Consider the following 57671-nt stretch of genomic DNA (forward strand, 5'->3'; position numbering starts at 1 on the left):
GCGGCGGCAAAGGCTTGTCGGGGATGCAGACCAAGGACGAAGATGCGATTACCACGCTCTTTGTCGCCAACACCCATACACAGCTTCTGTTCTTCACCGATGACGGGATGGCCTATAAGCTCAAGACCTGGCGCCTGCCCCAAGGCGGACGGACCGCGAAGGGCAAGCCTCTCGTCAATATTCTGCCGATCCCGACCGGGGTCTCAATCGCCGCGATCCTGCCGGTCGACCGTGATGAAAAAGACTGGGACGACCTGCAAATCGTTTTTGCGACCTCCAAGGGCTCGGTGCGCCGCAACCGCCTCTCGGATTTCACCAACGTCATGCGCAACGGCAAGATTGCGATGAAGTTCGAAGGCGAAGACGAAGGCACCCGCCTGATCAACGCCCGCATTTGCGACGAGAATGACGACGTGATGCTGGTCACTTCCGGTGGGCGGGCGATCCGGTTTCCTGTCACTGACGTGCGGGTGTTCAATTCGCGCTCCTCAACCGGTGTGCGCGGGATCAAGCTGGTAAACGAAGGGGATGAGGTCGTATCAGCCTCGGTTATTCGCCACTTCGAAGCCACGCCGGACGAACGCGCAGGCTTCATCAAGCGGTTCCGGTCTGAACTTGGCAATGACAGTTCGGACGAAGATACGAGTGAAGACAACGCAGGCGATCTGTCCGAAGACCGCTATCGGCAAATGCTGGCGGCCAATGATTTGCTTGTGACAATCAACAAACGCGGCATTGGCAACCTGACCACCAGTCATGATTACCGCGTCAGCGGCCGTGGAGGCCAAGGTGTGGCGGCGATGAAGGGCGGTGAAATCGTCGCCTGCTTCCCGATCGAGATGGACGACCAGATCATGTTGGCCACATCTAAAGGGCAATCCATCCGCTGTCCGGTCAACGGCATCAGCTTCCGCTCGCGCAGCGCAGGCGGCGTCAAGGTGTTCAACACCGGTAAAGGGGAAGAGGTCGTCTCGGTCGCGCGGATCATCGAACAATCCGAGGATGAAGACGCCACAGACGGTGAAAGCTAATCCGCTGGCTCCACTTCCACCCCTTTTCTGCATCAACGGTGCTGAAAAGGGGCTCTTCCCTTTTGCCCGACGATCTCCTATCTGCACCCCATGACTGACAAGACTTTACACATCGTGGGCGGCGGCATGGCCGGGTCCGAAGCCGCATGGCAAGCCGCACATATGGGTGTGGACGTGATCCTGCACGAGATGCGACCAAAGGTCGAAACCTTCGCCCACCAGACCGGGAATTTCGCCGAAATGGTGTGCTCCAACTCGTTTCGGTCTGATGATGATGAGCAGAATGCAGTGGGACTTTTGCATTGGGAAATGCGCCGGGCGGATGGGCTGATCATGTCCAGCGCCGACCAGAACCGCCTGCCCGCGGGTGGTGCCCTTGCTGTGGATCGCGACGCCTTTGCGCAATATGTGACGGAAAAGCTGCGCGCACTGCCAAACATCCGCGTTGAATATGGCGAGGTCGGCACGTTGCCCTCAGACGGGCACTGGATCTTCGCCACCGGTCCACTGACATCCCCCGCGCTCGGCGACGCCATTGCGCGCGAAACCGGCACGGACCGGCTGGCCTTTTTCGATGCCATCGCCCCCATTGTCTATGCCGACAGCATCGACATGGACGTGGTCTGGGCGCAGTCACGCTATGACAAGGGCGACACGGTCGAGGAGCAGAAGGCTTACCTCAACTGCCCGATGACCAAGGACCAATACGAAGCCTTCATCGACGCGCTTCTGGCCGCCGACAAGACCGAGTTTCACGACGGCGAAACCGCCACATATTTCGACGGCTGCCTGCCGATCGAGGTGATGGCCGAACGTGGTCGCGAAACTTTACGGTTCGGGCCAATGAAACCCGTGGGGCTGACCAATGCCCATAAGCCTGACGACAAACCTTATGCGGTGGTTCAACTTCGTCGGGATAACGCGCTGGGAACGCTGTATAATATTGTCGGCTTCCAAACCAAGATGAAATACGGCGCCCAGGCCCAGGTGTTCAAGATGATCCCCGGTCTGGAGAATGCGTCTTTCGCACGGCTGGGCGGCATCCACCGCAACACGTTCATGAACTCACCCACGCTGCTCGACTGCCAGATGCGCCTGAAGTCCCGCCCGAACCTCAGGTTTGCGGGGCAAGTGACGGGGGTTGAAGGCTATGTGGAAAGCGCCGCCATGGGTTTGCTGGCCGGGCGCTTGGCCGCCGCCGAAATCCTCGGGCAGAGCCTGCCCGACGTGCCGCAAGATACTGCCATGGGCGCGCTGATTCACCACATCACTGGCGGGGCGGACGCCAAGACCTTCCAACCCATGAACGTCAACTTCGGCCTGTTCCGCCCGGTTGACGGGCTGAAAGGCGGGCGTCGTGGGCGCAAGGACCGTTACAAGGCCTATACCGACCGTGCCAAAGACGCGTGGGCCACTTGGCTTGAACATTTCGCCTGAAGGACCGGGCGCATATGACTGATTTCATCACCCGTTTCGCCCCCAGCCCCACCGGCCCGCTGCATCTGGGCCATGCCTATTCCGCTATGCTGTGCCACGACATGGCGCGGACCGCTCAAGGCCGGTTTCTCTTGCGGATGGAGGACACGGATCTCCAGCGCAGCAAACCCGAATGGGACGCCCTGATCCGTGAAGACCTGACCTGGCTGGGCCTTCACTGGGACGCGCCCGTGCTGCGCCAATCCGAACAGATCTCCTCCTATGACTTGTACCTCGACCAACTGGCAGAGCACGACCTTCTCTACCCCTGCTCGTGCAGTCGCGCCGACATCCGGGCCGCCTTGTCCGCTCCGCAAGAAGGTCACCCGCACGAGGTCTATCCGGGCACTTGCAAAGCCCGCCCGATATCCGACCGCAACCAGGGTGACGCGCTGCGCCTGCACCTTGATCGCGCGCTTGTCATGCTGGCCGATGACCTACCATCCTTTCAGGAAACCGGAGGCACCCATAAGGGCACGCACCAGATCGACCCCGATCAGGCCCAGGAACAGATCGGCGATGTGGTCCTGACACGCAAAGGCGAACGCATGATCGCCTATTTCCTTGCTTCGGCCATCGACGACGCCACACAAGGCATCACCCATGTCATCCGCGGCGAAGACCTGTTCGACTTCACCGCCATACAGGTGATCCTGCTCACCCTCCTGAATCTGTCCGTGCCGACCTATCACCACCATCGGCTGATCAGGGACGAAAACGGCAAACGCCTGGCCAAACGGGATGACGCCCGGGCCATTTCAACCTATCGGAACGACGGACGAACCCCGTCCGACATCCGGCGCATGGTTGGTCTCTGATACCTTCCCGGTTTCTTCTGGCTCAAAATATCCTGCGGGGGTCCGGGGGTGCAAAACCCCCGGCGCGCCGCTCACGCCATCGGCGCCAAGATCTCGACTTCATCCCCACCCCGCACAGCGGTATAAAAACAACTGCGCCGGTGGGTATGGCACGCCGGGCCGGATTGCCGGACGGTCAGCAACAGACAATCGCGGTCGCAATCGACCCTAAAATCGACCATCTCCTGCACATGGCCAGACGTCTCGCCCTTCACCCAAAACGCCTGTCGCGAACGTGACCAATACGTGACACGCCCGGTTTCCAAGGTCCGTCTTATGGCTTCGGCATTCATCCAGGCCATCATCAAGACGTCGCCCGTTTCGACATCCTGCGCGATGGCAGGAATCAGCCCCTTGTCGTCGTATGTCAAACTGCCTGTATCGAAATTCATCGCCCGTCCTTTCCAATTGCCTGTCAGCATCCTATGTAGACCGAGATAACGCGACGGAAAAGGCAGGACAGATGAGCGACAACGACCTGATCAAGCTCTATTCAAAACAAATCCTCGCCCTGGCCGCGGCAATCCCCCATCTCGGTAGTCTTGAAGCGGCTCAGGGTGAAGCCAAGGCGCGGTCCCCCCTCTGTGGGTCGACCGTAACCGTTGGCGTGAACCTTGAAGATGGCAAGGTCGTTGAGTTTGCGCAAAACGTGAAAGCCTGCGCACTGGGTCAAGCCTCGGCCGCCATTCTCGGCAAGGCTGTGATCGGATTGGACCGCGACACGTTGCAACACGGTCGCGACGCACTGCATGCAATGCTGACCCAAAACGGTCCGATCCCTGCCGCACCGTTTGATGGCTATGAGGTTCTGCAACCCGCCCGTGATTTCAAAAACCGCCACGCCTCGATCCTGCTGCCTTTCGAAGCCACGCTCGGCGCGATTGACGCCACATAAAAAAAACCGCCGCGCTCCTGGCAGGGAGGCGGCGGCAGTTGCGGCTCGGGATAATCAGTTCCGGTGCAGGAATGAGGCAGAAACACCGAAACGCGGGACAGGCGACGGGCAGTGAACCGTCTGGACGCATCGACATTGGGACATGATGCTATGTCCGGACCCTGAGCTGGCAGAAACTGGATGTGGGGTCAGATCACCCCCGGCAGATGCAGCGCGCCAAACAACACAACAAGCAGGCACATGCCCCCGATCGCATCCTGCCAGATGGTGGCGGACGAACGGGCCAATGCGGTTTTCACATCATTCAACATGGGTCAACTCCTGCTCTCTGTTCTGGTGGCATCTTGGGGCTGCCATCCGCTTTGTTGCCCTTTTGTTCGCATATTCTTAACCCATCTGTAAAGAACTTTTTAAGAACATTTGTGAACTTTTGAGAACAAATATGTTAACCCACTGAAATCAAACGGATCGCTTCGTCCTGCCGCATCAGCCACAAAAGCACGCGCGCCGCATGCCCCCTCGGCGTGGTCAGGTCCGGGTCCTGTTGCAACAGCAGGCGCGCGTCTTTCTGCGCAACAGCCATCAGCCCGGCCTGATGTTCCAGATCGCCCACCCAGAACCGTGGCAGACCAGATTGCGCCGTGCCAAGCACGTCCCCCGCACCACGCATTTCCAGATCGGCCTCGGAAATCACGAACCCGTCTTCGGTGTCACGCATCACCGCGAGTCGTTTCTCGCCCCCTTCCGTCAGGGGCGGCTGATACATCAACAAGCAGGTCGAGGCCGCCTGCCCTCGCCCCACGCGCCCGCGCAATTGGTGCAGTTGTGCCAGCCCGAAATGTTCGGCCCGTTCGATCACCATGATCGACGCATTGGGCACATCCACCCCCACCTCGATCACCGTGGTCGCGACCAGAAGTTTGGTCTTGCCCGCGACGAAATCCGCCATGGCAGCGTCTTTTTCAGCAGGAGGCATCTGACCATGCACCATGCCGACAGCGTCTTCGCCCAGGGCGGCGCGCAAATGTTTGAACCGTTCTTCGGCAGCGGTCAGATCCATCACCTCGCTTTCCTCGACCAACGGGCAGACCCAATAAGCCTGCGCCCCGTCCGTCATCACCCGGCGCAGTCGCTCGACCACCTCGTCGATCCGGCCAGATGACACCAGAACCGTCTTGATCGGTTTGCGCCCCGGTGGCTTCTCGTCCAGAACCGAGACATCCATGTCCCCATATTGCGCCAGCGCGAGGCTGCGCGGGATCGGCGTGGCGGTCATCACCAGCACGTCAGCGGCCTGCCCCTTGGCCCCCAGTTCCATCCGTTGCGAGACGCCGAACCGGTGCTGTTCATCCACGATGGCCAGGCGAAGGTCATGAAATTCCACGTCTTTCTGGAACACCGCGTGGGTGCCGACCAGAATGTGAATATCACCCTTGGCCAAAGCCTCAAGCTTGGCACGCCGCTCGCCCCCCTTGTCGCGCCCGGTCAGAATCTCGACCACGACACCTGCGGCGTCTGCCAGAGGCCGCAACCCTTCCAAATGCTGTCGAGCCAGAATCTCGGTGGGGGCCATCATAACGCCCTGCCCGCCCGCCTCGACCGCGACCAGCAGTGACAACAGCGCGACCAGCGTCTTGCCCGAGCCCACATCGCCCTGCAACAACCGGTTCATCCGCAGGCCCGAGGCCAGATCGGCGCTGATCTCTTCCACCGCGCGGGTCTGGGCGCTGGTCGGCACATAGGGCAAGGCGGCCAGCACCTTGGCCTGCAAATCGCCTGTGCCAACGCTGACCCGCCCTTTGCTGCGCCGCACCTTGGCGCGGGCCAGGGCCAATGTCAGTTGGTGGGCGAAAAACTCGTCATAGGCCAGCCGCCTGCGCGCGGGCGATTGCGGTGACAGATCGTCTGCGCCCTCGGGCGCATGGGCCGCCCTGAGCGCCATGTGCCAATCAGGCCAGCGCTCACGCGTTTTCAGTTCAGGATCGATCCATTCCTTCAGAACCGGCAGTCGCGTCAAAACCTCGCCCACCCCTTTGGCGATCACCCGTCCGGTAACGCCGGCTGTCAGGCGATAGACCGGTTCGAAATCGGGAATGCTGGCGGCGTCTTTCGGCGACACGATGTAATCTGGATGGACGATTTGCAGCTTGCCATCGAAACTTTCGACCTTGCCGGAAATCACGCGCTTTTCGCCTTCGGGCAATTGTTTACCCAGCCATACGCCATTGGCGTGGAAAAACACCAGCTCGAACGCGGTCAGTGCGTCGCGCACCTCGACCCTGTAAGGCGCGGTTTTTGTCCGCCCCGGTCTATGCTGCACCACGTCGATTTCGACCGTCGCCATGTCACCCGGCTGCACCTCGGTGATCGAGGCGCGGAACATGCGGTCAACACCTGCGTGCGGCAGCCAGAACAGAAGATCGCGCGGACGTTCAATGCCCAATGTTTCCAATGCTTTGGCGGTCTTTTCTCCAATCCCGCCAAGGGTTTCAAGTTCGGCGAACAGCGGGAACAGGATTTCGGGCCGGGTTGCCATGGCTCACGCGTCCCCGATCAGGGCCAGCCAGCCGTCTTCGTCGATGGTTTCCACCCCCAGATCGGCGGCTTTGCTGGCTTTTGAGCCAGCCCCTGGTCCTGCCACCAGCAGGTCAGTCTTGGCCGAGACCGAGCCAGAGACCTTCGCCCCCAATGCCTCGGCCCGTGCTTTGGCTTCGGCGCGGGTCATCTTTTCCAGCGCACCGGTGAACACCACGACCTTGCCCGCCACGGGGCTGCCATCGGTTCTTGGGGCGGCGACTGGCTGCACGTCCAGTTCCGCCACCAAGCGGTCGATCGAGGCGCGCTCGGCTTCTTGCGAAAACGCCGCGACCAATGACCCCGCCATGACTGCACCAACCCCGTCGATGGACATCAGGTCATCCCATTCTGGAGTGTCCGGCTGGGCAGCAACAACGGCGGCTTCGAATGCCTCCCATGTGCCATAATGGCGGGCCAGAAGATTGGCAGCACTTTCCCCTACATGTCGGATTCCAAGCGCGAAAATCACCTTGTTCAAGGGGATTGCACGGCGTTCTTCAATCGCCGAAAACAGGTTCTCGGCGCTTTTCTCGCCCCATCCGTCGCGATTTTTCAGCCGCGCAAGGTTGTTTTTATCACGCGCGGCCAGCGTGAAAATATCGGCGGGTTCACGGATGGGCAGCGTGTCGTCGTGATAGAACATCTCGACCTGCTTGGCCCCCAGACCGTCGATGTCGAACGCACCGCGGCTGACGAAATGTTTCAGTTTCTCAACGGCTTGCGCGGGACAAATGATGCCACCCGTGCAGCGGCGCACGGCGTCGCCCTCGTCCCGGATGGCGTCTGATCCGCATTCCGGGCAGATTTTCGGAAAGGTATATGGCGCCGCGTCATCCGGTCGTTTGGCCAGATCTACATCCGAGATCTTGGGGATCACGTCACCGGCCCGATAGACCTCAACCCAATCGCCGATGCGGATGTCCTTGCCGTCCCGAATGACCTCGCCCTTGTTGTCGCGACCTGCGATGTAATCCTCGTTATGCAGCGTGGCATTCGACACAACCACGCCACCGACCGTGACAGGGGTCAGGCGAGCGACAGGGCTGAGCGCGCCGGTGCGGCCCACCTGAATATCAATGGCTTCCAGACGGGTCCAGGCGCGTTCGGCAGGAAACTTGTGCGCGATCGCCCATCGCGGCGTGGTGGATCGAAACCCCAAGCGCGCTTGCAGGCCAAGATCATCCACCTTGTAGACGACCCCGTCAATGTCATAGCCCAGCGTCGCCCGCTGGGTTTCAATCGCACGATAATGGGCCAGCATCGCGTCAAGATCGGTGAACTGCTGTGTCAGAGGATTGGTCTGAAAGCCCAGTTCAGCCAGACGCTTCACAGCGCCCATCTGGGTGTCAGAAAGCGGTGCGCTGAGTGCGCCCCACGCATAGGCAAAGAAACGAAGTGGACGATCTGCGGTGATCTTTACGTCCAGTTGGCGCAGCGATCCCGCGGCGGCGTTACGTGGGTTGGCGAAGGTCTTTCCACCCCGTTCGGCCTGCCGCGCGTTCAGGGATGCGAAATCGTCATGGGACATATAGACCTCGCCCCGCACCTCAAACACGTCGGGCGCGCCGTCCAGCAGTTCGGGGATGTCCGAAACGGTGCGGGCATTTGCGGTCACGTTTTCGCCCACCGCGCCATCGCCACGCGTGGCCGCATAGACCAGCTTACCCTGTTCATAGCGGATCGACAGCGACAACCCGTCGATCTTCGGCTCGGCAGTATAGGCAAGTGGCGCATCTTTCGCCAACCCCAGGAACGACCGGATGCGGGCGTCGAACTCGGTCACGTCATCGTCTGAAAACGCGTTGCCCAGCGACAACATCCGCACCTCGTGAGTGATTTTGCCGAACCCGTCCGAGGGGGTCGCGCCCACCTGATCACTGGGGCTGTCCGAGCGTTTCAGATGGGGAAACCGTTCCTCGATCGCTGCATTTCGCCGCTTGGCCGCGTCATATTCGGCATCCGAGATCGTTGGCGCATCTTCGGTGTGATAAGAGACGTTGGCCGAAGCCAGCAATTCACCCAATCGCATCAACTCGGCGCGGGCTGCCTCTTCGGTCAGGTCATCAACGTCTATATCGGCTGTCACGCGCATGGCTCCCCATACCTGTTTTCAATTTGATAGGCTCCACCTTGCGCCCCGTCCAGCCCCGATGCGGGGCGTCTGGTTCATGAAAATACCCCAGCCCCTTGAAATACGCGTGAATCATCGGGTTGACCGCTTGTCTGCTATTGCCGACGTCATTCACAGTGCCTAAGTTTCGCTGGGCAACACCGGGGAACGGGTTTTCATGACCGAACACGACGAACACACGAAGCGCAAGCGGCGCCCATTTGCAGGGCTGCGCAACAACTTCCTTGCGGGGCTTGTTGTGGTCGTGCCGATTGCCGTGACCATGTGGATGATCTGGACCTTTGTGGGATGGATCGACAGTTGGGTTCTGCCCTTCGTGCCCGCCCGCTATCACCCCGACAGCCTGATCGACACGTTCTTCGGCGACAGTGCTTGGTTCAAGATGCTTTTTGGCGAGGATGTGCGCATAAATGTGCGCGGGCTGGGCGTCGTTGTGTTTCTTATGTTCACCGTGTTTGTCGGTTGGATCGCCAAGGGGCTGATCGGGCGGTCGTTTCTGGCCTGGGGCGAAAGCCTTGTCGACCGGATGCCGGTTGTGCGCTCGCTTTACAACGGCATCAAGCAGATTGCCGAGACCGTCTTCAGCCAATCGACCGAAACCAAGTTCGACAAGGCGTGCCTGGTTGAATACCCCCGCAAGGGGATCTGGGCGATTGCATTCATATCGACCAAGGCCAAAGGCGAGATTGACGCGCGCATCCCGGTGGACGAAGACATTATCTCGGTGTTTCTGCCGACCACGCCGAACCCGACATCGGGCTTTCTGCTGTTCGTGCCGCGGCATTCCGTAATCTCTTTGGACATGACGGTCGAAGATGCAGCCAAGTTGGTCATCTCTGCCGGTTTGGTCTATCCGAACTCGAAGAACCCGACGCAACCGGTTGATGTTAAACCGAAATGAGTTACTTTATCGCGCCTGCGATTACAGGCTTCGCGACTGGTTTTTCCCTTATCCTTGCCATCGGCGCGCAGAACGCATTCGTATTGCGCCAAGGTCTTTTGCGTCAGCATGTATTCTGGCTGTGCCTGTTCTGTGCAGCTTCCGATGCAGTGTTGATTGCCGCAGGTGTGCTTGGCTTCGGCGCACTGGTCGAGGCTTGGCCCGGCTTGCCCCTCATCATGGCATTGGCGGGCGCTGGTTTTCTGATCGTCTATGGTGCGATGCGGTTCTTGGCCGCCCTTAAAGGCACCTATGCGATGGAGATTGCGGGAAAATCCCGATCCCTGAGCACGGTGATTGCCATTGCCGCCGCCTTCACCTGGGCCAATCCGCATGTCTATCTGGACACGCTGGGCCTGATCGGTGCGATTTCGACCTCGTTTTCCGATTGGGCGCAGCGGATAGCGTTTGGTGCAGGTGCCATGACGGCCAGCTTCGTCTTTTTCTTTTCCCTCGGATATGGTGCCCGGCTGCTGGCACCGATCATGCAAAAATCCGGCGCATGGCGCGTGTTGGACGTGGTGATCGGGCTGACCATGTGGGCCATCGCAGTTGGATTGATCACGGGCGTGGTATCGGGCTCAATTGGCTAAAGCATTTCGCGAAACGCTTTAGCCGAACATCTGTTCCAGATCGACCGTACCACGCGTGTTCAGATCATCTCGATGAGTTGCCAGGAACATATCAGCCGCCGTTCGACCGGCATCTTTCAAGCGCAGCAACGTGACCGATGACGGCACCAGTTTGGTGGCGGTGCTAAGGTCGCGCATCAGTTCGTCATCCGAGATCATATGCACCAGCACATCGCGCATCTGGCCCGACGACAACTGGCCCGCGGAAATCAATCGCTTGACGAAGTTGATGGCCCGAAGTTCGCGCAAAAGCGACGAATTGAAGCTGATTTCATTGATCCGGTTTTGAATATCGGCCCCGTTTCGGGGTATGTCATGCCGAAACAACGGATTGATGTTCACCACCACAATGTCGGCGGGCAGCGTCGGATCGAACAGCGGAAACAGGGCAGGATTACCGGTATAGCCACCATCCCAGAATGCTTCCTTGGTCCCGGTTTTCGGATCGATCATCTCGATCGCCTTGAACACAGTGGGCAGACAGGCCGAGGCCAGGATGGCATCGGTGCTCATCTCGTGCCCACCGAAAACGCGTATCTTGCCGGTTCGGACATTGGTGGCAGAGACATGAAGGCGCGGCCCGATCCCGGCGCAAACCTTGTCATAATCAAACGTCTCGACGATGGCGCGCAACGGGTTCCGATAAAACGGGCCATAGGCATAGGGGCTGACCACGCGGCTGGCCATATCGGCCCAGATAAACATAGGCGAGGCCTGGAAAGCCTGGCTGATCAACTCGTTCTGGGGGACGAACTGCGCAAACCACGAGGTCATGCGCAGGTCATGCACCCCCGCCACCTTGTGCCACAGCGCATCCAGATTGGCGCGAGCCGCATCGCGATCCTGCCCTTTGCCATCAGCGACCAATCCGGCCTTCAGTGCCGCCCCGTTCAGCGCCCCGGCGGACGTGCCCGAGATCCCCGCGATCTCGATCCCTTCATCCTCTAACAGACGATCCAGAACGCCCCAGGTAAAGGCACCATGGGCCCCTCCGCCCTGTAGGGCCAGATTGATACGCTTTGGGTGTGCCATTCCGGGTTACAACGCCGTCCAGCCGCCATCGACCGAGATTGTGGTGCCGGTGATCTGGGCCGCAGCATCAGAACACAGGAAGACCGCGGTGCCGCCCATCTGTTCAACCGTTGCGAACTCTTTCGACGGTTGGCGGGCCAGCATGACATCGCGCACCACCTCGTCCCGGCCCATATTGTGGGTCTTCATCTGGTCGGGGATTTGCGCTTCGACCAACGGCGTTAACACGTAACCGGGGCAGATCGCATTGCTGGTGATCGGGTCTTCGGCGGTTTCCAATCCAACAGTCTTGGTCAGGCCAACAATTCCGTGCTTGGCCGCGATATAGGCGGATTTATAGGGCGATGCGGTCAGACCGTGGGCCGAGGCGATGTTGATCACCCGCCCCCACCCGGCCTTGCGCATCATCGGCAAGGCCGCCGCGATGGTGTGAAACGCTGAATTCAGGTTGATCGCGATGATGGCATCCCATTTCTCGGTCGGAAACTCTTCAACAGGGGCCACGTGTTGAATGCCCGCATTGTTGATCAGGATGTCGCACCGCCCGGCTTTCTCGATCAGGCCGCGGCATTGATCGGCTTTCGACATATCCGCCTGAATATAGCGCGCGGTGACGCCAAATTCCTTGGCAAGACCCGCTGCCAGCGCGTGATCTTCGTCATTGTCGGTGAACGAGTTCAGAACCACATCCGCACCTGCCCGCGCCATCTCGCGTGCAATCCCCAGCCCGATACCCGAATTTGATCCGGTGATGACGGCGGTTTTGCCGTCCAGCGATGTTGTGATGGCCATGGTGATCCCTTCTCAGAAAACTGTTGTTGCAATGCAGCATAACCCAATGACTTTTGCGCGCCAGTGGTTTCCGGCCCACCCGCAAGTGTCACCCGAAGGTTGGTTTTGTGACAGTGACAAACACCCCGATTCTCTTGCAGCGGTCAGAGGCAGGGCCAACCGGTTTTCAGCCATAAAAAAAACGCCCGCACGAAGCGGGCGTTAAGTTATTGAGGCAGGTTTCATACAGGCAAGAAACCTATCGAGCAGTGACACCTTTATAAGCGGTTGAGCGCCGCGTTCCAAGCTAAAAGTTTGAAAAGACTATTTTCCGCCTCTAGTGTTTCCCCAAATCAAATCAGGGACGTGAAGGAAAATGACGCGGATGAGAGCAGCACCCACAAAGATGTTTCGCAGGCTGATCGGGGCGATAACGCTCTCGATCGTTGCCGCACAAACCGGGTATGCCGAACCCAAACATGGCATAGCTATGTATGGCGACCCCATCCTGCCACCGGATTTTGTGTCCCTGCCCCATGTGAACGCCGACGCACCCAAAGGTGGCAAGATCGTTTTTGCCGAAGCAGGAAGCTATGATTCGCTGCATCCCGTGATCCGAAAAGGCAGCGCGCCATGGCAGTTGCGTTTCATGCTGTTCGAAAGCCTGATGGGCCGCAGTTACGACGAGCCGTTCACACTTTACGGACTGTTGGCCGAATCGGTTGAAACCAATGATGACCGCACATGGGTCGAATACACCCTGCGCGAAGGCACCAAATTTTCGGACGGTAGCCCTTTGACCATCGAGGATGTGATGTGGTCCTACGAGGTGCTCGGCACCAAAGGTCATCCCCGTTATCAGGGTGCATGGGACAAGGTCGAAACGATGGAACAGACCGGCCCTCGCTCGGTAAAGTTCACATTCAACACCGAAGACCGCGAGCTGCCGCTTATTCTTGGTATGCGGCCGATCCTGAAAAAAACACAGTGGGAGGGGAAAGATTTCGAAGCCTCGGGCATTGATGTGATCCCTATTGGATCTTCTCCCTATGTGATTGGTGATTTTGAACCCGGTCGCTATCTGATCCTGAAACGCAACCCTGACTATTGGGGCAAGGATGTGCCATTCATGCAGGGACAAGCCAATCTGGACGAAATCCGGTTCGATTACTATGGCGACGGCGATGTGACCTTCGAGGCCTTCAAAGCAGGAGAAGCAACCACTTACCGCGAAACCAATCTGCAAAAATGGGCCACACAGTTCGATTTCCCGGCGGTGCAGTCGGGTGACATTGTGCTTTCGGACATCCCGCACCAAAGGCCCACAGGCATCATGGGCTATGTGATGAACACCCGCCGTCCGGCCTTCTCGGACATTCGTGTGCGGGACGCGATGATCCATGCGTTTAATTTCGAGTTCATCAACCAAAGTATCAACGCCGGCGCCAAGAAACGCATCCAATCCTATTTCCATAATTCGATTCTGGGCATGGAACCCGGCAAACCCGCCGAAGGCCTCGTCCGCGACATGCTGATGGCGTATGACGATCTGCCGGACGGCGCGTTGGAAGGATACACCCTGCCGGTCTCTGACGGATCTGCCCGAAACCGCGATGGGTTGCGCCGCGCAATGGATCTGATGGCGGAGGCCGGTTGGACCGTTCAGGACGGCGTGATGAAGAACGCCGAGGGTCAGCCCTTTACCTTCGAAATCCTGCTGAACACCGGATCGTCCGAGAACCGGCAGGAGATCGACATTTTCGCAAGCGCGTTGGAGCGTTTGGGGATCGCGCCCACCATCACTTCGGTTGACAGCGCACAATATACGGAACGCACCAACGTGTTCGACTTTGACATGGCCTATTATTGGCGCGGATTGTCGCTGAGCCCAGGCAACGAGCAGAAGCTCTATTGGGGATCGGAAAGTGCTGATAAAGAAGGCACACGCAATTGGATGGGCGTCAAAAGTGCCGCGATCGACGGTCTGATCGACAAGATGCTGAACGCAGCCGGTCAGGACGAGTTTCGTGCCGCCACCAGGGCGCTGGACCGGGTGCTGACCGCCGGTCGCTATGTCATCCCGCTGGGCTATACTGACCTGTCGCATATCGCCCATGTGAAAGAGCTGAAATACCCCGAACGTGTGCCGATGTATGGCGATTATCTGGGCTTCCAGCCCGAGATCTGGTGGTACGAGGAATAGGGTTGTTTCCGCCCGGCCCCTGCGTTAGGGCACTTTTGCGTTTCGTGGTTAGACCACGCGTAACACGGGGAATGGGGTCGCCGGATGGGACTTTTTGAACGTTACCTGTCGCTTTGGGTGGCGCTTTGTATTCTGGCGGGCGTTGTGTTGGGCAATACTGCGCCCGACCTGTTTTCACTGATCGCCGGGGTCGAGTTTGCAAACGTCAACTTGATGGTCGCCATCCTGATCTGGATCATGATCTATCCGATGATGGTGCAGGTCGATTTCGCCTCGATCCGCGATATCGGACGACGGCCCAAGGGGTTGGTTCTGACAGTGGTGATCAACTGGCTGATCAAGCCGTTCACCATGGCCGCGCTCGGCTGGTTGTTTTTCCGGGTGATCTTCGCTGGCTGGGTCGATCCGCAAACCGCCAGTGAATATATCGCGGGGATGATCCTTCTGGGCGTCGCCCCCTGCACCGCCATGGTGTTCGTCTGGAGCCAGCTGACCAAGGGTGACGCCGCCTATACGCTGGTGCAGGTCAGCGTGAATGACGTGATCATGATCTTCGCCTTTGCCCCGATTGCCGCGTTTCTTCTCGGGATCAGCGACGTGACCGTGCCGTGGCAAACGCTGCTTCTGTCCGTCGTGCTGTATGTCGTGTTGCCGCTGGCCGCAGGGGTCTGGACGCGCCACCGACTGATGCAGTCCGGCAAGGCTCAACTGGACGCCTTCCTTGCCCGCCTGAAACCGTGGTCAGTAATCGGGCTACTGGCCACCGTCGTTCTTCTGTTCGGCTTTCAGGCGCAAACCATCCTGGCCAAACCGCTGGCCATCGTGCTGATTGCCATCCCGCTGCTGATCCAGACCTATGGCATCTTCGCCATCGCCTATGGCGCTGCCCGCGCGATGAACCTGCCCCACAACATCGCCGCGCCAGCCTGCATGATCGGCACGTCAAACTTCTTTGAACTGGCCGTCGCGGTCGCCATTTCTCTCTTCGGCCTGAACTCGGGCGCGGCGCTGGCAACCGTCGTCGGCGTGCTGGTCGAGGTGCCGGTCATGCTGTCGCTTGTGACCTTCGCAAACAAGACGCGGCATTGGTTTCCGGGGTGAGGGTTCTGACGACCAGAGCGTTTACGACGGGGTAAATGACCGGTTGGAGCCCAGAGTCACCGATGCTGCAGCGCACCAATGTCCGCTATCCGGACCGGTGCGTTGGCAACCGAATTCTATCAACTGGTCAGAGTTTCCACTCGAACCCGACGGCTTTTTCAGACTCATTCCAAAGACGTGTCATGACAGCCTTGTCATGGGCGTGGGCGTTCAGTGTGCCTTTGCCGACCGGGCCGACCGCTTCCATGCGGCCCGTCGGACCGTAGAGGGCGCGTTGATCGGTCAGGGCTTCTTCGGTCGCGCACATGACTTCGGGGTATGAGCCTTGTTCCGCAGTCTGGACCATTGGCGTCTTGGTCATCAGCCACCAGATGAACCGCATCGTGCGGCTGCCGCTGGTGGTGATCAGCGATGTGGCTGACGAGCCCGGATGGCAGACGAAGACCTCGACCTCATTGCGCCCTGCAGCGGCCAACCGGTCCTGCAGTTCGTAGGCAAACATCATCTGCGCCAGCTTGCTTTGCGAGTAGGCAGTGTTCGCGCCGTAGCCCTCATCCCAGTTCATATCCTCGAACTTGATGGTCTTGAGACCCATGTTGTAGCCGAGGCTCGCGACGACCACGATCCGGCCTTTGCTCTTGGCGATGCGGTCGAACAGCAGGCCATTCAGCAGAAAATGCCCATAGTGGTTGGTGCCGAGCTGACTTTCAAACCCATCAACGGTCAACTTGCGCGTTGGCACCTGCGCAATAGCCGCGTTGTTGATCAGCGCGTCGATCCGAGGCACGGTCTTCAGGACCTCTTCGGCGGCCTCGCGCACGCTGTTCAGAACGGACAGGTCCATGCGGATGAAGCGCACGTCGGCCTCTCCGCCGAATACCTGTTTCAGGTCCGCGATTGCGGCCGCGGATTTCTCGGCTGAGCGGTTCAGCATCACCACCTTGGCGTTCTTCTTCAGCAAGATGCGCGCGGCCTGAAAGCCTGCGCCAGCGTTGGCGCCGGTGATGATGTAGGTCTTGCCGGACAAGTCGCCGAGGCGCTCGGGTGTCCAGCCTTTCGGTCCGAATGTTGTATCTGTCATTTTCTGTCTCCTGCCAGCCCAAGCTGGCGGTTTAGGGTGTCATCGTCTGAAAGCACAGATAGAACCAGTCGGGACCTAGAAACAGGCGGTATCCTCTCGATTACTTGCCCAATCGTCTCAACCCCATTGCAAATATGAAAGTCCTCTGCCAGCTAGAGTGCATGACCAAAGACCGGATCAAAAACCTTATCGAGCGCCGTCTGCCAGAGGCAGGCCTCGTCGATACCGCGTTGAAAGGCGTCCAGCTTTTCCGGGTGACCGAGGCCATGCCCTGCGTCCCTGCTGTCTACGAGCCCACGGTGGTGGCTATTCTCAGTGGCACGAAGGAAGCTGTGCTGGACGGTGAGCACCACGTCTATGGCAGCGACAAATACTTGCTGTGCCCCATGACCTTACCGGTTGAGGCTGGCACGCCACAGGCGTCCGAAGAAGATCCTCTGATCGGCGTGGTGATCGCTTTGGATCCTCGAATCATGCGCGAGCTCACCATGGAGATCGGGACCGCCGCTGGTGGCAACAGACAATCGCGGGATAGCGCGCCATCGGCTTTGGCATTGGCGTCCTGGGATGGTGGTTTCACGCAGGCACTGCTGCGGCTTCTCGATCTGCTCGACAATCCGGTTGATCTCGAGGTGCTCGGACAGGGGCGACTGCGCGAGTTGTGTTACGCGGTGCTCACGGGCGAGGCCGGGGCCGCCGCAAGACGGGCCTTTGGCGTCGGCAACGAAATCGCGCGCTCCATCGACTACCTCTCAACCCACCTGAAAGAGCAGGTTACCATCGACGATATGGCCGACCACGTCGGCATGAGTCGGGCGGTATTCCATCGGCGGTTCAAGGAAGCCACGACGATGTCTCCGATACAGTTCGTGAAGTCTATGCGGCTGAACAACGCCGCCATGAAGATTGCCGAAGGAAAGACCGTGTCGGAGGCGGCGTGGGATGTCGGCTATCAAAGCTTATCTCAATTCAGCCGTGAGTTTAAGCGGATGTATGGCCAGCCACCCCGGCAATGGAGCCACGACCGACAAGCAACGACAGGGGTAGCCTAGGGCCAAGATAGCGGACCTTGAAAGAAGCAAAATGAACGGCAGATCCGTCCGCACAGCCGACAGTCACCCAACATCGCCCCCCCCTTACACCAGTGACGTGACCCACAGGATCGTCGCATCCTCGGCACTGGTCGAGATCACGTTGTGTCCCATAGACGCGTCGTAATAGGCGCTGTCGCCGCGTTTCATTTCGACCGGTTCATAGAACTCGGTGATCAGGCGGATGGCGCCGGTCAGGACATAGAGGAATTCCTCGCCGTCATGGCGCACCCAGCCGTCGAACTCGTCAAACGACCGCGCCCGCACCCGTGCACGATAGGGCAGCATGGTTTTCTTGGTCAGCGCACCGGCCAGCAATTCGTGCTCATAGGTGGCGGTGGCATGCGCCGCGCCTTCGCCGGTTTTGGTCACGGCCATGCGGCCCGACACTTGTGCGGCTTTTGGCGCGGTGAACAGTTGCGGCACCGAGATTTCCAGCCCGACCGCCAGCTTCTTCAACGCCTCATAGGTGGGCGACATCTGACCGTTTTCGATTTTCGACAAGGTTGACCGGGCCAGCCCTGCCTGCCGCGCCGCTTGTTCCAACGTCCAGCCGCGCGATTTGCGCAGATCGCGCACCCGCGCGCCAAGGTCCAGCGGGCTGGGATCGGGGCGATCATCTTCGTTTTCACGGGCCAGTCGGATCAGGCTGGGTTGTTCGGGCTTTGTCATGCGCTTTCAATACACGGAAACCCGGGTGATGCAACGGTGCACCCTTGCAAGTTCGCCCGGACGTTGGCACATCCCCCTTATGCTGTCCGAGTTTCGCCCCACCGCCCCGCTGCCCTCCGCGCCACAGGCGTTCAACATGGCGCGCTATGTGCTGACCCATGCGGCAGATCTGGGCGACAAGACGGCCCTGTCGGTGGTGACGCCGCACGGAACGGACGAGACCCATTGGACCTTTCGCCAGTTGGACCGTGCTGTGCGCGGCCTGGCGGGCGGGTTGTTGGCGCAGGGACTGGCACCGGGCGACCGGGTGCTGTTACGACTTGGCAACACCGTGGATTTCCCAATTTCTTTTCTGGGTGCGATTGCAGCGGGGCTGGTGCCGGTGCCGACCTCATCCCAGTTGACGCAGGCGGAAATCACCAAGATGTCGGCCATGGTCGCCCCGAATCTGATCATTGCCGATGACGGGATTGCCCTGCCTGCTGACACGAATGCTCCGGTTCTGGATGTGGATGGGTTGCACGGATTGGCCGATTATGCGCCAGCCCCTTTCCACATGGGCGACCCCGAACGGCCGGGTTATATCGTGTTCACCTCGGGCACTTCCGGCACGGCACGCGCTGTGGTGCATGCCCACCGTGCGATCTGGGCGCGTCAAATGATGTGGGATGGCTGGTATGGGCTGACCCGCGACGATCGGTTGATGCATGCGGGCGCGTTCAATTGGACCTATACGCTGGGCACCGGGCTGATGGATCCGTGGTCAGTGGGCGCAACCGCCTTGATCCCGGCGGCAGGCACGAGTTCGGCCCAGCTTGGCGAGCTTCTGGCGCGCGAGAGCGCAACGATCTTTGCCGCCGCACCCGGTGTTTACCGTCAGGTGTTGCGCGGCACTTTGCCCGCCCTGCCCGCCTTGCGTCACGGATTGTCTGCGGGTGAGAAACTGCCCGCCACCACGCGCGCGCACTGGGAGGCGGCCACGCTGACACCGATCCACGAAGCCTATGGCATGTCGGAATGTTCGACCTTCATTTCCGGCGCACCCAATCACCCGGCGCCTGACGGCACCCTGGGCTATCCACAACCGGGACGGCATATCGCGGTGCTGGACGCAGAGGGCCACGTCACCCCACGCGGCACGCCGGGCATTATGGCGGTGCATCGCAGCGATCCGGGTCTGATGCTGGGCTATCTTGGTGCAGAAACGCATACAAAGAACCGCTTTTCCGGTGATTGGTTCCTGACCGGCGACACTGTCAGCATGGGACCGGACGGCGCCATCACCTTTGAAGGGCGCTCGGATGACATCATGAATGCCGGTGGCTTCCGCGTCTCGCCGATCGAGGTTGAGGCCGCCATGGCCCTGCATCCCGGCATTCATGAAGCCGCCTGCGCCGAGGTGGCCGTGAAGGATGACGCAACGATCATCGCCTGCTTCTATACGCCCGAAGCTGATCCGGTCCCGCAGGAAGTGCTGTCAACCCATGCCCACGCACAACTGGCGCATTACAAATGCCCGCGCCTGTTCATCCCGCTGAACACGCTTCCGCGTGGTGCCAACAACAAGCTGTTGCGCGCGACCTTGCGTGAACATTTTGAATCGGGATTGTTCACCAAGCTGTGATCCACGGCACTTCCCATCCCTGACATTCCCCGGTAGAGACTTCGCCCAAGGAGACCCCAATGATCCGGCTTGATATTTTTTCCGACCCGATCTGCCCCTGGTGCTATATCGGTAAGTCACGTCTTGACCGGGCGCTTGAGGCGCGGCCTGACCAACCGTTCAAGATCGAATGGCATCCGTTCCAGTTGAACCCGGACATGCCCAAGAACGGTATGGATCGTCGCGCCTATCTGGAAACGAAATTCGGCGGTCAAGAAGGCGCGGTGAAGGCCTATCTGCCCGTGACGACCGAGGCCGAAGCCTCGGGCCTTGAGATCAATCTTGAAGGCATCACGCGCACGCCCAACACGCTGGACGCCCACCGCCTGATCCATTGGGCGGGGATCGAGTTCAAACAGAACGCCGTCGTCGACCGCCTGTTCCGCGCCTATTTCATCGACGGGATCGACATTGGCGACCCCGCGCGATTGGTCGAAATTGCGTCCTCAGTTGGAATGGATAGGGATGTTGTGGGCCGCCTTCTGGCGACAGATGCCGATGCAGACGACATTCGGGCCCGCGACATGGATGCGCGACGCAAAGGGGTCCAATCCGTGCCGACCTTCGTGCTGGCCAATCAACACGTGGTGTCCGGTGCCCAACCGACCGAGCTTTGGACACAGGTGATTGATGACCTGATCGCGCAATTGGCGGCCGGGTCATCTGCGGGGTCATCTGAAAGCCCGGCAGATTGATCACCCGCCGTATTTCCCAGCACATTTCACCACAAACACCGCTGCGGTTGCGGGAATACGTGCTGTTGATCGCGGCCTTGTTTTCGATGGTCGCGTTTTCCATCGACTCGATATTGCCCGCCCTGCCGGAAATCGGCGCGCAGCTGGTTCCTGACAACATCAACAAGGCGCAACTTCTGATCAGCGCCTTCGTGATTGGCGCGGGCCTTGGGCAGCTTATCTTTGGCCCGCTGTCCGACAGCATGGGACGGCGCTTTTCCCTGTCGATGGGCATGTTGCTTTACATGGTGGCCGCTTTTGCCGCCTTTTGGGCACAGTCGCTTGAGGCCATCCTGTTCTGGCGGTTTGTGCAAGGCTTGGGTGCTGCCGGTCCGCGCACCTGCGGCATGGCCATGACCCGCGACCTTTACGAAGGGCGGCAGATGGCGCGGGTCAACTCCATGGCGTTTGGGTTCTTCGTCTTCGTGCCGGCGGTCGCCCCGATGATCGGGCAATGGATCGTGCTGGGTTTTGGCTGGCGACAGATGTTCACCGCCTATATCCTGTTGGCCGCCGCGATCCTGACCTGGTTTCTGGTGCGCCAACCTGAAACCCTGCCGAACGAGCGTCGGCGGCCACTGTCACTGCGGCCCACACTGGCGGCGTTCAAGGTGGTTTTGCAAACACGGGTGACGCTGATCTACATGGCGATCATCACGCTGGCATTCGGTCAGCTTATGGCTTTCATCAGCTCGGCCCAGCAAATCTTTGTCGATGTGTTGGGCGCGGGCACGAACTTCCCCTATTATTTCGCATTGGTGACGGTTTTTTCCGCCTTCTCTGGGTTCTTAAATGCCCAGCTTGTGATGCGTTTGGGAATGCGTCGGCTGGCGCTGGCGGGGTTTGCCACGCAGACGGTTCTGGCCTCACTGACGCTGCTTGCATGGTGGTGGTTGGCCCCACAAGGCGCGTTTGCGCTGTGGCTGTTCTGCGGCTGGGCGACAACGCTGTTTTTCCTGAACGGGCTGAGCTTTGGCAACCTGAACGCGCTGGCCATTCAGCCGTTGGGCCATGTGGCGGGTACCGCAAGCGCCGTGATCGGTGCTGTGCCCACCGTTGCAGCGATCGCCATTGCCGCCCCGATTGGGTTGGCCTTCAACAACACGCCGTTTCCGCTTCTGATCGGGGTCACGACATGTTCGGCGCTTGCATGGGCGCTGATGCAACTGGACCGGGGAAACATGAGCTAGGACCCTGCCGTCTTTGCCTTGCTGGACGCCTCACGCGCCTCTTTCACCTTCATCGCCAGATCCTGCGCGATGGCAAACGCCCCCTTGATCTTGTCCGAGGTCTTGCGCCAGTCGCGGCGCACAACGATCTTGTTGTCACGCACCTTGGCCAGCCCGTTCTGGGCGTGGATGAACTCGACCAACCCTTCGGGCGAGGCAAATTTGTCGTTGTGGAACTGGATCGTCGCACCCTTCGGACCCCCGTCCAGCTTTGCGATGCCCGCACGTTTGCACATGCCCTTGATCCGCACGACCAGAAGCAAGGTGTTGACCTCTTTCGGCAGGGGGCCGAAGCGGTCGATCAGCTCGGCGGCGAAGCCTTCAAGCTCGACCTTGGTGGCGAGCGACGACAGACGACGATAGAGGCCAAGGCGCACATCAAGATCAGGCACGTAAGTATCTGGTATCAGTACAGGAACGCCCAAATTGATCTGCGGTGCCCAAGTGCTGTCAGCGTCTGACAGCCCTTCAAGTTCGCCCGCCTTGATCTTGGCAATCGCCTCTTCCAACATCTGTTGATAAAGCTCATAGCCCACTTCGCGCATCTGACCGGACTGTTCCTCGCCCACCAGATTGCCCGCGCCACGAATATCCAGATCCTGGCTGGCCAGCGTGAAGCCCGCGCCCAACGCGTCCAGCGACCCGAGCACACGCAACCGTTTTTCGGCGGTCGGTGTCAGCGGCACACGCGGCTTGGTGGTGAGATAGGCATAGGCGCGCGTTTTCGACCGCCCCACCCGGCCCCTGATCTGGTAAAGCTGCGCCAGTCCGAACATGTCGGCGCGGTGTATCACCATCGTATTGGCGGTCGGAATGTCGATTCCGCTTTCCACAATCGTGGTGGCCAGAAGCACATCGTATTTGCCGTCGTAGAAGGCATTCATGCGCCGATCCAGCTCGCCCGCCGCCATTTGCCCATGTGCCACCACGAACGTGACTTCAGGGACGTGATCGGCCAGAAACGCCTCGATCTCGGGCAAATCCTTGATACGTGGCACCACGAAGAAACTTTGCCCACCACGGTAATGTTCGCGCAACAGCGCCTCGCGTATGGTGACGCTGTCGAACTCGGACACATAGGTGCGGATCGAAAGACGGTCCACCGGCGGCGTGCCGATGATCGACAGATCGCGCACACCTGACAGAGACATTTGCAAGGTGCGCGGGATCGGCGTGGCGGACAGCGTCAGCACATGCACGTCGGACCGCATTTCTTTCAGCCGTTCTTTATGCCCCACGCCAAAGCGTTGTTCTTCATCGACAATCAGCAACCCCAGGGTCTTGAACCGAACATCCTTGGCCAACAGCGCATGGGTGCCGACAACAATATCCATCGTGCCGCGGGTCATACCGTCGCGAGTCAGGTTCGCCTCGCGTTGTCCGACGAAACGGCTGAGCTGTCCGACCTGAATGGGAAACCCCCGGAAGCGTTCGGCGAAACTTTTATAGTGCTGTCGCGCCAACAACGTGGTCGGTGCAATGACCGCGACCTGCTGACCGGACATGGCCGCCACGAAGGCCGCGCGCATCGCGACCTCGGTCTTGCCGAAGCCCACGTCACCGCAGATCAGGCGATCCATCGGGCGACCCGAGGACAGGTCGGTCAACACATCCTCGATGGCGCCAAGCTGGTCTTCGGTCTCCTGATACGGGAACCGCGCCGAGAACTCCTCCCATGCATGATGGGGTGCGTCCAGCACGGGCGCTTTTCGCAGCTCGCGTTCCGCGGCCAGACGGATCAGTTTGTCGGCGATCTCGCGGATACGTTCCTTCAGCTTGGCTTTCTTGGCCTGCCACGCCCCACCGCCCAACTTGTCCAGCAGCCCGGTGTCCTGGCCGAATTTCGACAGAAGCTCAATGTTCTCGACGGGCAGAAAAAGCCGATCCCCGCCTGCATATTCCAGCGCCAGACATTCATGTGGCGCGCCCATCGCGGTAACGGTTTCAAGACCGGTGAACTTGCCCACGCCGTGATCAACATGGACGATCAGATCACCGGCGGACAGGCCTTGCGCTTCAGTCAGAAAGTTCTCGGCCCGTCGTTTGCGCTTGGGCGCGCGGATCAGACGGTCGCCCAATACGTCCTGTTCGGAAATCACCGTCAGATCCGGGCCTTCAAAGCCGTGTTCCAACGGCCAGACGGACAGATAGACCCCGCCCTTGCCATCCGGCACATCGCGGAAATCGGTGATCCGCGTGGTGGCGATCAGACCTTCATCCGACAGCAGTCCTTGCAGCCGTTCACGTGCACCTTCGGAATAGGACGCAATGATCACCGGTTGATCTATCTTCGTCTCAACATGATCTGTCAGTGCTTTGAACAGATTGATGTTTTCCTGCTGACGCTCCGGTGCGAAATTGCGCCCGATGCGCCCACCACCATCCAGCACGCCTGCACCCGTGGCTTGCGGAAGCGCGGCCAGTTGGACAACCCGCGTATCGGCCAATGCAGCTTCCCAAGCGGCATCATCCAGATACAGCAAGCCCGGCGGGCAGGGTTTATAGACCGTATCCATCCGGTTTTTCGCAGTCATGGCGATCTTACGGGTTTCATACTGATCAACAATCGCCTCCCACCGGCTTAGCCGCGACGGCGTCAATTGATCGTCCAGCATGACCGAGGCATCAGGCACGTAGTCGAAAATCGTCTCCAACCGTTCGTGAAAGAACGGCAACCAATGTTCGTTGCCCTGATGCTTGCGCCCGGCCGAAATGGCCTCATAAAGCGGATCGTCGGACCCGGCGGCCCCGAACTCGATGCGGTAGTTCTGACGAAACCGGGTGATCGCGGCCTCGTCCAGAATAACCTCGGACACGGGGGCCAGTTCGATGCGATTCAACGTGTCGGTGGTGCGTTGCGTGACCGGGTCGAAGCGACGGATGCCGTCCAGCACGTCACCGAACAGGTCCAGCCGCACCGGGCCGTCATGACCGGGGGCGTAAATGTCGATGATACCGCCCCGGATCGCAAAATCGCCCGGCTCCATCACCGTGGGCGCTTGCGAAAAGCCCATACGCACCAGAAACGCCCGAAGCGCATCCACGTCGATCTGGTGATCCACGCGCGCGGTGAAGGATGTTTCTTTCAGCAACGCCCGCTCTGGCACCCGCTGGGTGGCCGCGTTCAGCGTGGTCAGCAGGACAAACTTGCCTGCAATCTGACCCGTCGCCAGCCCCGCCAGTGTCGCCATGCGGGTGGCCGACACGGCTGCGTTGGGCGACATACGGTCAAACGGCAGACAATCCCACCCCGGAAAGCGGAGGATGGTGACATCGGGAGCGAAGAACCCCAGCGCGGCCTCCATCGCGGCCACCCGCTTGTCGTCGCGCGCGACATGCACAACCGGGCCATGACCACGGGCCAGTTCTTTCACCACCAATGTGGCGTCATAGCCTTCGGGGGCACCAGAGAGCAGCAATTTTTCCATGACGGCGAGGTAACGGCCTGAGGTCTGGTGTCAAGGGCGCAGGGTCAGCGCAATACACCCAATGACAGGTTTTGATACATCCCCCAGAGCGAGGTCACGAAGATCGCGCCCATGCCAAGGAACTGGGTTTGGACACGGTGGCGGTTCAGACGTTTACGCAGGTCTTCGCCCTCAAGCGCGCGTTCGCGGATCACGGCCGCGGTGTTCAACGACATCAGTCCAGCCAACGCAATCGGAAACAGCAGCAAAAAGACGGCCTGCGCAAATTCGACCTTGTACCAGAAGCCCAAGATTGCCATCGACGTGAACAAGGCTGCGGCAAAGCCGAGAATCCACAGGCCCGATACGCCCGCGACATACAAGACACGATTGCAGTTGATGCGCACCAGATCTTCAAGATCTTGTTGCGCCTCGCCTTCCAGCCGGGTGGCCTTCTGAATCAGATCAAACGGCACGCCAACCACCCAATGGCTGACGGTGGACCAGGCCACGGCAAGCGCGATCCAGTACCACAGGTTCGAAAAGGACCGCATGTCTATGATTTCAAATACGGTGGAATACCAATCCACGTGCACGTCACCTTGCTTCGGGGCCGTATTCCGGGCGGTCCGAACGTCGTTCGGATCGTCTGCCTGCTCGGGCCGGTCTTATATGTGGCCAGACTAGCTGCGGCGGCGCAGCAATGCCAGCCCGCTTTTGCAGCAAATGGCGGCAGATTGCGCACTTGTGATGGACGTGATCCCATGGCAGGAAGTTTGAAGCCAAATCGGTCAGGTCCAGTTGTGCCCTGCCCGAGCCAGAGGAGACCAAGATGAGCCGCGCACCACATCCGACCACGGTCGCACCGTTTCCTATGACACGCCTGCGCCGGACCCGGTCCAGCGCCGCGTTGCGCAATCTGGTGCGGGAAAACACTTTGACGGTGGATGACCTGATCTGGCCTGTCTTCGTTGTGGACGGAGAGGATCACGAGGACGCCATCCCCTCGATGCCCGGCGTCACCCGCAAATCCGTCGACCGGCTTGTTGTCGCTGCGCGAGAGGCCGCCGATCTGGGCATTCCGGCGATTTGCATTTTTCCAAATACCGACCCGTCCCTGAAAACAGAGGCATGCGAGGAAGCGTGGAACCCCGACAACCTGTCCAACCGGGCCATTCGTGCGATCAAGGCCGCGGTGCCTGACCTTGCCGTGATGACCGACGTGGCACTGGACCCCTATAACATCAATGGTCACGACGGGATCGTCGTCGACGGCGAGATTGTCAACGATGAAACGGTCGAGGCACTGGTGAAAATGGCCTTGGCACAGGCCGAGGCGGGGGCGGATATTCTTGGCCCGTCCGACATGATGGACGGTCGCATCGGCGCGATACGTCACGCGCTGGAAGCCGCCGACCACCGCAACGTCACGATCATGAGCTACACCGCCAAATATGCGTCAGCCTTCTATGGTCCGTTTCGCGATGCAGTCGGCGCGTCCGGCGCGTTGAAAGGCGACAAAAAGACCTATCAGATGGACCCCGCCAATTCAGAGGAAGCCATGCGGCTGGTCGAACGCGATCTGGCCGAAGGCGCGGACATGATTATGGTCAAACCCGGCATGCCCTATCTGGATATCTGCCAGAGGGTGAAAGACACGTTCGGCGTGCCCACATTCGCCTATCAGGTGTCCGGCGAATACGCGATGCTGATGGCCGCAGCAGAAAATGGCTGGCTGGACGCGGACAAGGTGATGGTGGAAAGCCTGATGGCCTTCAAACGCGCAGGCTGCAACGGCATCCTGACCTATTTCGCACCTCGTATGGCGCGATTGCTCAAAGGCTTGTAATCCATCACACTTCATAGGCCGTTTTTCGCGCCTTTTGCGCTTAACGGGTGACAGCCGCGTCACTTGCCGCTATATTTTGTGGCAAGTGGGCTGAGAACCACAATCGAGCACATGTCGCGCCGATGGCGCATTCAACGAGGCGAAATTATGCAAAAGAACAGGCTTTCCCGCAGAGGATTCATGATAGCAGCAGGCGGCGCGAGCCTATCCCTGGCTGCCTGCGCCAACGGCATCGGGTCGCGCGACGGCGATCGTATCGACGCCCGCGTCGACAGCACGCTGGACTATCTTTACAACCGCTATCCGGGCACGCGGGAACTGGCATCGAAATCGACCGGCCAGCTGATCATGCCATTGGTTACTGAAGCTGGCTTTGGCCTGGGCGGGGCTTATGGTCGCGGCGCCTTGCGCATCAATGACGCCACTGTTGACTATTACCTGCTGACCCAAGCCAGTGCCGGCCTGCAAATCGGCGCGCAACAATATGCGCATGTGTTGTTTTTCATGACCGATCAGGCGTTACAGGATTTCCGTCGGGCCGCTGGCTGGGTGGCATCGGCAGACATCAAATACGCCTTCCAGACAGAAGGGGACCGTCTGACCGCAGACACGATCACCGCGTCGTCACCGGTGGTGGCAGTGGTGTTTGGTCAGGCAGGGTTGATCGCAGGTGCTTCGATCGAAGGCGCGAAATACACGCGGATCATTCCCTGACCCGGACGGATCAGAAACCAAAGAGGGCGGTATAAGACCGCCCTTTTTTATTACTTTACAGAACCTTACCCCGCGGTTTTCAACCGCTTAATCAAACTGGACGTGTCCCAGCGCCCGCCGCCCATTTTCTGCACGTCTTTATAGAATTGATCGACCAAAGCCGTGACCGGCAGCGACGCCCCGTTCTCATCGGCGGTGGACAGGCAAATTCCAAGATCCTTGCGCATCCAGTCCACAGCGAACCCATGTTCAAAATGATCATCCGCCATGGTCTTGTGCCGGTTGACCATCTGCCAACTGCCCGCCGCACCCCCTTGAATCACATCCACCACCTCGCGAATATCAAGGCCGGCCTTTTCGGCAAAATGCAGACCTTCGGACAGGCCTTGCACCAGCCCTGCAATGCAGATCTGATTGACCATCTTGGTCAACTGCCCCGCGCCGCTGTCGCCCAACCGTTTCACGGTGCGGCCATAGGCCTGCATGACTGGTTCTGCCGCGTCATAGGCCGCCTGATCCCCGCCGCACATGATCGACAGAACCCCGTTTTCGGCCCCTGCCTGCCCGCCGGATACCGGTGCATCGACGAACGACACGCCCTGATTGGCGGCGGTGGAAAAAAGCTCTCGCGTGACGGCGGCTGATACGGTTGTGTGATCGACGAAGATTGCGCCCTTATGCATCCCCGCCAATGCGCCCTCGGCGCCCAGGACGACGGCGCGCAAGTCGTCATCATTGCCGACGCAAGCCATGACAAAATCGGCACCCTTCGCCGCCTCGCGCGGGGTGGCCGCCCATTTGCCGCCGTGTTCCGTGGCCCAACGCTCTGCTTTCCCGGCCGTTCTGTTGAAAACGATCACCTCGTGCCCTTTTGCAACAAGATGTCCCGCCATGGGGTATCCCATCACGCCCAAGCCCAAAAATGCGCATTTCGCCATAACCGTTCCCTTCCGTTGAATTCCCGTGTGATGCACAGTAGTTACCGCGTGAGCAGGCAAGGTCAACGGCGACCGTGCAACGACATGTGCGAAACGGTGGATTAGGATTTAATGGGCAAAGTCGTTCTTTGGATGATCCGAATCGTGGCTGGCTTGATGGTTCTGGCCGGGCTGGTGATGACGCTGGTCTATTATCTGGCCGCACAATCGCTGCCCGACTATAATGTAACCCGGCAGACCGCAGGCATCACCGCCCCGGTCGAGATTGTGCGAAACAACGCCAATATACCCCATATTTTCGCTCAGAACGACGCTGACGTCTTTTTCGGATTGGGATACGTCCATGCCCAGGACCGGTTGTGGCAGATGATGATGATGCGGCGCACCGCACAAGGCCGATTGTCCGAGGTATTTGGCCGTCGCACCTTGCAGGCGGACGAGCTGATGCGTCGGCTTGACCTGTACACACTGGCCAAAGCAGCGGTCGAGGTGCAGGATGATGATACCAAGGCTGCGCTGAAGGCCTATAGCTCGGGCGTCAACGCCTATCTCAGCCGTGTGAATTCCGAGGCGCTGGGGCGCGGAGCACCCGAGTTTTTCCTGTTTCCGAACGATGTTTCACCGTGGCAACCGGCAGACAGCATCGCGATTCTGAAACTTCTGGGCGTGCAATTGGCCGGTCAACTGGAAGAAGAACTCTTGCGCGCGCGCGTGACGCTTGCCCTGCCAGAGGATCGCGTGAAAGACATCCTGCCCGACATTCCCGGCACCGGGGTCGCCGCCCTGCCCGACTACGCCGCCCTGCTTGACGTTCCAAAGACCCGGTTTGCCAATCTGACCAAGCGTCAGGACCTGCCGGACCTGTGGCCGGCTCCGCGTCGCGGGCAGGCTGGCGCGTCGAATGCCTGGGCCGCATCGGCAAAACGATCCGCCGCTGGCGGCACTCTTCTGGCCAACGACCCGCATCTGGGATTCACCGCGCCTTCAATCTGGTATCTCGCGCGGCTGGAATTATCCACAGGTGGTGTGATCGGTGGCACCATACCTGGTATGCCAGCGATGATGGTCGGGCGATCTGACAGTTTCGGTTGGGGCGTCACATCGTCTTACCTGGACGATCAGGATTTGCACGTCGAAAAACTGAACCCCGACAACCCCAACGAGGTGCAAACACCCGAGGGGTTCAAACCCCTGATAAAACGCGGCTCGATTGTGCAGATCAAGGACGAAGCCCCCGTTACTTTCGACCTGCAATGGTCCGAGAATGGTCCGATCCTGCCGGGGCATCTGTTTGATCTTGGGATCATCACACCGCCTGGCCACGCAATGTCGCTGAACTGGACACTTTTGACCAAGGAAGACCGCTCGATGAGCGCGGCAATTCGCCTGCTGCGCTCGAAAACGGTGATGGAGGGGATCGCGGCAGGCTCTGATTATGTCGCCCCCAGCCTGACCTTGACCATGGCGGATCAAGAGAATATCGCGATGAAGGTAATCGGCGCGATGCCCAAGCGCGACGCGCAGCACCAGACCCGCGGCCGCATTCCCAGCCCCGGTTGGGTGGTCGAAAACCGGTGGCAGGGCATTCTGAGTTACAGCGCCAATCCCGAATTCGTGCAACCCACAGGCGGAATCGTTGGCAATACCAACAACAAGCTCGTGGACCGCCCATTCCCCAATCACATGAGCTATGATTGGGGCGACAGCCAGCGTGTGCAGCGCTGGAGCCGTTTGATGCAGGCGCGCGAGGTGCACACGCGCGACAGTTTCATCGAAGCCCAGCTTGATTCGGTGTCCGTCACCGCACGCACGCTTTTGCCGCTGGTTGGGGCGGATCTGTGGTTTACCGGCGATGCGGCCCCCGATGGCACCCCCGAGCGCGCACGCCAACGCGCGTTGGAGCTTCTGGCCAATTGGAACGGCGAAATGAATGAGCATATGCCAGAGCCGCTGATCTATTCTGCATGGCTGCGCGCTTTGCAAACCCGTCTGATCCGGGACGAACTTGGCCCGTTGGCCGGAGAGTTCACCCAGATCGAACCGATATTCATCGAACGCGTCTATCGCGATGTCGAAGGGGCCGGCATCTGGTGCGACGTGATCCAGTCCGCGCCCAAGGAAACCTGCACCGACATTGCCCGTGTCGCATTGGATGACGCCCTGTTGTGGCTGGATGAAAATGCTGGTGGCAAACAGGAAAGTCTGCGCTGGGGCGATTTTCACGAGGTCACGCATAAGCACCCGGTTCTGGGGGACATACCCTTCCTGAGTTGGTTCGTGAACATTCGACAGTCAACTTCCGGGGGCGACAACACGCTGATGCGTGGACGCACCGCGGGCACTGGCAATAATCCCTATCGCAATGTGCATGGGGCCGGATATCGGGGCGTCTATGATTTTGCCGACCCCAACAGTTCGCTGTTCGTGATTTCGACTGGCCAATCGGGCCATCCGCTATCGCGGCACTATGACGATCTGGGCGAGCTGTGGCGGCGCGGGGAATACACTCCAATGTCGCTGGACCCAGCCTTGGCGCGAGCAGCGTCAGTCGGGGTCACACAGCTTGTGCCGAAGAACTAGCGCCGTCGTCGAACCAACAGTCAGGATATCCGGCGGGCTGGCAATGTTCAAAGCGCCGCATATTCCGCAGCCTGCCGTTCGGTCCAGGTCACGGTGATCGCCCAGCCCTCCTCACCCGGCTCTTCGGTCTCGACAATTCCCTTGTCAAACAGCCATGCCCTTTTGCGTCCGTCCGAGAAAGCCAGAACCACAGTCTCGGTCCTGCGAGGTGTATCAAGGGCGGTGTCGATGGCCAGCACCAGATTATCGAACCCCTCACCCGTCAGGGCCGAGATGGCCAGAATGCTGTCATTACGCTCGGCCTCGCGGCGGCGGGCGTCTTGTTCGTCGGCGTCCAGAAGATCGATCTTGTTCCAGATCTCAAGCTGGGGCGTGTCTTCGCTCACCCCAAGCTCCGTCATGATCAGATCGACATCATGGGCCTGTTCATCGGTGCTTTCATGGCTGATGTCGCGCACGTGCAAGATCAGATCGGCGGCCAGAACCTCTTCCAGCGTCGCACGGAACGCGGCCACAAGCTGTGTCGGCAGGTCCGAGATGAAACCCACCGTATCGGACAGGATCACCTTGCGTCCGCCCCCTTGCGCGGGCTGCTTGCCGATCGCGGGCAGTTCGATCTGGCGCATGGTGGGGTCAAGCGTGGCAAACAACATATCCTTCGCCAGAACCTTCGCCCCGGTCATCCGGTTGAACAGGGTGGATTTTCCGGCATTGGTATAACCGACAAGCGCGACAATCGGATACGGCACCTTGGCGCGGGCTGCGCGGTGCAATTCACGGGTCCTTACGACCTTTTCAAGCTGCTTGCGCAACCGATTCAATTGGTCATCAATGGCGCGACGGTCGGCCTCGATCTGGGTTTCACCGGGGCCGCCGACAAAACCCAGTCCGCCGCGTTGACGTTCAAGGTGGGTCCACGCCCGCACGAGCCGTGTGCGTTGATAGGTGAGCGCTGCCATTTCGACCTGCAACACCCCTTCGCGGGTGCGCGCGCGGTCGGAAAATATCTCAAGAATCAAACCGGTCCGGTCAAGGATCTTGACCTTCCATTCCTTCTCAAGATTACGTTGCTGCACCGGGCTGACCGGTCCGTCTATCAAAACCAGCTCAACCTCGGCGGCGTGCAGCTTTGCCCCAAGTTCCTGCAACTTTCCCTTACCAAACAGCTTGCCGGGATGCGGCGTGGGCAGGCGCACAACCTCTGCGCCGACCACTTCCAGATCGGGCAGGGCCATCGCAAGCGACACGGCTTCCTCAAGCGCTGGGGCCGCGTCTCGGCGGTTACGGTCGGATGTCAGTTCGGGGTGGAAAACCCAGGCCCGCGTGGGCTGTTCTTCCCGGTCAATGAGGTCGCTCAGCTGTCTTCGCCATCATAAAGGTTTATTGGTTGGCCCGGCATGATGGTTGATATCGCGTGCTTATAGACCAACTGCGACTGTCCATCTCGGCGCAGAAGGACGCAGAAATTGTCAAACCACGAGATCACGCCCTGAAGTTTCACGCCGTTGATCAGGAAGATTGTCACCGGAACTTTCGATTTTCGAACATGGTTCAGAAACGCGTCCTGTAGGTTCTGTTTGTCGGCAGCCATCGCTTTTTTCCTTTTTTCTCTCGTGCTGCCGGACCCCGGCAGAATATCTCCTTGCCGCCACTATGGCGTGAGGGCTTGACCTTTTCCACCCCCTTTTTGCACCTTGGGATCAAGGAATTGACCAGAATAGCGTCGGGACGAGCCGCAGCGCAGCACCTCGCCCATCACGTGCAAACACTGAGCGCGACGCGTCAGCGCCGCCAGACTTCGGGGCTGAGCAGCGCGATGATGGCCAGCATTTCCAGACGGCCAAGGATCATTGCCCCGGCCAGAACGGCCTTGGCCGGGTCTGACAGGGTGCTATAGGAAATCGGCTCGGCCGCTGCGACCTGCGCAATCGGCCCGGTCGTGGTCAGTGCAGCAATGGTCAGCGTCATGGCGCTTTCGAAATCCTGTCCCAGCAGCGAAAACAGCCCCATCACCAGCGCCACGGACATCGACATCAGCATGAAAAAGACCCATGCCATGTAAGCCCCGCGACCGCGGATGTGACGTGCCTCGGTGCCTGATCCGCCGACCGAAGATGGATGGACGAGTTTTTCCATTTCACGTAACCCGTGCAGATACAGCGCATAGACGCGCATCAACTTTGCCCCACCCGCCGTTGTGGCGACCCCGCCACCGATCAGTGCCAAACCCATCAGGATCAGCCCTGGCGTCTGAAGACCCGACCAATCCCGGCTGACAGACCAGGCGGCGCTGTCGAATCCGGTCGTGGTCAGGAAGGACAGCACCGTAAAGAAGCTGCCCCAAAGAGACGTCAGACCAGCAATCCAGTTCTGCTCTTCATCCACTTCATAAGCCCCTACCCAGTGACGCAGGAACAAAAACAATGGCAGCACGACCACGATCACCAGTGCCAAGCGGATTTCGGGGTCGTCCGACAACCGCCGTCGCCGTTCGCTGCCCTGCATGTCCGACGCAAAGGTCACGCGCGAGATGGCGAAAATGAAGAAGAACGCCATCACAATCTCACCGGCATAGCCCGAATTGGCGCCCGACGGACCACCGACCGGAGAGATACCGCTGGTCGCAATGGTCGACATCGCGTGGCTCAATGCGACAAAGGCCGTATCACCGGCAATGATCAGACCCAGCCATAATGCCGCGGTAAGGCCAACATAGACTGGCAGAAGGCGCACACCATAGGTTCGGATACGTTCAGAAAAGTCGGCCACGCGCGTGATCTGGCTGACACCCGCGCCAAACCGGGTGTCGCCTGACGCGGCTGCTCCGCGCTTGCCGAACCTGGCCCGCACCTCGAACCCGCCCAGCGACATCGGGGCCAGAATGGCGATCGCACCGACCCAAATGAACAGCCCGCCCATCCAGCCCACCAAGGCGCGCCAAAGGTGCACCGACCTGGCAATGCGATCCGCATCTTCAAACAGGGTTGCGCCCGTGGTGGTCAGGGCCGATACCATCTCGACATAGGAATTCAGAAAGGTGGTCGTGCGCACAGCCTGATGAAAGGGCACCGCCAGCATCACCGGCAACAGAACGAACAGCCCCAGCAGGGCCAACAGATGACGTCGATGTCGGGTCGAGCGGTCTCGATCAGCCATCGCTATCGCCAGAAACGAGGTCAGAAATCCGAACAGCAGCGCGCCATAGAGAAAGACCCGCGCCTCGTAAAACTCGCCAATCATCCAGCCGAAGCCCGCGGGCATCAACATCGCAAGCGCGCTGATCCCCATCAGGATCACAAGCAGCGGCAGTTTGACGATCGTGGCAAGCATGGCTTTGGCCTTGTCCGGGCGGCGGGATCAGAAGAAATCGATGGTCACTTGCAGCAAGCGTTCGACCTCGGGCACGTCTGCCGCCATCGAGAACAAGGCGATCACGTCCCCTTCGTCGATCCGCGTCTTGGCGGTTGGCTTCACAACCTTGTCCCCCTTCAGGATCGCACCGACAAGAACGCCCTCGGGGAAATCAATGTCGCGCACCGCTTTGCCCGCGATGGGCGATGTCGAAAGCACCTGTGCCTCGATCACTTCCGCTTCGGCATCGCCCAGCGAATAGACCTCGCGCACTTTACCGCGACGGATATGGCGCAGGATCGAGCTGACGGTCTGGGTGCGCGGGTTGATATAGGCGTCGATCTTCAACGGTTCCATCAGGTTGACCAGCGACGGGTCATTGATCAGGCAGATCGACATCGCACATCCCGCTGTCTTCGCCCTGACAGCGGCCAACAGATTCACCTTGTCGTCATCCGTCACCGACAGGATCGCGTCCGCGCGGGGCACACCGGCTTCGTTCATTAGTTCGATGTTCATTGCATCGCCATGCAACACCACCGTGCGTTCCAACGCATCGGCGGCACGCTCGGCGACGGCGCGGTTCAACTCGACAACCTTGGCGCGGATCCGGTCAGTCCGGTTTTCCAGCTCCCGCGCCACGGCCAAACCCACATTGCCGCCGCCAAGGATCACGACACGCTCTTGACGCTTCACCGACTTGCCGAACACTTCAAGGGTGCGGTTTACATCCTCGGTGCGGGTAAACACATAAATCTGATCGCCGCCGAACAACTGGTCCCCTGCCTCGGGCGCAAACAGGGATCCGTCGCGTCGAATGCCGACCACCACCGCGCTGAGTGTCGAGAACAGATCGGTCAACTGACGCAGCGGCGTGTTGACCACCGGACAGTCATCGGCGATCTGAATGCCCAACAGTTGAACGCGCGCGTCCATGAAGCTTTCGATATCAAAGGCCGATGGCGCTTGCAGCCGTTTCAACACCGCCTGCGCAACCTCGCGTTCCGGGCTGATCACGACATCAATGGGCAGATGGTCGCGCCGATACATGTCGGCGTAAATTGCATCCAGATAGCTTTGGGCGCGCAACCGCGCGATCTTGCGCGGAATGGCAAACACCGAATGGGCAATCTGGCAGGTGACCATATTCACCTCGTCCGAATGGGTCGCGGCAATGATCATATCAGCATCCCTGGCCCCGGCGCGGTCCAACACATCGGGATAAGAGGCATGGCCCGCCACGCCTTGCACATCCAGCGTATCCGTCGCCCGCGCAACAAGTCCGGCGTTGTTGTCCACCACCGTCACGTCATTCTTCTCGCTGGACAGGTGACGCGCAATTTGCCAGCCCACCTGACCGGCACCGCAAATGATGACCTTCATCCGGTTCTCCCTGATGTCACATCAAAAAATCCATGGCAGATGGTCCGATCAGGGTCAATGCCCGCAGACCAAAACCGCCCACCACCGGACACGGCAAGCCCAAGATGATCAGGCGTCGGCCTCGACTTCTGTTTCTTCGTTTTCATCCGCCACATAGGCAACACGTGCCCCTGCCTTCGACCCGGTGACAACCCCCAGAGATTTCAGTTTGCGATGCAAGGCCGACCGTTCCATACCAACGAAATTCGCCGTGCGAGAGATATTGCCGCCAAACCGGTTGATCTGCGTCAGAAGATATTCCCGCTCGAACGCCTCGCGGGCTTCGCGCAGTGGCATCATCGCCAGCGCACCTGACACCACGATCCCCTGATCGCCGCTATCATCTCCACCGCTGTCCTGCCCCGGCAGGTCAGCGGCTTGAATTGGCCCGGTGCCTTCGCCCAGAATAAGCACCCGTTCGATCATGTTCTTCAACTGTCGCACATTTCCGGGCCATTGCATGGTTTGAAGCATCGCTTCCGCATCATCGGCCAGGTCGCGCAACGGCAGACCCTGATCGCGGTTGAACGCTTTCAGGAAAAAGCGCGCAAGCTCAGGAATATCCTCGCGGCGTTCGCCAAGGGGCGGCACGGCAATCGGCACCACGTTCAGCCGGTGATACAACTCCTCACGGAAGCGACCACCGTCGATTTCAGCCTGCAAATCGCGATTTGTCGACGAAATGACACGCAGATCGACCGAGACCTTGTCGTTGCCACCCACACGCTGAAACCGCTGATCGACCAGAACGCGCAGGATCTTGGATTGCGTGCCCGGCGGCATGTCAGCCACCTCGTCGAAATACAGCACGCCGCCATTGGCCTCTTCCAACAGTCCCGGTTCGATCCCGCGTTCGGCGCTTTCGCGGCCAAACAGCACCTCTTCCATCCGATCCGCTTCGATCGAGGCGGAGTTGACCACCACGAAGGGTGCCGACGCCCGGTCGGAATTGGCGTGCACATAGCGCGCAGCCATTTCTTTCCCCGCGCCCGCGGCACCGGACAGCAGCACACGACCGTTCGACTTAGTTACCTTATCCAGATGGGATTTCAGCGACTTGAATGCCGCACTTGATCCGATCATCTCGGTTGGGTGGGTGTCACGGCGTTTCAGTTCGGTGTTTTCGCGGCGCAGGCGGCTGGTTTCCATCGCACGCCCGATCACCACCATCAACTGGTCGATGTTGAACGGCTTTTCGATGAAGTCGTATGCCCCTTGCTTGATCGCGGCGACGGCAATTTCGATATTGCCATGACCCGAGATGATCACCACCGGGACTTCGGGATGTTCGCGTTTCACCATTTTCAGGATATCGATCCCGTCCATCGCTGAATCTTTCAGCCAGATGTCCAGAATCATCAGCGACGGCAGTTCCGCTTTCACCGCCGCCACCGCTTCGTCAGACGTTCCCGCCAATCGGGTCGTGAAGCCTTCGTCTTCCAGAATATCCGAGATCAGTTCCCGGATATCCCGTTCATCATCGACAATCAGAATATCGCTCATGTTGCCCCCGCTTTCTGCTGCTCGGTCCGCCCGTCATCCATGGGCAGAAAAATTCGTGCAAGTGCGCCTGCATGGCCGCCATTGCCTTGAAAGGCGGGCGCGTCTTCAAGGGTCAGACGCCCGCCATGCTCTTCGATAATCTTCTTCACTATCGGAAGCCCCAGTCCGGTTCCTTTTTCCCGTGTCGTGACGTAGGGTTCAAACAGCCTTGACCGGTCTTCCGGCAATCCAATTCCGTTGTCGGCGATTGTGATCTCGATCCCGCCCGCAACGCGCTGCATATCCACCCGAATCTCTGGTGAATGATTCAGTGGCGTTCCCTTTTCCTCTAATGTTTCAATCGCTTCACCGGCGTTCTTTATCAAGTTCGTCAAGGCTTGCCCGATCATGGTGGGGTCAATCTCGACATTGATCGGCCCATCCAGCAATTCGGCACGAATGGTCACACCCTCCTGACCCGCCTGCTGAAGCAGCACCGCGTCGCGCACCAAGGTCACGATATCGGTCGCGCGCCGTTCAGGTTCGGGCATACGCGCGAATTTCGAGAATTCATCGACAATGCGACGCAAGTCATTGGTCTGGCGCACAATAACATCGGTATATTGCTCCAGCGCCTCCACGTCGATACCGTCCACTTTGCTGAATTTACGCTTGATGCGTTCAGCGGACAGTTGGATTGGGGTCAACGGGTTCTTGATTTCGTGGGCGATGCGACGGGCGACGTCGCCCCATGCCGCCATGCGCTGGGCAGATACGAGGTCGGTGACATCGTCGAACGCCACCACATAGCCCTCCAACCCGCCCTCATCCGACCGGCGTGTCGCGATGCGCACCAACAGGTTTTCCTGCTTCCCGCCACGCGTAAGACGCAGTTCTGTCTGGGCGGTTTCACGATTGCCGCTTGCCACATCGTCCAGAAGGGATTGGAATTCGGGCACCACCAGCGCCAGTTCCCGTTCGACGCCGGTTTCATCGCGCACGTCCAGCAGATCTTCTGCGGCACGGTTGACGAAAGTCACTTGCCCTTCGGCATTCAGGCCGATCACACCGCCGGTCACGGACCCAAGCACGCTGTCGAACAACCGCCGGCGGCGTTCGATCTGTTCGGTGTTTTCCAGAAGTCGGGCGCGCTGGCCTTTCAACTGGGTGGTCATCTGGTTGAAATACCGGCCCAACATGGCGATCTCATCATCGCCATCTTCCTCGATGACGCGCACGTCCAGATCGCCTGCCCCAACCCGCTGCGCGGCCCCAGCAAGCCGCCCGACCGGGCGGGCCAGACGTTCGGCAAAAGACATGCCCATCCAGATGGCCGCAAGGATCAGGATCACCGCAAAACCCAGATAGATCAGACCAAACTGGAACAGCCGCTGGCCGCGCTGGCTTTCCAACTGGTTATAGACGCGGGCCGCTTCCTGCGTTTCGTCGACAAGGTCCAGGATCTCGCCGTTCACATCGCGGGTCAGTTGGATCAGGTGGTCCGAGAAATTGTCCAGCTTGATCAGAACCCGGAACTCGTTGTTCTGCCAATCCTCGATGACCACGGTTTCGCCCGCAAGCGCCCGGTCCAGATCGGCCTGGCTGGGTTGTTCATAATCGAACAGATACGATCCGCCACCCCGCACGCGGATAACACCGTGTGAATCGATCACATAGGCTTCACGCAGCCCACGCTGGATCCGAGCCTGACCCTGTGTCAGCAACGACCCAAGTTCAGCATCCGTCAACAGCAGTTGCGATTGGCGCTGGCGTTCAAGAAACACCGCGATGGCTTCACCATCCTGCACCAGCCCATCACGGCTTTCCTGCTTATAGGCCTGCGCGGCGGAAAGGGAATTGCCGACCACAGTGCGCACCCGGTCGGAAAACCAGCCCTCAAGCCCCATATTCAGGGTTAACATCGCAAAGATTGCCACAAGGATGGTGGGACTGAGCGCGATGACCGCAAATACCACAGTCAATCGCAAATGCAGCCGTGACCCCGCGCTTTCCTGACGGCGCGCCACGATCATTCGGCCAAGCCCTGCCAGAACAAGCCCCGCCACCATGATTACATAGATCACATCAGCCAGCAGGATCAGTCGTAACGTGTTGCTATCAGCGCGTTGGGCAAAAGGTCCAAGCGTCAAGAATGTCACAATGGCCAGAACCGGGCCAAGGACAACCATTCCAAAGGCACCAACCGATCTGAACCTGCGCCACCGGCGCATGGACAGATATTGGTCCAGCCTCGACTTCCGCACCGCGCGTCGCGCCACTGTGCTCGCCCCTACTCGTCATGGCCGCGTTTCCGCAGCGACCGCCTGAGTGGCCCGGGTCTTTGCCCAATTGCCACGCTCTGTTGCCCTTTTACATCAACTTACGGCGGCGTGTCACCTCGATTTCGAGCTCGGTGATCTTTTTACGCAAGGTATTGCGGTTGATTCCCAGCAAATCGGCACATTTAGCTTGGTTGCCGCCGGTCGCGTCCAGTGCGATTTCGATCAACGGAAGCTCCACTTCGCGCAAAATCCGCTGATAAAGCCCGGTTGGCGGCAGTGTTCCGCCGTGCAAATCGAAATAACGTTGCAAATGCCGGGCGACCGAATCTGACAGACGTTCATCGCTGATATCCGCTGTCACGAACGATGCAGAGGCCGCTCTGCCCAAAGCCAGTTCAACTTCCGCCTTGGTGATTTCTTCCTCGGCGCTGGTCACGACAAGCCGATTGACCAGATTTTCCAGTTCACGCACATTTCCCGGCCACGGGAACGCCCGAAGGGTCTGCGCTGCGTCAGAGGAAAACCGCCGTTCGGGCAGACCATCGCGCGCGGCACGGGCCAGGAAATGTTCGGACAGGGCGGGGATATCCTCAAGCCGTTCGCGCAGGCTGGGCACCGGGATCACGACACCGGCCAGGCGGTAATACAGATCTTCGCGAAAAGCGCCCTGCGCCGCCGCCTTTGCCAGATCCCCTTGCGATATCGCCAGAACACGCGGACCGTTCGGCCCCATACCGTCCAGCAGACGCGACAGGCGCGCTTGCGCATCCGCATCCAGATCGCCGACGCCATCAAATAAAATCGTGCCCCCACGCGCGCGCCGGACCACATCGCTGACCCCGTCCGACGGGGCAAGATCATCTGGCGTCGCGATGATGAAAGGCCCTTCGCGCCGCTCGGAGAAGTCATGCAGGGCCTGTGCGATCAGCGACTTTCCCGTGCCGCTTTCGCCGGTGATCAGCACCGGCAGGTCAACATTCAGAACCCGCGCAACAAGGCGATACAGCTCTTGCATTGCAGGGGTGTGCCCAACCAATGGCAAATCCGTCGCGGTGTTGGCGTGCGGGGCCGCTTCGGCATCACTGGGCGTTCGCACTCGCTTGCGTTCCAACGCCTGCGCCGTGCGCTTCATCAGGTCTGGCAGATCAAACGGTTTCGGCAGATAGTCGAACGCCTCCGCCTCGGCGGCCTGAATAGCGGTCATGATGGTGTTTTGGGCTGAAATGACGATCACCGGCAGGTTGGGCCGCAATTTCGCGATCCGCGGCAGCGCCTCCAACCCGTTTCCATCCGGCATGACAACGTCCGAGATCACGGCATCCCCGCGCCCGTCTTCGACCCAGCGCATCAGCGTTGCCATCGACCCGGTGGCGTGCACCCGGCACCCCGCGCGGGTCAGCGCCTGCGTCAAAACGGTGCGGATCGTGCGATCGTCATCGGCGACAAGAACGGTTCCGTCCATGGTCAGCCTCCTTTCCGATTGGGGGCCGGGGCGACCGGCAGGGATATGCGAAATGCGGTGCGTCCGGGACGGCTGTCGACCGAGATCAGCGCGCCGTGATCCGTCAGGATCTTGGACACCAGCGCCAGACCCAGCCCGGTTCCGTTTTCGTGTCCCGAAACAAACGGGTCAAATACATGATCGGCGATGTCGGCGGGCAGGCCCGGACCGTTGTCGATCACCTCGACCTGCAAGGGCAAACTCGCTTGGCCACCTTCAGGCAAGTGCAGACGCAGCCCCGCCTCGTAATAGGTGTGTATTTCTATTTTCCCTTCGCCTTTGCAGGCTTGTGCGGCGTTCTTCAGCAAATTCAGAAAGACCTGTTGTATCTGATCGCCATCAACCCAGACATCCGGCAAAGATGGATCATAAGCCTCGGAGATTACCATGCCGGGTGCAAATCCGATCTGCGCCGTTGCCCGCGCACGATCCAGAATATCGTGAATATTCACTGGAGCGCAGGCGGGTGGGCGCAGATCGCCAAACTGCTCCACCTGATCCAGCAGCGCCACAACACGGCGGCTTTCTGCGACGATCAGGTCGGTCAGTTCCCGATCTTCCGAGGACAGTGACATCGACAAAAGCTGCGCGGCCCCGGTGATCCCGGCCAGCGGGTTCTTGATTTCATGGGCCAGCATTTCGGCCATGCCGATGGCTTGCCGCGCCGCCACCTGCGAGCCTTGCACCCAGCCCAGATGCTCGGCCCCATTGCGCGGCTGAAGCAGGATCAGGACGTGGTTCTTATCGCCCCCCGGCGTGGTCAGCGGCGAAAACTGAACATTGATTTCGCGCAGATCGCCGCCCGGCAGGGTCAGCTTGGCGCTGTCCACATAAAGCGGGCCGCCGGTGCTGCGCACCCGCGCAAGGGCGTCGTCAATATCGACGGATAGTTCAATTTTTACACCCAACCGAGCACCGATCAGGCTGCGTTCCGAAATGTTCAGAAACATCTCGCCTGTGCCGTTCAACCGTTGAACGCGTCCGTCTTCACCAAGTTCGATCGCGGGCACCGGCAATGCCGACCAGAGATGACCGTCGCCACTCATGCCGCGCGCCGTTCGGTCAGCATGGCGTCAGGCAGCATGGACAACACATCAGCGGTGTCGCGGTTTGACAGGATGCGACGGCGCAACCCGGCATCAGTTTCGACCATATCCATATACCAGCCCAAATGCTTTCGAATGACCCGTGCGCCCAGATCAGCACCGTAGAAATCAAGACTGGCCCGGTAATGCTCCGTCACCATATTCGCCAAAGCCATGCCCTGCGGGATCGTCGGGGCGGCTGTGCCCCAGATGTCATGCGCCACCTGTGCCAAAAGCCATGGTTGCCCGCCGCTACCCCGACCGATCATCACACCATCGGCACCGCTTGCCGCCAAAGCCTGCCGCGCGGTCGCCGTGTCCACGATGTCGCCATTGGCAATCACCGGGATCGACACGGCCTCTTTCACGGGGCGGATCGCGGCCCAATTGGCGCAGCCCTTGTAGAACTGGCAACGGGTGCGACCATGGATCGTGATCATTTGAATGCCCGCCGACTCGGCCATCTGCGCCAACGTCGCGGCATTGAGGCTGTCCTCATCCCAACCAAGGCGGGTCTTCAGCGTGACGGGCACCGAAACCGCGACCACGATCGCCTTGATCAACTGCAACGCATGATCCAGATCGCGCATCAGGGCCGAACCGGACATGCCACCGACCACTTTGCGGGCGGGGCATCCCATGTTTATGTCGATGATCTTTGCGCCATTCTGTTCGACCATACGCGCAGCCTCACCGGCCCAATAAACATCCCGCGCGGCCAACTGCACCGCTGTATCGGCGTATCCAAACCCCAGCTCGGCCCGTTCGCGCACCCCCGGCTTGGCCTGCACCATTTCCTGACTAGCGACCATTTCCGACACCACAAGCCCCGCGCCGAAGCTGGCGACAAGGTTGCGAAACGGCAGATCCGTGATGCCGGCCATGGGGGCCAGCAAAACCGGAGGGTCGAGGGTGAGATCCTTGACGCGGACTGACATGCCTAATCCTTGTGCAACATGCTTGAAGCTGTAAGACGCCTTGCGAAATAGCAACTTCTGACGCCGCGCGCGAGGATTAGATTCTTAGTTTGCCTATTTTTTGTGCAACTTTCTTGACCCAAATGGCCCCATTGTCCTTCATTTCGGCACAGCCTAAACAAGAGCCATGGAAATCGCAGCCATCATCGTTGCCGCCGGACGCGGCACCCGCGCAGGCACTTGCCTGCCCAAGCAGTGGTGCCGGATCGCTGGCGCGACGGTGGCACAGCGCAGCGTGGCCGCCTTTCAAGCGCATCCCCGCATCACACGCTACGTGCTTGTCATTCATCCTGATGATGATGCGCTGGCCCGCGACATTGACGGGGTCCAGCTTGTGCATGGCGGCTCCACCCGTGACGCGAGCGTGCGCGCGGGGCTTGAAGCTCTGGTCGACCATGCGCCCGATCTGGTGCTGATCCATGACGTGGCCCGCCCGCTGGTCAGCGCCGATGTGATCGACGGCGTGATCGGCGCACTTTCAAGCGCCCCCGGCGCTGCCCCGGCCCTGTCTGTCACCGACGCGCTGTGGCATGGCACCGACGGCGTGGTCACAGGCACCCGGTCGCGCGACGGACTTTTTCGCGCCCAGACCCCACAAGGGTTCCACTTTGGCCCGATCCTCGCCGCCCACCGCGCCCATCCGGGCGGGGCAGCGGATGATGTCGACGTGGCGCGCCGCGCCGGGCTGGACGTTGCCATCACGATGGGCGATGAAAATAACCTGAAGATCACCATGCCGGGCGACTTTGCCCGCGCCGAACGGCTGATCCGCGATACGGCAAAGGAGCAGGAAATGGACATCCGCATTGGCAACGGGTTCGACGTGCACGCGTTCGAAGATGGCGATCACGTCATCCTTTGCGGTGTGCGCATTCCGCACGGCCGCAAACTCAAAGGGCACTCGGATGCGGATGTGGGGATGCACGCGCTGACCGATGCCATCTACGGGGCGTTGGCCGAGGGCGACATCGGCCAGCATTTTCCGCCGTCTGATCCCCAGTGGAAAGGGGCGAAAAGCCATATCTTCCTGCGCCACGCGGTTGATCTGGCCAAGTCGCGCGGCTATCGCCTGTCGAACGCCGATGTGACCCTGATTTGCGAACAACCAAAGATCGGCCCACATGCAAGCGCCATGCGCGCGGCACTGGCGGAAATCATGGGTCTGGACGTTGACCGGGTGTCGGTGAAGGCCACCACCTCGGAACGTCTGGGGTTCACCGGCCGATCTGAAGGCATCGCATCGCTGGCTTCGGCAACCTTGGTCAAGGTTTGATCGGATGCAGAAACCAACCGCCAAACTGATCGCGACGTTCTTCTATTCCGGGCTGATGAAGCCCGCCCCCGGCACGTGGGGCACGCTGGCTGCGCTGCCCGCTGCGTGGCTGTTGCATCTTGTCGGAGGCCCCGTCCTGCTGACCGGGGCCACCATCATTGCGTATTACATTGGTCTCAAGGCAACCGAGGCCTACACTGCGGGGTCAGACAACCACGATCCCGGCGAGGTGGTGATCGACGAAGTGGTAGGCATGTGGATCACCCTGTTTCCAGTGTCCTTCGGGGCCAAGATGATGGGCGCGGATATCCTTGCGCTTTATCCCGGCTGGATCGTCGGCTTTCTGGCCTTCCGCTTCTTTGACATCACCAAATTCGGTCCCATCGGCACTGCCGACCGGCGCGGCGACGCGGCCGGGGTGATGATGGATGATGTCTATGCTGGCGTCGCGGCCGCCGTCACCGTGATCCTTGCCGCATATGCCGCCCATGCGGTTATGATATAACCCATGTCCCAACAAGTCTCCGCCTCTGACCTTCTTGACCTGTGCCGCACCAAGGGCTTGATCATCGCCACAGCAGAAAGCTGCACCGGCGGCATGGTTGGTGCGTGGCTGACCGAAGTGGCCGGCAGTTCTGATGTGTTCGACCGTGGTTTCATCACCTATTCCAACGCCGCCAAACACGAGATGCTTGGGGTCAATCAATCCACGCTTGAGGCATATGGCGCGGTGTCGGAACAGGTCGCGCATGAGATGGCACAAGGCGCGCGGGACCGATCACAGGCGGACTTGGCGGTGTCAATCACCGGTATCGCCGGCCCCGGCGGATCCGAGCACAAGCCCGAGGGACGCGTTTGCTTCGGGATCGCCACACCGAGCACATGCAAGACCGAGACGGTTGAATTCGGCGCTGCGGGCCGCGCCAATGTGCGTGCCGATGCCGCGAAACACGCACTGATGCTTTTGACGCAAGCTGCCTTGGCATTGGGCGATGGTTGAACACAGGTTTGCACGGCGCCCAGATAACACCCAAACCCGAAGAAACTGTGCCTTATAATTAGGCGAGTTATATTTTTGCGCGCCTTCTCTCAGCAAATCTGCCGAACACTATCCCGTCTTCGTCCGTGCTGCGCCACAAAACGCGGCACCACAGACTCACTCAAGGAGGGGATTATGAACGGGGCAGATACCGCTTGGATCATCGTGGCGACGGCACTGGTGCTGTTCATGTCGCTGCCGGGGCTGGCGCTTTTCTATGGTGGGCTTGTGCGTGCGCGCAACGTGCTCAGCGTCTTCATGCATGTCTATGCCATTGCCTCTTTGATGAGCGTGCTGTGGCTGGCTTTCGGCTATACCATCGCGTTTGGTGACGCGACACATGGATGGTTTGGCAGTCTGGACAAGGCTTTCCTGTCAGGTGTCACGGCTGACAGCCTGTCGGGCACCTTGCCCGAGGTTCTGTTCTTCGCCTTCCAGATGACCTTTGCGATCATCACCCCGGCGCTGATCGTCGGTGCTTATGTCGAGAGGATCGGGTTTGGGTTCGTCATGGCCTTCTCCGGTCTGTGGATGCTCGTTTGCTATGCGCCGGTCGTGCATTGGATCTGGGGCGGTGGCGCGCTGTCCGATGGTGGCATCTTTGGCAAGATTGGCGCGCGCGATTTCGCGGGTGGCATCGTCGTGCATGAAACCGCCGCCATTGCCGCGCTGATCGTTGCCGTTATGTTGGGACCGCGCAGACACCGCACCACCCCACCCCATGCCCCTTGGATGGTATTCATGGGGGCGGGCATGCTGTGGGTCGGCTGGTTCGGCTTCAACGGCGGTTCGCGACTGGCCGCAGATGGTGGTGCAGCCATGGCGATCACCGTCACCCATATCTCGGCCGCGACCGCCTCGCTATCCTGGGCGGTGTGGGAGCGGATCAAATACGGCAAGGCCAGTCTAGTGGGTATCGTGACCGGCACCATTGCCGGTCTGGCCTCGATCACGCCCGCATCCGGCTTCGTCGGGCCCATCGCGGCGCTCATCATCGGTGGTGTTGCCGGCGTTCTGTGTCAGGAAGCCGTAAATTTCATTCGCAACAAACTGCAAATCGACGACACGCTGGATGTGTTCGCTGTGCATGGCGTGGGCGGAATTTTTGGCACGATCATGATCGCGGTTTTCGGTCAGGGCAGCTGGATCGCGCAACTGGGTGCGCTGGCAATCGTCGGTGCGTTCACTGCCATCATGACCGTGGTTCTGGTGAAATTGGTTGGGCTGTTCCTGCCCTTGCGCGTGGATCCTGAGATCGAGACAAACGGGCTTGATCTGTCAGCCCACGGGGAACGTGCCTATGACATCATGTCGTAACGCGGCTCAGACGCTGAATTAAGACAGGCGGGCTGCAAGGTCCGCCGCCGGTCCCGGTCAAGCCGACCTCAGCAGTCCACACAGCGTTGGCACGTCGGGAAGCGATCCCACAGCGTCGATCAAAGGCTCGGCCCGTGGCCCCAACAGCGCCCTGCTTTTTGCCTCCAGCTTTTCGCGCCGGGTCTCAATCGTCATGGTCTGGTTCAGATTATGCTCGGCCGTGAACGCCGCGCCGGACCGCAGGGTCACTTCAACCCGTGCCGCGGTTTCCGCAATGTTGTCATCCGCCACCACATGAACCCGCGATGCCAGAGCGGACAAGAACGAATCGCGCGCGATTTCGTCCGAAAAGCTGTCCAAGGCCGATGTATCGACCCCTGACAGCGCCATCGCGGCGCAATGGGCAAAAGAGAATTTGACCTCCATCCCGGTCTTGGGGTGAGGAATGTTGCACACGCTCATCCATCGGGGATGCGTCCAAAGCTGCATTTCGGCGATGTCGGGCGCAGCGCACTCGATCTGGGCCAACGCCTCAAGCATGGCATGGGTGCCGTGGCAGCAGGCGTGAAACTTGTGACTGATCGACAGAATGTCCCAATGCTGGCCTGGCCGCTCAAAGACCGTGTTATCCGCTTGCGCCGCGTGTGTGGGGCCAAAACCCTGAGGCCCGTCGATCCCATCTGACGTCGAGATAAAGCCCGCCTTCGCCGCCCGTGCCACCTCGACCCCTGTCTGGGCGGCAAGACCGGCGTGATAAGGCTTGCCCATCGTTCCGAACTGACTCTTCAATCCTGCCGCACGGGTGGCACACAGACCCAGCGCCTGCGTCATCTGGTGTGCGCTCAGGGCCAGCAACCGCCCCGCGGCCAATGTCGCGCCAAACGCGCCTGCGGTGGCGGTCTGATGAAAGCCCGTTTGATAATGACTGCGCCCCAACCAACGCCCGATGCGGATCGAACCTTCAACACCGACCAGTGCTGCATCCAGCAGGTCGGACCCAGGCGCCTCAATCCAGTCTGCAATCGCCAGCGCCGCAGGCACCACCGCAACGGATGGATGGCCGATATGCGCGAAATGTGTGTCATCGTAATCCAGCGCATGGGACGTGGTGCCATTGACCATCGCCGCCGCCCGCACCGGAAACTTTCGGGATAACCCGGCCACACTGGCCTGGGCGCCGCCGCCGTCGTCCACAGCCATTTCGCGCATGATCCGCGCGACGGGTTCACCAACGCCGGCAATGGTGACAGTGGCCCAATCCAGAAGCGACAGGGCCATCACCTCACGCGCTTGATGACCGGCATCGCCCTTGACCGGCCCGACACCGAAGCGCGTGAGTTCGTTCATGACCATGCCCATCTGCACCCCTTTCCTGCCCATCCCTTGAAAGCATACGCGTTGACCTACATAAGACTATTACGTTTTGCGCAAAACGCAGTAACAGAAAAACGAAAGGCAAACGGGATCATCATGGACACTGGCTTTTGGATCAGCAGCGGGGCAATCGCGGCGCTTCTGGTGCTTTCGGCATTCTTTTCAGGGTCGGAAACGGCGCTGACGGCAGCATCGCGCGGAAAGCTCAGGTCACGCGCAGACCGGGGCGACCGGGGATCCCAACGCGCGTTGACGATCACCGAGGATAACGAACGCCTGATCGGGTCGGTCCTGTTGGGCAACAACCTTGTGAACATTCTGGCCGCCTCGCTTGCGACCGCGCTGTTTACCCGGCTGTTCGGCGACAGCGGCGTCGCACTTGCGACCCTGGTCATGACCCTGCTGGTCTTGATCTTCGCTGAAGTGCTGCCGAAAACCTATGCCATCACGATGCCCGAGGAGGCCGCGGCGAAAGCCTCCGGCCCAATCTCGGTGGTTATCTCGTTGTTTTCGCCCATTGTTTCGGCAGTGCGTGTCATCACCCGCGGATTGCTAAGCCTGTTTGGCGTAAAAACCGACCCGGACAGCCACATTCTGGCGGTGCGGGAAGAGATCATGGGCGCCATCGCGCTGGGCCATTCCGAAGGGGCCGTCGAAAAAGAAGACCGTGACCGGTTGCTGGGTGCGCTGGATCTGGGTGATCGCGCCGTCGAAGAAATCATGCTGCACAGAAGCCAGATCGAGATGATCGACGCCTCGGCCCCTGCAATCGAAGTGCTGGAACAAATCCTTGCCTCGCGGCATACCCGCCTGCCCGTTTATCGCGACGAACCAGAGAACATTATTGGCGTGATTCACGCGAAAGACCTGAGCCGCGCGATGTATATGGCGCAGGCCGAAGGTAAACCGATCGAGGAATTTGACGTTCTACAAGTGGCGATGAAACCCTATTTCATCCCCGAAACCACGACGCTGGACGACCAGATGCGTCAGTTCCTGCGCCGTCACACCCACTTTGCGCTGGTCGTGGATGAATACGGATCGCTGGAAGGCCTGATCACGCTTGAGGACATTCTGGAAGAGATCGTGGGCGAAATCACCGATGAGTTCGACGTTCAAACCGAGCCTGAAATCAAACGCAACGCGGACGGCAACTATCTTGTCGACGGGGCCGTGACGATCCGGGACATCAACCGGGCAAATGACTGGAACCTGCCGGATGACGAAGCCAACACCATCGCCGGGCTGGTGATCCACGAGGCCCAGATGATCCCCAATGAAGGCCAGGTCTTTTCCTTCCACGGCTTCCGGTTCGAAGTTGTGAAGCGCGATGGCAATCGGGTGGCGATGCTGAAGATACGCCCGCTATAGTCTCCGCGTGATGCGTGGCTGTATCGCGGGGTTTAGACTTGCAGTCGACCGTCAGATGACGGTTAGCTGGGATAACACCAACTGATATCGGAGCAGTCCATGACCAAGCGCGCCCATTCACCCCTCGCCCTGACGACCGCAATCTGCGCGTTGATCGCCACCGCGCCCGTCGCGATGGCCGACAGTGACACACAAGACCCGCTGTATCAGGCACTGGCCGGAAAGTCCTTTGTCGGCAAGACCGGCCTGGCCATCAAACTGGAAGAGGATGGCACCATCAGTGGCGGCAGCGATACCATGCAATTCGGCGGCACGTGGACGGTCGAGAACGGTCAATACTGTCGCACCCTGACGGACCCAACGCCCGAACCCATGCGCTCAACCGGCTGTCTGGATGTCCAGATCGACGGCGACCAAGCGACCCTGACCAGCGAAGATGGCACGGTTCGGACTTATAAGTTGCAGTAGATTCTGGCGGCGCACCTAGCGCCCCTTGAACAATGACCCGAAGATTCCGCGCACGATGCGTTTGCCTGTCGTGCCCTTCAGTTCTTTGACCACCACGTTCAGGACCGCTTCGCTGAACCCTTCATCGGATTTTTGCGACCGCCGGCGTGAAACTGGTTTGTTATCTTCGGTGCCGGTGTATCGCCGCCCGGTGTTGAACTCACGCAAGGTCAAGGTTTCTTCCGCTTCGGCGGCGCGACGCTCTGCCTCTTCTGCTTCTTTCGCAGCGTCAGCAGCCCGTTTGGTCAGCATTTCATAGGCGCTGTCGCGATCTTTCAGGGTCTCGTATTTCCCGGCAATCGGGGACGCGTCGATCAGCATCTTTCGCTCGCCCGGTTCAATCGGGCCAAGCTGCGAACTGGGTGGACGGATCAATGTGCGTTCAACCACGCTTGGCGCGCCTTTGGCTTCCAGAAACGAGGTGACAGCCTCGCCGACGCCCACCTCGCGGATCGCATCCTCGGTCGAAAACCGGGGATTGTCGCGATAGGTTTCGGCGGCTTGTTTCAGCTCCTTGCGGTCGCGGCCTGTGAACGCGCGCAAGGCGTGTTGAATACGGTTGCCCAACTGGCCCAGGATGTCCTCTGGCACGTCGGCGGGGTTCTGCGTGATGAAATAGACCCCCACGCCCTTGGAGCGGATCAGCCGCGCCACCTGTTCGACCTTGTCCACCAATGCCTTGGGCGCGTCGTCAAACAGCAAATGCGCCTCGTCGAAGAAGAACACCATCTTGGGTTTGTCCCGATCGCCCACTTCGGGCAATTCTTCGAACAATTCGGACATCAGCCACAGAAGGAACGTCGCATAGAGGCGCGGCGCACCCATCAGTTTGTCGGCTGCCAGGATCGAGATGCGGCCGCGCCCATCAAGATCGGTGCGAATGATATCGGCCAGATCAAGGGCTGGCTCTCCAAACAGCTTGTATCCACCCTGGTTTTCCAGAACCAGCAACGCGCGCTGGATCGCCCCGACGGAACTGGTCGAGACATTGCCATAGCGCAGAGACAGCTCTTTCGCGTTCTCGCCCACCCAAACCAACAGGGCTTGCAGATCTTTCAGGTCCAAAAGCGGCAAGCCCTGTTCGTCGGACACGCGGAAGGCAATGTTCAGCACCCCTTCCTGCGCATCCGTAAGCTCCAACAGGCGGGACAGCAGCAGCGGCCCCATCTCGGTCACGGTGGTGCGGATCGGGTGGCCCTGTTCGCCATACAGGTCCCAGAACGTCACGGGGAAGGCTTCATAAGCGTAATCATCAAAGCCGATCTTCTGGGCGCGACTGGTGAAGGCCTCGTGCAGCTTAAAGCCCGCTGACCCGGCCTTGGCCAGCCCAGACAAGTCACCTTTGACATCAGACAGAAACACCGGCACGCCCTGGGCTGCGAAACTTTCCGCAAGAATCTGCAACGTCACGGTTTTCCCGGTGCCAGTCGCCCCGGCGATCAAACCATGCCGATTGGCATATCTAAGCAAAAGCCCCTGCTTGGTGGCATAGTCTTCACCCCCGCCACCAACGAAAATCGCACCATCCATCTACTCGCCTCCCAAGGGCCAAAAAACACTTGTCCAAACAATACAAAATTAACCGATTTGCACCATAGTGGATTCACCCCGACAATTGTCGATTGTCGGGGTTGACATCCTCCCTGTCAGACTGGCCTCGCCTTCGGGCGAGGCGTTTTTCTTAACAAGGTGAATTAATTAGGCGTCGATGGTCGAGTTTCCACATGTCGTCAAAAACCGACATTTTGCTTGAAAAACCCGTCGCAAAAATCCTTGACCCCTGCGACCAAGTGACATAGCGTCTGCCTCATAAGCCGGTCAGTCCGGCAGGGAGAGAACAATTGAAAAGGATCCGCCTGTCGGATCCTTTTCTTTTTTCGGTCATTATCAAGCTCAAAATCCGGGGAAATTCGCCACCCGGCCACCGTTGATATCCCGGTCCCTTTTCGGCGGTCCTTTGCCCAAAATCAGAGCTGACGGTGACTCCGGCTCAACCTTTTAAGGTTTTGCACCTGACACCCGTTTTGGGTCGTGGTATCCACACACCCAATGAGACCCGAAATATATGTAAGGATCCGACATGAAGGCTGAGCTGATGAAAACGCTGCCGCTGGCAGTTCTTTTGGCGCTGGCGACCCCGGCATTTGCACAGGACACACCCGAGACCCCCACCGAGGCCCCCGCAACCGAGGCGGAACAGCCGGCCAATCAACCCAATGTCGATTTGGGTAAACCGGTGGATGGTGAACGCCAACCGGGCCAGACCTATATCGAAAAGGTTGTAGGCGATTGGGAGCGCAAATGTATCACATTGCCCGAAGGTCAGGGGGATGACCCCTGCCAGATGTATCAACTTCTGAAAGACGACAAGGGCAATTCAGTTGCCGAAATATCGCTTGGACGGTTGCCCGATGGCGGTCAGGCTGTTGCCGGGGCGACAGTGGTTGTGCCGCTTGAAACCCTGTTGACCCAACAGCTGACCGTTGCTGTGGATGGTGGGCAGGGCAAACGCTATCCGTTCCGGTTCTGCGCGCAACCCGGTTGCGTCGCGAATATCGGTTTCACCCAAGCCGAGGTTGATGGGTTCAAACGCGGGGCAACGGCCACCGTCACAATTGTGCCAGCCGCCGCGCCGGATCAAAAGGTCAACCTGTCCATGTCTTTGAAAGGCTTCACAGATTCCTATAACGAATTGATTGTTCCGGTTCCGTCACAGCAGTAAGCCGAGCATATGAACACAAAAAACGCCGCCTCATGGGGCGGCGTTTGTCATTGGGCTGCCGTCTCAAGATCAGATTGTGCGCAGTGCCAGAACGGCGTTCAGCCCCCCGAAGGCAAATGCATTGGACAGAACCGCATTGACCCGCACGTCGCGCGCCACGTTGGGCACCACGTCCAGCGCGCATTCCGGGTCCGGTTCCTCGTATCCGATGGTGGGCGCGATCACGCCCTCGCGCAGCGCCATGATGCAGGCCAGAAGCTCGACCGCGCCGGTGCCACCGATCAGATGCCCGTGCATCGACTTGGTGGACGAGATCATCAGGTCATCGGCATGATGCCCAAACGCATCGGCCACTGCCGCGCATTCCGTCTTGTCATTCGCCGTCGTGCCCGTTCCGTGCGCATTCACATAGCCCACATCTTCGGGGTTCAGGCCCGCGTCACGCATCGCCCCGACAATGGCCCGCGACGCCCCCTGCTTGGACGGCATCACGATGTCGGCGGCATCCGAAGTCATCGAGAAGCCCACCACCTCGGCCAGAATCTCGGCCCCGCGGGCGCGGGCGTGCTCATAGTCCTCGAACACGAACACCGCCGCGCCTTCGCCCTGCACCATACCGTTGCGGTTGGCGGAAAAAGGGCGACAGGCGTCTTTCGACATGACCCGAAGACCCTCCCATGCCTTGATGCCGCCAAAGCACAGCATCGCCTCGGACCCGCCGGTGATCATCACATCGGCCATACCGGACCGGATCATCTGCATCGCCTGCCCCATCGCGTGGTTGGAACTGGCGCAGGCGGTCGCCACGGTGAAACTTGGTCCCTTAAGGTTCCATTCCATCGACACATGGCTGGCGGCGGCGTTGTTCATCAGCTTGGGCACCACGAAGGGATGAACGCGGTTCTTGCCATCCTCGTAAACGGTGCGATAATTCTCATCCAGCGTGTTCATCCCGCCGCCGGACGTGCCCAGAACCACACCGGAGCGGGTTGCCAGTTCGCCCGAAAAGCCAAGGCCCGCCTGCCCGATCGCCTCGCGCGCGGCCAGCAGGGTGAACTGCGTGAACCGGTCATAAAGCGCGATTTGCTGGCGGTTGAAGCTGGCCTCCGGTTCATAGCCCTTGATCTGCGCACCGATGCGGATCGACAGGCGTTCCACATCCTGAAATTCCAGATCGCCGATGCCACTGCGGCCCTCGCGCATCGCCTCAAGCGTTTCAGGCACATCGCGTCCCAATGCGTTGATCGTGCCTTGCCCGGTGATCACAATCCGGCGCATGTGCCGTGTCACGGTCACGCGGCCTGCGTCGCAACCAAACCCTGCACCGCACGGATGATTGCGTCGACCGAGGAAATGTCGAAATCCCCTTCGGTCGGGTCATTGGCGTTGAACGGGACCGAGACGTCAAACGCCTCTTCAATGGCAAAGATGCTTTCGACAAGCCCCAGACTGTCAATGCCAAGGTCTTCCAGCGATTGATCCAGTGAGATATCGCCGGGTTCCAACATGGCCTGCTCTGCCAGGATGGCGATCACGCGGTCTTTGATGTTGTCCGACATGACATACCCTTTCGCGTTTTGCGGATTTTTAGTTCTTGTCCACCAGTTTTGAAACAGTTTTCTGAAGCTCGCGCAGCGTTTCGGCCAACCGCGGCAAGCGGCGCAATTCCCGGCGGATGGCCATTTCGGTTTCGATCTTCACCGCGGGGCTTCCCAAAACCGCGCGCCCAGCAGGAACGTTGGTGTAAATATTGGTACCACCGCCCGCAATTACATCATCGCCGATGAAAATATTGTCGCTGACCCCGACTTTGCCACCCAACACAACACGGTTGCCGATCCGGGCGGACCCGGACACGCCGACATTGCCGCACATCATCACGTCTTCGCCCACATCCGCGTTATGGCCGACCTGCACCTGGCAGTCGATCTTGGTGCCACGCCCGATGCGGGTGGCCCGGATCGTGCCGCGGTCGATGGTAGAGCTGGCCCCCAGTTCCACGTCGTCGCCGATCTCGACCCCGCCCAGCGAATGCACCCGCGCCCAATGATGGCTGCCGACAACGGCCACGGCTTTTTCACCCTCGGCCATGCCGCCGCGCAGGCTTTCCACGGCGCTTTCCTTGTCAAGCGTGACATAGGAAAAACCGTCGCCTCCGACGACCGAATTCGACTGTCCGATATAGCGATCTCCGATGGTGCACAGATGCGCGATGCGCGCACCCGGATGCAGGACAAGATCGTTGCCGATGACCGTGCCGTATCCAATTGTGGCGTGCGGCGCGACTGTTGCGCGCGCGCCGATGGTCACATTCGCGCCGATTACCGCAAGTGGCCCTATGCGGGCGCCGGCACCGATTTTCGCGGTGTCATCGACAACAGCGGTTGGGTGAATGCCCTCGGCGATGCCCAGACCAGGGTCAAGCGCCCGGGTCAGAAGCGGCATCGCCGCCTTACCCCGATTCAGGCAGATCGCACCATCCAACCCCAACGATTGCCAGTCCGCCCCATCCCACAGCAGCGCCGCGCGGGCCTTTCCCTTCGCAATTCCGTCCGCGTATTTTGGGTTCATCGCCAGCGCAAGCTGGTCTGGTCCCGCATCCATCGGCTCGGCCGCGCCAACCAGAACGATATCGCCATCGCCAAACACCACGGCCCCCAATGACGCGGCGATTTCTGAAAGAGTGAACTGCATCTGATCCCCTTGTGCCGATGGGGGCACGATATGTGCGCCACCATCTTTACCCAAGGATTTACCCGTCTACGGCACCAAGCGCCACCCCGGCGTTTTGCAAAGCGGCCCAGATTTTGGTGTCACGTTCGTAAACGTCACGGCGATAGTTCATGCGGCCCTTTGCAGGTGCCACCGCAGTGCGATAAACCAAATGCACCGGAACCGGTTCTTCCAGATTGACCCGTGTCTCACGACCCGTGTTCAGAATCTTGTGAAAGGTTCCTTCCGGATCGGAAGTTTGTCTGGCCAGCAACGCATAGGCAAAATCAAACGGTTCGCTCAGGCGGATACACCCGTGGCTGAAGTCCCGCACCTCGCGCCCAAACAGGCTTTTGGCGGGCGTATCATGCAAATAGATGTTGTATTTGTTCGGGAACATGAACTTCACCAACCCCAACGCATTATCGTTGGAGGGCGGTTGCTTGATCGCAAACGGAAAGGATCTGGCCGAATAAGCATTGAAATTCACTGAAGACCGATTGACCACCCGGCCCCGGCTGTCGATCAGTTTCAGATGGCTGACCGCATTCGGATTGCGTTTGAGCATCGGCAAATACTCTTTCGTCGCAATCGAGCGTGGGACGTTCCAGGTCGGGTTGATGACCATGAATTTCATCACGTCCGAAAACTCGGGGCTACGCCGGTCACTCTGGTTCTTTCCGATCACCGAGCGGGTCGTGAAGGTCACACGCCCACCATCGACGATCTGGGTGCTGAAATCCGCGAGATTGACCCAGACGTGGCGTTTTCCACGTTCGAAATTGGTCCATCGTTCCCGCTCCATCGCGACCAAAATCGAGGCTTGACGTTTTTCCGGGTCGACATTGATCTCGTCAATCGTGCTTGGACCGGCCACACCATCGGCGGTCAGCCCATGGTCTTGCTGGAATTGCAGCACGGCCTTTTGAATGGTGACGTCATAGGACTGGCTGGCCGAACGGCTCAGATATCCCATACGGATCAGGCGGTTACGCAAGGCAATAACGGCCTCACCCGACTGCCCGGGTTTCAACGCGCTGGCGGCAACTGGTGCGCCCCAGCCGCCATTGGCAAGCTGTTGATCCAGACCCAGTTTCGCTTTCATCAGACGTGCGTATTCCGGCGATTTCGGCGGCAGGGCTTTCAGATACCCGGCAGGGTCGGACCGGACGAATTCCGCCAACAGATCTGCGCCGTTCTTGCGTGGCACCTCGCGGACGATGCCGCTATCAACCTTTGAAGGCGTCAGGACGCCGCTGTTCACACCCTGGGCATAACTCAGAAACAGTTTTGACAGTTCGACTTCGGCGCGGCCAAGGTCGCGCATGCTTTGCACACCGGACAGTCGGGTTTTCAAGACCGCAGTGTCATAGGCAGGCAAGCCGTGATCGCCCGCCGCCGTCAGCGCTTTCAGCAGGGCCGTGCGGCGTGATGCGGTCTGCGACAGCGATCCGGTCCAGATCGGTTGATAGCCGTTTTCGCGATAAAATTCAGCGATTTCCGTGTCACGTGCCGCCGCTTCCGCCACCGCTTGCGCGAAGGCGGATACTTTGGTTTGCGCGGTCAGTGGCGCGGCAAGAAACGAAAGGAACAATATCCCCAAAAGCCTTGCAAAAAAAGCGGTTCTGTAGGGGATAGGATGTCGTTGCAGC

Annotated in this window: 48 protein-coding genes (2 of these 48 running past the window's edge); 22 read left to right on the plus strand and 26 right to left on the minus strand. The window is 59.7% G+C overall.

Translation table 11 applies throughout. The features are described 5' to 3' along the window. The 3 genes from gyrA to gluQRS all read left to right on the plus strand — a co-directional run. Positions 1-1031, plus strand: the final stretch of a protein-coding gene (gyrA, locus tag BMY55_RS09280; RefSeq protein WP_091432259.1) for a DNA gyrase subunit A. It extends 1702 nt beyond the left edge of the window; only the last 1031 of its 2733 coding nucleotides appear in the window; the start codon falls outside the window, past its left edge; the stop codon is at positions 1029-1031. Positions 1032-1121: 90 nt separating this feature from the next. Continuing rightward, positions 1122-2468, plus strand: a complete 1347-nt coding sequence (gene trmFO, locus BMY55_RS09285) for a methylenetetrahydrofolate--tRNA-(uracil(54)-C(5))-methyltransferase (FADH(2)-oxidizing) TrmFO (protein WP_091430141.1) — start codon at positions 1122-1124, stop codon at positions 2466-2468. 14 nt (positions 2469-2482) lie between these two features. Next, positions 2483-3325, plus strand: a complete 843-nt coding sequence (gluQRS, locus tag BMY55_RS09290; RefSeq protein ID WP_091430143.1) for a tRNA glutamyl-Q(34) synthetase GluQRS — start codon at positions 2483-2485, stop codon at positions 3323-3325. A 71-nt stretch (positions 3326-3396) separates the two neighbouring features. Here gluQRS and hisI read toward each other — a convergent pair whose 3' ends face one another. Beyond that, a complete protein-coding gene (hisI, locus tag BMY55_RS09295; protein ID WP_091432262.1) occupies positions 3397-3756 on the minus strand; it encodes a phosphoribosyl-AMP cyclohydrolase in 360 nt (119 codons plus the stop codon). 71 nt (positions 3757-3827) lie between these two features. Here hisI and BMY55_RS09300 point away from each other — a divergent pair, with 71 nt between their 5' ends. Next, a complete protein-coding gene (locus BMY55_RS09300) occupies positions 3828-4259 on the plus strand; it encodes an iron-sulfur cluster assembly scaffold protein (RefSeq protein ID WP_091430145.1) in 432 nt (143 codons plus the stop codon). A 188-nt stretch (positions 4260-4447) separates the two neighbouring features. On the opposite strand, the gene BMY55_RS17150 is transcribed toward BMY55_RS09300, so the two are convergent. From BMY55_RS17150 to ligA, 3 genes are all read right to left on the minus strand, one after another. Then, on the minus strand, positions 4448-4570 hold the full coding sequence (locus tag BMY55_RS17150) for a hypothetical protein (RefSeq protein ID WP_281242442.1): 123 nt from the start codon (positions 4568-4570) through the stop codon (positions 4448-4450). A 134-nt stretch (positions 4571-4704) separates the two neighbouring features. Then, a complete protein-coding gene (gene recG, locus BMY55_RS09305) occupies positions 4705-6795 on the minus strand; it encodes an ATP-dependent DNA helicase RecG (protein WP_091430147.1) in 2091 nt (696 codons plus the stop codon). A gap of 3 nt (positions 6796-6798) precedes the next feature. Further along, entirely contained in the window at positions 6799-8928 is a 2130-nt protein-coding gene (ligA, locus tag BMY55_RS09310; RefSeq protein ID WP_091430149.1) for an NAD-dependent DNA ligase LigA, read from the minus strand. Between the two features lie 196 nt (positions 8929-9124). Between ligA and BMY55_RS09315 the strand changes: the two genes are divergently transcribed. Together BMY55_RS09315 and BMY55_RS09320 are read left to right on the plus strand one after the other, a co-directional pair. Then, complete coding sequence (locus BMY55_RS09315; RefSeq protein ID WP_091430151.1) at positions 9125-9868, plus strand: DUF502 domain-containing protein; 744 nt, start codon at positions 9125-9127, stop codon at positions 9866-9868. After that, a complete protein-coding gene (locus BMY55_RS09320; RefSeq protein WP_177179321.1) occupies positions 9865-10500 on the plus strand; it encodes a LysE/ArgO family amino acid transporter in 636 nt (211 codons plus the stop codon). The genes BMY55_RS09315 and BMY55_RS09320 overlap by 4 nt, the downstream gene beginning before the upstream one ends. Before the next feature lie 18 nt (positions 10501-10518). On the opposite strand, the gene BMY55_RS09325 is transcribed toward BMY55_RS09320, so the two are convergent. Together BMY55_RS09325 and BMY55_RS09330 are read right to left on the minus strand one after the other, a co-directional pair. Next, positions 10519-11571, minus strand: a complete 1053-nt coding sequence (locus tag BMY55_RS09325) for a patatin-like phospholipase family protein (RefSeq protein WP_091430153.1) — start codon at positions 11569-11571, stop codon at positions 10519-10521. A gap of 6 nt (positions 11572-11577) precedes the next feature. Then, positions 11578-12363 (minus strand): 3-hydroxybutyrate dehydrogenase, encoded by a 786-nt coding sequence (locus BMY55_RS09330; protein ID WP_091430155.1) that lies wholly within the window; start codon positions 12361-12363, stop codon positions 11578-11580. Between the two features lie 364 nt (positions 12364-12727). Here BMY55_RS09330 and BMY55_RS09335 point away from each other — a divergent pair, with 364 nt between their 5' ends. Further along, on the plus strand, positions 12728-14545 hold the full coding sequence (locus tag BMY55_RS09335) for an extracellular solute-binding protein (RefSeq protein WP_407639025.1): 1818 nt from the start codon (positions 12728-12730) through the stop codon (positions 14543-14545). An 84-nt stretch (positions 14546-14629) separates the two neighbouring features. Then, positions 14630-15646: an ACR3 family arsenite efflux transporter gene (gene arsB, locus BMY55_RS09340; protein ID WP_091430158.1), complete on the plus strand. Its 1017-nt coding sequence runs from the start codon at positions 14630-14632 to the stop codon at positions 15644-15646. 127 nt (positions 15647-15773) lie between these two features. On the opposite strand, the gene BMY55_RS09345 is transcribed toward arsB, so the two are convergent. Then, on the minus strand, positions 15774-16727 hold the full coding sequence (locus BMY55_RS09345) for an SDR family oxidoreductase (RefSeq protein WP_091430159.1): 954 nt from the start codon (positions 16725-16727) through the stop codon (positions 15774-15776). A 161-nt stretch (positions 16728-16888) separates the two neighbouring features. Here BMY55_RS09345 and BMY55_RS09350 point away from each other — a divergent pair, with 161 nt between their 5' ends. Continuing rightward, a complete protein-coding gene (locus BMY55_RS09350) occupies positions 16889-17779 on the plus strand; it encodes an AraC family transcriptional regulator (protein WP_091432268.1) in 891 nt (296 codons plus the stop codon). Positions 17780-17863: 84 nt separating this feature from the next. On the opposite strand, the gene BMY55_RS09355 is transcribed toward BMY55_RS09350, so the two are convergent. After that, positions 17864-18490, minus strand: a complete 627-nt coding sequence (locus BMY55_RS09355; protein ID WP_091430161.1) for a helix-turn-helix domain-containing protein — start codon at positions 18488-18490, stop codon at positions 17864-17866. A 79-nt stretch (positions 18491-18569) separates the two neighbouring features. Between BMY55_RS09355 and BMY55_RS09360 the strand changes: the two genes are divergently transcribed. Genes BMY55_RS09360 through BMY55_RS09370 form a run of 3 tightly spaced genes read left to right on the plus strand, consistent with a single transcriptional unit; the run spans position 18570 to position 22077 of the window. After that, entirely contained in the window at positions 18570-20114 is a 1545-nt protein-coding gene (locus tag BMY55_RS09360; protein ID WP_091432272.1) for a class I adenylate-forming enzyme family protein, read from the plus strand. Between the two features lie 59 nt (positions 20115-20173). Next, positions 20174-20848, plus strand: a complete 675-nt coding sequence (locus tag BMY55_RS09365) for a DsbA family oxidoreductase (protein WP_091430163.1) — start codon at positions 20174-20176, stop codon at positions 20846-20848. 47 nt (positions 20849-20895) lie between these two features. Further along, entirely contained in the window at positions 20896-22077 is a 1182-nt protein-coding gene (locus BMY55_RS09370) for a multidrug effflux MFS transporter (RefSeq protein WP_091430164.1), read from the plus strand. On the opposite strand, the gene mfd is transcribed toward BMY55_RS09370, so the two are convergent. Beyond that, positions 22074-25544: a transcription-repair coupling factor gene (gene mfd, locus BMY55_RS09375; RefSeq protein WP_091430166.1), complete on the minus strand. Its 3471-nt coding sequence runs from the start codon at positions 25542-25544 to the stop codon at positions 22074-22076. The two genes, BMY55_RS09370 and mfd, sit on opposite strands and share 4 nt — an antisense overlap. A gap of 44 nt (positions 25545-25588) precedes the next feature. Further along, on the minus strand, positions 25589-26113 hold the full coding sequence (locus BMY55_RS09380; RefSeq protein WP_091432275.1) for a component of SufBCD complex: 525 nt from the start codon (positions 26111-26113) through the stop codon (positions 25589-25591). 242 nt (positions 26114-26355) lie between these two features. Here BMY55_RS09380 and hemB point away from each other — a divergent pair, with 242 nt between their 5' ends. Together hemB and BMY55_RS09390 are read left to right on the plus strand one after the other, a co-directional pair. Then, complete coding sequence (gene hemB, locus BMY55_RS09385; protein ID WP_091430167.1) at positions 26356-27372, plus strand: porphobilinogen synthase; 1017 nt, start codon at positions 26356-26358, stop codon at positions 27370-27372. Between the two features lie 180 nt (positions 27373-27552). Then, a complete protein-coding gene (locus tag BMY55_RS09390) occupies positions 27553-28086 on the plus strand; it encodes a lipid-binding SYLF domain-containing protein (RefSeq protein WP_245744700.1) in 534 nt (177 codons plus the stop codon). 65 nt (positions 28087-28151) lie between these two features. Here BMY55_RS09390 and BMY55_RS09395 read toward each other — a convergent pair whose 3' ends face one another. Then, positions 28152-29024, minus strand: a complete 873-nt coding sequence (locus BMY55_RS09395; protein ID WP_091430169.1) for an NAD(P)-dependent oxidoreductase — start codon at positions 29022-29024, stop codon at positions 28152-28154. Positions 29025-29135: 111 nt separating this feature from the next. Between BMY55_RS09395 and BMY55_RS09400 the strand changes: the two genes are divergently transcribed. Beyond that, positions 29136-31604 carry a penicillin acylase family protein gene (locus tag BMY55_RS09400; RefSeq protein ID WP_091430171.1) on the plus strand — a complete coding sequence of 823 codons (2469 nt, stop codon included), beginning with the start codon at positions 29136-29138 and terminating at the stop codon, positions 31602-31604. A gap of 47 nt (positions 31605-31651) precedes the next feature. On the opposite strand, the gene hflX is transcribed toward BMY55_RS09400, so the two are convergent. The 9 genes from hflX to dusB form a co-directional block, all read right to left on the minus strand. Then, entirely contained in the window at positions 31652-32950 is a 1299-nt protein-coding gene (gene hflX, locus BMY55_RS09405) for a GTPase HflX (protein ID WP_091430172.1), read from the minus strand. 8 nt (positions 32951-32958) lie between these two features. Then, on the minus strand, positions 32959-33195 hold the full coding sequence (gene hfq, locus BMY55_RS09410; RefSeq protein WP_091430174.1) for an RNA chaperone Hfq: 237 nt from the start codon (positions 33193-33195) through the stop codon (positions 32959-32961). Positions 33196-33386: 191 nt separating this feature from the next. Continuing rightward, a complete protein-coding gene (locus BMY55_RS09415) occupies positions 33387-34934 on the minus strand; it encodes a TrkH family potassium uptake protein (protein WP_091430175.1) in 1548 nt (515 codons plus the stop codon). A gap of 27 nt (positions 34935-34961) precedes the next feature. After that, positions 34962-36338, minus strand: coding sequence for a Trk system potassium transporter TrkA (trkA, locus tag BMY55_RS09420; protein ID WP_091430177.1), 1377 nt, complete (start codon positions 36336-36338; stop codon positions 34962-34964). Between the two features lie 108 nt (positions 36339-36446). Continuing rightward, positions 36447-37880 (minus strand): nitrogen assimilation response regulator NtrX, encoded by a 1434-nt coding sequence (gene ntrX / locus BMY55_RS09425; protein WP_091430179.1) that lies wholly within the window; start codon positions 37878-37880, stop codon positions 36447-36449. Next, a complete protein-coding gene (locus tag BMY55_RS09430) occupies positions 37877-40090 on the minus strand; it encodes a sensor histidine kinase NtrY-like (protein WP_091430181.1) in 2214 nt (737 codons plus the stop codon). The genes ntrX and BMY55_RS09430 overlap by 4 nt, the downstream gene beginning before the upstream one ends. Before the next feature lie 139 nt (positions 40091-40229). Further along, positions 40230-41603: a response regulator gene (locus BMY55_RS09435; protein WP_091430183.1), complete on the minus strand. Its 1374-nt coding sequence runs from the start codon at positions 41601-41603 to the stop codon at positions 40230-40232. Between the two features lie 2 nt (positions 41604-41605). After that, on the minus strand, positions 41606-42688 hold the full coding sequence (locus BMY55_RS09440; RefSeq protein ID WP_091430185.1) for a two-component system sensor histidine kinase NtrB: 1083 nt from the start codon (positions 42686-42688) through the stop codon (positions 41606-41608). Continuing rightward, positions 42685-43665: a tRNA dihydrouridine synthase DusB gene (gene dusB, locus BMY55_RS09445; RefSeq protein ID WP_091430186.1), complete on the minus strand. Its 981-nt coding sequence runs from the start codon at positions 43663-43665 to the stop codon at positions 42685-42687. The genes BMY55_RS09440 and dusB overlap by 4 nt, the downstream gene beginning before the upstream one ends. Before the next feature lie 166 nt (positions 43666-43831). Between dusB and BMY55_RS09450 the strand changes: the two genes are divergently transcribed. The 4 genes from BMY55_RS09450 to BMY55_RS09465 all read left to right on the plus strand — a co-directional run bounded on the left by BMY55_RS09450 (position 43832) and on the right by BMY55_RS09465 (position 47333). Further along, positions 43832-44977 (plus strand): bifunctional 2-C-methyl-D-erythritol 4-phosphate cytidylyltransferase/2-C-methyl-D-erythritol 2,4-cyclodiphosphate synthase, encoded by a 1146-nt coding sequence (locus tag BMY55_RS09450; protein WP_091430188.1) that lies wholly within the window; start codon positions 43832-43834, stop codon positions 44975-44977. 4 nt (positions 44978-44981) lie between these two features. Beyond that, on the plus strand, positions 44982-45482 hold the full coding sequence (locus tag BMY55_RS09455; RefSeq protein ID WP_091430190.1) for a phosphatidylglycerophosphatase A family protein: 501 nt from the start codon (positions 44982-44984) through the stop codon (positions 45480-45482). A gap of 3 nt (positions 45483-45485) precedes the next feature. After that, positions 45486-45977: a CinA family protein gene (locus BMY55_RS09460; protein ID WP_091430191.1), complete on the plus strand. Its 492-nt coding sequence runs from the start codon at positions 45486-45488 to the stop codon at positions 45975-45977. Positions 45978-46151: 174 nt separating this feature from the next. Beyond that, positions 46152-47333: an ammonium transporter gene (locus BMY55_RS09465; protein WP_091430193.1), complete on the plus strand. Its 1182-nt coding sequence runs from the start codon at positions 46152-46154 to the stop codon at positions 47331-47333. A gap of 57 nt (positions 47334-47390) precedes the next feature. Here the strand turns inward: BMY55_RS09465 and BMY55_RS09470 are convergent, their stop codons facing one another. Further along, entirely contained in the window at positions 47391-48680 is a 1290-nt protein-coding gene (locus BMY55_RS09470) for an MmgE/PrpD family protein (protein ID WP_245744701.1), read from the minus strand. A gap of 123 nt (positions 48681-48803) precedes the next feature. Here BMY55_RS09470 and BMY55_RS09475 point away from each other — a divergent pair, with 123 nt between their 5' ends. Together BMY55_RS09475 and BMY55_RS09480 are read left to right on the plus strand one after the other, a co-directional pair. Next, positions 48804-50078, plus strand: a complete 1275-nt coding sequence (locus tag BMY55_RS09475; protein ID WP_091432281.1) for an HlyC/CorC family transporter — start codon at positions 48804-48806, stop codon at positions 50076-50078. 99 nt (positions 50079-50177) lie between these two features. Then, positions 50178-50546, plus strand: a complete 369-nt coding sequence (locus tag BMY55_RS09480) for a hypothetical protein (protein ID WP_091430197.1) — start codon at positions 50178-50180, stop codon at positions 50544-50546. Positions 50547-50561: 15 nt separating this feature from the next. Here BMY55_RS09480 and BMY55_RS09485 read toward each other — a convergent pair whose 3' ends face one another. Beyond that, a complete protein-coding gene (locus BMY55_RS09485) occupies positions 50562-52115 on the minus strand; it encodes a helicase HerA-like domain-containing protein (protein ID WP_091430199.1) in 1554 nt (517 codons plus the stop codon). 550 nt (positions 52116-52665) lie between these two features. Between BMY55_RS09485 and BMY55_RS09490 the strand changes: the two genes are divergently transcribed. Continuing rightward, positions 52666-53307 carry an invasion associated locus B family protein gene (locus BMY55_RS09490; RefSeq protein WP_091430201.1) on the plus strand — a complete coding sequence of 214 codons (642 nt, stop codon included), beginning with the start codon at positions 52666-52668 and terminating at the stop codon, positions 53305-53307. Between the two features lie 69 nt (positions 53308-53376). Here BMY55_RS09490 and BMY55_RS09495 read toward each other — a convergent pair whose 3' ends face one another. The 4 genes in view from BMY55_RS09495 to BMY55_RS09510 are tightly spaced (at most 58 nt apart) and all read right to left on the minus strand, a layout consistent with a single transcriptional unit that may run on beyond the window. After that, positions 53377-54585 carry a beta-ketoacyl-[acyl-carrier-protein] synthase family protein gene (locus BMY55_RS09495; protein ID WP_091430203.1) on the minus strand — a complete coding sequence of 403 codons (1209 nt, stop codon included), beginning with the start codon at positions 54583-54585 and terminating at the stop codon, positions 53377-53379. 14 nt (positions 54586-54599) lie between these two features. Further along, entirely contained in the window at positions 54600-54866 is a 267-nt protein-coding gene (locus BMY55_RS09500) for an acyl carrier protein (protein WP_091430205.1), read from the minus strand. A 28-nt stretch (positions 54867-54894) separates the two neighbouring features. After that, positions 54895-56001, minus strand: a complete 1107-nt coding sequence (locus BMY55_RS09505) for a UDP-3-O-(3-hydroxymyristoyl)glucosamine N-acyltransferase (protein WP_091432282.1) — start codon at positions 55999-56001, stop codon at positions 54895-54897. 58 nt (positions 56002-56059) lie between these two features. Beyond that, positions 56060-57671, minus strand: partial view of a L,D-transpeptidase family protein gene (locus tag BMY55_RS09510; protein ID WP_091432285.1) — the 3' portion only. It continues 8 nt past the right edge of the window; the window shows 1612 of its 1620 coding nt (coding positions 9-1620); its start codon lies off the right edge, out of view; its stop codon occupies positions 56060-56062.

This window comes from Aliiroseovarius sediminilitoris (genome assembly GCF_900109955.1).
Taxonomy (GTDB): domain Bacteria; phylum Pseudomonadota; class Alphaproteobacteria; order Rhodobacterales; family Rhodobacteraceae; genus Aliiroseovarius; species Aliiroseovarius sediminilitoris.

Excerpts from the sequence above, each read along its gene's own strand:
- trmFO (WP_091430141.1), top strand. The coding sequence starts at position 1,122 with ATGACTGACAAGACTTTACACATCGTGGGCGGCGGCATGGCCGGGTCC.
- gluQRS (WP_091430143.1), top strand. The coding sequence starts at position 2,483 with ATGACTGATTTCATCACCCGTTTCGCCCCCAGCCCCACCGGCCCGCTG.
- hisI (WP_091432262.1), bottom strand. The coding sequence starts at position 3,756 with ATGAATTTCGATACAGGCAGTTTGACATACGACGACAAGGGGCTGATT.
- BMY55_RS09300 (WP_091430145.1), top strand. The coding sequence starts at position 3,828 with ATGAGCGACAACGACCTGATCAAGCTCTATTCAAAACAAATCCTCGCC.
- BMY55_RS17150 (WP_281242442.1), bottom strand. The coding sequence starts at position 4,570 with ATGTTGAATGATGTGAAAACCGCATTGGCCCGTTCGTCCGCCACCATC.
- recG (WP_091430147.1), bottom strand. The coding sequence starts at position 6,795 with ATGGCAACCCGGCCCGAAATCCTGTTCCCGCTGTTCGCCGAACTTGAA.
- ligA (WP_091430149.1), bottom strand. The coding sequence starts at position 8,928 with ATGCGCGTGACAGCCGATATAGACGTTGATGACCTGACCGAAGAGGCA.
- BMY55_RS09315 (WP_091430151.1), top strand. The coding sequence starts at position 9,125 with ATGACCGAACACGACGAACACACGAAGCGCAAGCGGCGCCCATTTGCA.
- BMY55_RS09320 (WP_177179321.1), top strand. The coding sequence starts at position 9,865 with ATGAGTTACTTTATCGCGCCTGCGATTACAGGCTTCGCGACTGGTTTT.
- BMY55_RS09325 (WP_091430153.1), bottom strand. The coding sequence starts at position 11,571 with ATGGCACACCCAAAGCGTATCAATCTGGCCCTACAGGGCGGAGGGGCC.
- BMY55_RS09330 (WP_091430155.1), bottom strand. The coding sequence starts at position 12,363 with ATGGCCATCACAACATCGCTGGACGGCAAAACCGCCGTCATCACCGGA.
- BMY55_RS09335 (WP_407639025.1), top strand. The coding sequence starts at position 12,728 with ATGAGAGCAGCACCCACAAAGATGTTTCGCAGGCTGATCGGGGCGATA.
- arsB (WP_091430158.1), top strand. The coding sequence starts at position 14,630 with ATGGGACTTTTTGAACGTTACCTGTCGCTTTGGGTGGCGCTTTGTATT.
- BMY55_RS09345 (WP_091430159.1), bottom strand. The coding sequence starts at position 16,727 with ATGACAGATACAACATTCGGACCGAAAGGCTGGACACCCGAGCGCCTC.
- BMY55_RS09350 (WP_091432268.1), top strand. The coding sequence starts at position 16,889 with ATGACCAAAGACCGGATCAAAAACCTTATCGAGCGCCGTCTGCCAGAG.
- BMY55_RS09355 (WP_091430161.1), bottom strand. The coding sequence starts at position 18,490 with ATGACAAAGCCCGAACAACCCAGCCTGATCCGACTGGCCCGTGAAAAC.
- BMY55_RS09360 (WP_091432272.1), top strand. The coding sequence starts at position 18,570 with ATGCTGTCCGAGTTTCGCCCCACCGCCCCGCTGCCCTCCGCGCCACAG.
- BMY55_RS09365 (WP_091430163.1), top strand. The coding sequence starts at position 20,174 with ATGATCCGGCTTGATATTTTTTCCGACCCGATCTGCCCCTGGTGCTAT.
- mfd (WP_091430166.1), bottom strand. The coding sequence starts at position 25,544 with ATGGAAAAATTGCTGCTCTCTGGTGCCCCCGAAGGCTATGACGCCACA.
- hemB (WP_091430167.1), top strand. The coding sequence starts at position 26,356 with ATGAGCCGCGCACCACATCCGACCACGGTCGCACCGTTTCCTATGACA.
- BMY55_RS09390 (WP_245744700.1), top strand. The coding sequence starts at position 27,553 with ATGATAGCAGCAGGCGGCGCGAGCCTATCCCTGGCTGCCTGCGCCAAC.
- BMY55_RS09395 (WP_091430169.1), bottom strand. The coding sequence starts at position 29,024 with ATGGCGAAATGCGCATTTTTGGGCTTGGGCGTGATGGGATACCCCATG.
- BMY55_RS09400 (WP_091430171.1), top strand. The coding sequence starts at position 29,136 with ATGGGCAAAGTCGTTCTTTGGATGATCCGAATCGTGGCTGGCTTGATG.
- hfq (WP_091430174.1), bottom strand. The coding sequence starts at position 33,195 with ATGGCTGCCGACAAACAGAACCTACAGGACGCGTTTCTGAACCATGTT.
- BMY55_RS09415 (WP_091430175.1), bottom strand. The coding sequence starts at position 34,934 with ATGCTTGCCACGATCGTCAAACTGCCGCTGCTTGTGATCCTGATGGGG.
- trkA (WP_091430177.1), bottom strand. The coding sequence starts at position 36,338 with ATGAAGGTCATCATTTGCGGTGCCGGTCAGGTGGGCTGGCAAATTGCG.
- ntrX (WP_091430179.1), bottom strand. The coding sequence starts at position 37,880 with ATGAGCGATATTCTGATTGTCGATGATGAACGGGATATCCGGGAACTG.
- BMY55_RS09430 (WP_091430181.1), bottom strand. The coding sequence starts at position 40,090 with ATGCGCCGGTGGCGCAGGTTCAGATCGGTTGGTGCCTTTGGAATGGTT.
- BMY55_RS09435 (WP_091430183.1), bottom strand. The coding sequence starts at position 41,603 with ATGGACGGAACCGTTCTTGTCGCCGATGACGATCGCACGATCCGCACC.
- BMY55_RS09440 (WP_091430185.1), bottom strand. The coding sequence starts at position 42,688 with ATGAGTGGCGACGGTCATCTCTGGTCGGCATTGCCGGTGCCCGCGATC.
- dusB (WP_091430186.1), bottom strand. The coding sequence starts at position 43,665 with ATGTCAGTCCGCGTCAAGGATCTCACCCTCGACCCTCCGGTTTTGCTG.
- BMY55_RS09450 (WP_091430188.1), top strand. The coding sequence starts at position 43,832 with ATGGAAATCGCAGCCATCATCGTTGCCGCCGGACGCGGCACCCGCGCA.
- BMY55_RS09455 (WP_091430190.1), top strand. The coding sequence starts at position 44,982 with ATGCAGAAACCAACCGCCAAACTGATCGCGACGTTCTTCTATTCCGGG.
- BMY55_RS09460 (WP_091430191.1), top strand. The coding sequence starts at position 45,486 with ATGTCCCAACAAGTCTCCGCCTCTGACCTTCTTGACCTGTGCCGCACC.
- BMY55_RS09465 (WP_091430193.1), top strand. The coding sequence starts at position 46,152 with ATGAACGGGGCAGATACCGCTTGGATCATCGTGGCGACGGCACTGGTG.
- BMY55_RS09470 (WP_245744701.1), bottom strand. The coding sequence starts at position 48,680 with ATGAACGAACTCACGCGCTTCGGTGTCGGGCCGGTCAAGGGCGATGCC.
- BMY55_RS09475 (WP_091432281.1), top strand. The coding sequence starts at position 48,804 with ATGGACACTGGCTTTTGGATCAGCAGCGGGGCAATCGCGGCGCTTCTG.
- BMY55_RS09480 (WP_091430197.1), top strand. The coding sequence starts at position 50,178 with ATGACCAAGCGCGCCCATTCACCCCTCGCCCTGACGACCGCAATCTGC.
- BMY55_RS09485 (WP_091430199.1), bottom strand. The coding sequence starts at position 52,115 with ATGGATGGTGCGATTTTCGTTGGTGGCGGGGGTGAAGACTATGCCACC.
- BMY55_RS09490 (WP_091430201.1), top strand. The coding sequence starts at position 52,666 with ATGAAGGCTGAGCTGATGAAAACGCTGCCGCTGGCAGTTCTTTTGGCG.
- BMY55_RS09495 (WP_091430203.1), bottom strand. The coding sequence starts at position 54,585 with ATGCGCCGGATTGTGATCACCGGGCAAGGCACGATCAACGCATTGGGA.
- BMY55_RS09500 (WP_091430205.1), bottom strand. The coding sequence starts at position 54,866 with ATGTCGGACAACATCAAAGACCGCGTGATCGCCATCCTGGCAGAGCAG.
- BMY55_RS09505 (WP_091432282.1), bottom strand. The coding sequence starts at position 56,001 with ATGCAGTTCACTCTTTCAGAAATCGCCGCGTCATTGGGGGCCGTGGTG.